The sequence below is a fragment of the Micromonospora sp. NPDC001898 genome (assembly GCF_042891255.1).
Taxonomy (GTDB): domain Bacteria; phylum Actinomycetota; class Actinomycetes; order Mycobacteriales; family Micromonosporaceae; genus Micromonospora.
Genome location: NZ_JBIATC010000004.1, coordinates 170,154 through 227,423 on the forward strand (window position 1 = coordinate 170,154; position 57,270 = coordinate 227,423).

Sequence of the window (57,270 nt, forward strand, 5' to 3'; positions counted from 1 at the left end):
GCGGCTAGGGGTTGTGCCAAGCGAATGGGCAGCCTAATTTCGGAGCACCCGTGCGGACGGCGGGGAAGGCCGGATATGGGGCTGCACGCACCCATGACGCGAAGGGTTCTGTGGCCGTGATGTCCCAGCCACTGCCGAGACTCCACCACGTCCCCGACAGGGGTTAACGGAGATGACACTGCTGCCGGCACTGTGCGGTCACGGTACCGACCGGGCCGACGCGGTCAGGGTCGCCGGGCGGACCCTCTCCAGCGAAGCGCTGCTCGGCTGCGTGAACGCGGTCGCCGACCGGATCCGGGGTGCCGGCGCGGTCGCCGTCGATGCGACCCCCAGCCTGGAGGCGGTGGTCGGGATGGTGGGCGCCGTACACGCGGGCGTGCCGCTGGTGCCCGTGCCGCCGGGCGCCGACGAGCGGGAGCGCGGTCGCATCCTGCGCGAGGCCGGGGTGACCGTGGTCCTCGGCCGGGACCGCCCCGGCAGCCTCGGCCTGCCGGCGGTTCCGGTCGACCTGCGGCAGCGATCCTGGACCCGGCAGCCCGAGCCGGAGCCGGGCGCCGACGCGGTGATCCTCTACACCGGAGGCACCAGCGGGCCGCCGCGCGGCGTGCGCATCTCCCGCCGGGCCATCGCCGTCGGCCTGGACCTGCTGGCCGACGCGTGGCGCTGGACCGGGGACGACGTCCTGGTCCAGGGCGCCCCGCTGTTCCGGGCGTACGGCCTGGTGGTCGGACTGCTCGGCGCGCTGAGGGTGGGCAGCCGCTTCGTCCACCTCGACCGGGAGGCCGTAGCCGGCCCGGCCGGCACCCTGTACCTGGCGGTGCCCGGGCAGTGGGCGAGGATCGCCCGGAACCGTCACTGGGCGCACACCCTCGCCGGCGCCCGACTCCTGGTCTCCGGGGACGCCCCGCTCGTACCCGCCGTGACCGAGCGCCTCCGGCTGCTCACCTCGCACTCGCTCCTCCAGGGCTACGGCACCACCGAGACCCTCATCGCGCTGGCCGGGCGGGTGGACGCCCCGCCGGCCGACGGCGCCGTCGGCGCGCCCCTGCCCGGGGTCCAGGCCCGCGTCCTGGGCCGGGACAACCTGCCGGTGCCCACCGACGGCGAATCGGTCGGCGAGCTGAGCATCCGGGGGCCGACGCTGTTCAGCGGATACGTCGACCGGCGCGGGCAGCGCACCGGCACCGACGGGTGGCACGCCACCGGCGACCTCGCGACCGTAACGGCGGACGGGTCACACCGGATCATCGGACAGCGCCGCACCGACGTCGTGCACGGTCCCGTCCGCGTGTACGCCGGCCAGGTCGAGGAGGTGCTGCTGAGTCATCCGGGGGTCCACGACGCAGCCGTGGTCGGTATCCCGCACCCGGCCCTGGGCGAGCAGGTCACCGCGTACGTCGTCGCCGCCGAGGGGCTCACCGCCCAGGTGCTCATCGACCACGTCGGGCGGTACCTGTCGGCCTGCCAGCGGCCCCGTCGGGTGCACTTCGTCGACGAGCTGCCGCGCAGCGTGCAGGGTCGGATCAGGAAGTCGCTGCTGATCGCCGCAGGCTGAACGCGCCCGCGCCCGAACCGGTGCGCCGGAGCGTCAGCCCTCCACCCAGCCGTGCCGTCGGGCCAGCGCCAGCATCCGGGCGCGTACCGCCACGATCTGCGCGCCCGTCAGGTCCGGCACGGAGGTCAGCAGGGCCTCCGTGGTCTCCGCGAAGAAGGCCCGCTCGGAGAGCACGTCGCACAGGCCCTCCTCGTCCTCCGCGCCCGCCGGGACCTCCCGGGCGCGCACGGCACCGGCCGTGGCGCTCCGATCGGCGCCGGGGGCGGGGCCGATCACCCGCACCGTGAGCGCCTTCGGGCCCCGGTCGCTCTCCACCGCCTCGTACTCCACCGGTACGCCGGGCACCATCGTCCACTTGTCGCCGTCGACGGTGTTCGCGTGGACGAACACGTCGTCACCGCCGTCGTCCGGGGCGATGAACCCGTAGCCCCGCACCTCGTCGAACCGCACCACTTTGCCTCTGAGCATCGCTTTCCCGCATCCGTCCGACCACTCCGCACGCTCCGGCCACCCGGGCCGGCACGCCACAGACTGGCAGGCGCCCCGGGCGGCGGGCACCCGTACTTTACCCCTATCGACCACCCGAGGGGCGGCGCGGCGACCCGGCGCACCTACCATCGGCGGGTGATCGAGCAGATCCTGCCCCCCTCCGTGGCCGTGGCCGAGTCCTTCGAGGATTCCGCCGGACTGACCCTGTTCCCCGAGGAGGAGGCGCTCGTCGCGAACTCGGTGCAGAAGCGGCGCCGGGAGTTCACCACCGTGCGGCACTGCGCCCGCCGGGCGCTCGCTGAGCTGGGCGTCGAGCCGGTGCCGATCGTCTCCGGCGCGCGCGGCGCCCCGATCTGGCCGGCCGGGATCGTCGGCAGCATGACCCACTGCGACGGCTACCGGGCGGCCGTCCTCGGCCGGGCGGCGGCGTTCGCCACCCTAGGGGTGGACGCGGAGCCGCACGCGCCGCTGCCCGAGGGGGTGCTCGACGCGATCGCCCTGCCGGCCGAGCGGACCCGCACGGCCGCGCTGGCCGCCGCCCGTCCCACGGTCTGCTGGGACCGCCTGCTGTTCAGCGCCAAGGAGTCGGTGTACAAGGCGTGGTTCCCGCTCACCGGCCGGTGGCTGGACTTCGCCGAGGCGGACATCGTCGTCGACCCGGCCGGGACCTTCGTGGCCGAGCTGCTGGTGCCCGGCCCGGTGCTGGGCGGCGTGCCGGTGACCGCCTTCACCGGCCGGTTCCTGGTGGGCCGGGGCCTGGTGCTCACCGCGATCAGCATCCCGACGCCCACCGCCTGAGCGGAGCCGACCGGCGGCCGGTCAGTCGGCCGTCAGCCTCGTCTTCTGCACCTTGCCCAGGGCGTTGCGGGGCAGCGCGTCGACGAACCGCACCTCGCGGGGGCGCTTGTGCGCGGACAGTTGGCGGGCCACGAAGTCGATCAGCTCGGGCCCGTCCACCCCGTCACCCACCACGTACGCCGTGACCTGTTGGCCCAGGTCCGGGTGCGGGGTGCCGACCACGGCGGCCTCCCGGACGCCGGGGTACGCCAGCAGGGCGTCCTCCACCTCACCCGCGCCGATCCGGTAGCCGCCGCTCTTGATCAGGTCGGTGGCGGCCCGGCCGACGATCCGGTGCCAGCCGTCCGGGTCGACGGTGGCCACGTCCCCGGTGCGGAACCAGCCGTCCGGGGTGCGGGTCGCCGCGTCGGCGTCCGGCCGGTTGAGGTACCCGTCGAAGAGGGTGGGCCCGCACACCTGGAGCTCGCCCATCGCCGCGCCGTCGGCGGGCAGCGCCGCGCCGTGCTCGTCGACCACCCGGGTACGCACGCCGGGCAGCGGCACGCCGACCGTTCCCGGCCGGCGGGGCCCGTCGGCGCGGGCGCTGACCGTGATCAGCGTTTCGGTCATCCCGTACCGTTCGACCACCCGGTGGCCGGTGAGCGTGGCGAGGTCGGCGAAGACCGTCGCCGGTAGGGCCGCGCTGCCCGAGACGAGCAGCCGCGCCGGGCGCAGCGCCCGCGCTGCGTCGGGGTCGGCGGCGATCCGGGACCACACGGTGGGCACGCCGAAGTAGACGGAGCCGGCCGCCGCCGCGTACCGGTCGGGTCGGGGGCGGCCGACGTGGTGCAGCCGGCTGCCCAGCCTCAGCGGCCCGAGCACGCCGAGCACGAGCCCGTGCACGTGGAACAGCGGCAGGCCGTGCACCAGCAGGTCGTCCGGGGTCCAGGACCAGGCGTCGGCGAGGCCGTCCAGGCAGGCGGCGACCGCCGCCCGGGAGATCACCGCGCCCTTCGGGGCCCCGGTCGTGCCGCTGGTGTAGAGGATCAGCGCGGTGCCGGCCGGGTCCGGCTCCGGGTGGACGGTGTCCGACCCGCGGGTCGGGTCGACCGGGACCACCGGCGGGCCGGCGCCGCCGACCGGCTGCGGGCCGTTCGCCGGGACGAGCAGCGCCGCCGCGCCCGAGTCGCGCAGGATGTGCTCGCGCTCCATCGGCCCGGCGTCCGGCGGCACCGGTACGACCGCCGCGCCGGCGGTCAACGCGCCCACCACCGCGACCACCGTCTCCAGGGTGGCGGTGGCCTCGACGGCCACCCGGTCGACGCCGCGCAGCTCGTCGGCGACCGCCGCGGCCCGGCGGCGCAGCTCGACCCAGGACACCGCCCGGTCGTCGACCCGGACCGCGCCCGGGCGCTCGTCGTCGGACTCTGCCAACCACCGCAACAACGTCATGCCCTGCGCCCCTCTCCAGCGGCTCGGATCCGGCGCCGCCCGGCGCGCCGGGAGTCGACGCCACGCCGGACCCTCGCCGGCCCGCCGGCCCGGCCGGGTCGCCGGTAGGGTTCGCGTGGGCGTCGACGGGTTGCGCGTCGTCGCCGGAGGCCCGGCACGGCGGTCCCGGGACGACCCGACCGTAGTCGGGGCGCCCCCGGCCCGGCCACCCCTACCGGCCGCCGCCCGCCGTGTCGTCGACGTCCCTCAGGAGGTGCCGCCGGTGACCGGTGAGACGGAAGACCGGCGGGACACGTCCGGCCAGGTCCGGGCGGTCGTGTTCGACCTCGACGGCGTGCTGGTGGACAGCCTGGCCGTGGCCCGGGAGGCGTTCGCCCTCGCGTACGCCGAGGTGGTCGGCGACGGGGTGGCGCCGGTCGGGGAGTACTGCCGGCACCCGGGCCGGTACCTGCCCGAGGTGCTGGCGCTGCTGGGTCTGCCGGCGGCGATGGCCGGCCCGTTCGTCCGGGAGAGCAACCGGCTGGCGCACCGGGTGACGCCGGTCGACGGGGTGGTCGAGCTGCTGGGCGTCCTGCGTGGGCGGGGGTTGGGCCTGGCCGTGGCCACCGGCCGCAGCGGGAAGCGGGCCCGGGACCTGCTCGGTGGGCTCGGCATGCTGCCGCTGGTCGACCACGTCGTCGGCGCGGACGAGGTGCCCCGGCCGAAGCCGGCCCCGGACATCGTGCGGCGGGCGCTGGAGCTCCTCGGGGTGCGCCCCGGCGAGGCGGTGCTGCTCGGCGACGCGCCCGCCGACCTGGTCAGCGCCCGGGCCGCGGGGGTGGTGGCGGTCGCCGCGTTGTGGGGTGAGTCGGACCGGGAGGTCCTGCTCGCCGCCGGCCCCGACGCCGTGCTGGCCCGCCCGGCGGATCTGCTGCCGCTCTGCCCGCCACCCGCTCCCGGGTCGCCCACCGCCGGCCCCGGCGCGGCGACGGGCACGCGCGGTGACCGGCGGGCACCCCTGTCGGGCCGGTCGGCCCCGGATGACACCCCGGTCCGTCAGCCGATGGGTTGATTCGTGATTCAGATCCCCGGATGATGTCCGGCGTCGGTCGCCGCCGCGTGGACCGATTCCGCGTACCGCAACACGCCGCGATCCCAGAGGGTCCTGCCCTCCCGACGGCAACCCGCACGTGACGGAGGACGACGCCAATGCCGGTCATCGAGGTGGAGCACCTGCACAAGCGGTACGGGGAGAAGGTGGCCGTCGACGACGTGTCCTTCACCGTCGAGCAGGGCGAGATCTTCGGCGTGCTCGGGCCGAACGGGGCGGGCAAGACGACCACCGTCGAGTGTGTGCAAGGGCTGCGCCGCGCCGACGGCGGCTCCGTGCGGGTGCTCGGACTGGATCCGATCCGGGACCGCACCGAGGTGCGCCAGCGCGTCGGCGCCCAGTTGCAGGAGAGTCAGCTCCCCGACAAGCTGCGGGTCCGCGAGGCGCTGGATCTCTACCGCTCCTTCTACCGCCAGAAGGCCGACATCGACGAGTTGCTCGCCGACCTGGGCCTGACCGAACAGCGCAACACCGCCTTCCACAAGCTCTCCGGTGGGCAGAAGCAGCGGCTCTCGGTGGCCCTGGCGCTGGTCGGGCGCCCCGAGGTGGCCATCCTCGACGAGCTGACCACCGGCCTGGACCCGCAAGGCCGGCGGGACACCTGGGACCTGGTCGAGCGGATCCGCGACCGGGGCGTCACCGTCGTGCTGGTCACCCACTTCATGGAGGAGGCGGAGCGGCTCTGCGACCGGCTGGCCATCATCGACACCGGCCGCATCGTAGCCATCGACACCCCCTCCGGCCTGCTGACCCGCGTCGGCACCGAGCACCGGGTGCACTTCCGCCCGCTCGACGGGCTGGACGACTCGTTGCTCGCCGCCCTGCCCGGGGTGACCGGGGTCAGCCGCAGCGGCGACGAGGTGACCGTGACCGGCCCGGAGGAGGTGCTCCAGTCGGTGCTCGCGGCGCTGACGGAGCACAAGGTCCGGTACGCCGCCCTCCGGGTCGAGCAGCCCACCCTGGACGACGCCTTCGTCTCGCTCACCGGTCGCCGCGCCGGTCGGGCCGCCGCCCCCCAGAAGCCGACCGACAAGAGGCCCTCGTGAACGCCCTGACCAAGCTCATCGCCGTCGAGATGAAGCTGTTCGTACGCGAACCGGTGTCGCTGTTCTTCGTCTTCGTGCTGCCGATCGGTCTGATGCTCGTCTTCGGGCTGCCCCAGCGGGGATCGTCCACCCAGGGCACCGGGCAGCACGGCGAGCTGACCTTCCTGCCGGCGCTCGCCCTGGCCCTCACCATCGGCATGCTGGCGTTGTTCACCCTGCCGATGGCGCTGGGCGTCTACCGCGAGCGGCGGGTGCTGCGCCGGCTCGCCACCACCCCGGTCCACCCGGGAATGCTGCTGGTCGCGCAGGTCGTGGTGAACCTGGTGATGGGGGTGGCCGGCGCGGTGGTCACCGCGATCGGCGTACGGTTCCTGCTCGACCAGTCGTCCCCGGCGAACATGCCCGGCTTCGTGCTGGCCTTCCTGCTCGGCGTGGCGTGCCTGTTCGCCATCGGCCTGCTCATCGCGGCGCTCGCGCCGTCGGCCCGGGCGGCGCAGTCCATCGGTCCGGCGCTGTTCTTCCCGCTGCTCTTCCTCGCCGGGGCCTGGCTGCCCCGCGACCAGATGCCGACGGTGCTGGCCCGCATCGCCGACTACTCCCCGCTGGGGGCCACCGTGGACACTCTCGCCGCCTCGTGGGCCGGCGACAGCCCGGCGCTGTCGCAGCTCCTCGTCCTGGCGGCCACCGCGGTGCTCGGATCCGTGCTGGCCACCCGCTTCTTCCGCTGGGAGTGACGAACGTCCGGCGGCTGCCGGAAGCGAAACGAGGGCCCTTCCCGCCCGGGTGGCGGGGAGGGCCCGTCCCGTCTGCGCCGACCCGAATGTCGCCGCGCCCCTAGGGGTTGTTAAGGGTGTTCGGCTATTGTGACCTGAATTACATTCAACCTGAACGAGGCCGGTCACCGGGGCGCGGGAGGGCGTTCTCCCGCCACCCGTTCCGTGTCCGCGGAACTGGGTGTCGCCCCCGCCGGTGACCCGCGCCGCACCGACGACTCACGCGTCCGGGGCGGAGCGACAAGCGACGGAGGTCGTGCGATGACAGATTCTTCCGAATCCGCCACCGTTGTCCGGACAGCGGACCGGATCGTCAACGATGACGACCGGAGCACCTGGTCGGCGCGGGCGCCGATCGGCGGGGACGCTGCCAGCATCATCGACGTGGTGTTGGAGGGCGGCCCGACCAATCTCCCCGCCGAGCAGCGCAGCCACCGGATCTCTCCGGCAGAGGACAAGATCAAGGTAAGCCACTACGGCGGGTACGAGCACTTCGAGCGGGACACCGTCAGGGTGACCGACGAGCTGCCCGTGGTCTTCCGCTGGACCGGCCGCACCAGGATCGCCGAGTAGTCGGAGGCGGCGTCGGGCGGTCGTCGGCGCCACGCGCACCGGTGGCGCCGGCGGCGGCCCGGCCGCCGCCCCCGGCCGTGCCCCGGCTCAGGCCCGGTCGGGGGCGAGCCGGTGGGTGAGCGCGGTGTGCCGCCGGCCGGTGCCCGCGGTACGCACCGCGATGGCGAGCGCCTTGCGCGACCCGGCCAGCACCACCAGCTTCCGGGCCCGGGTGACCGCGGTGTAGAGCAGATTCCGTTGCAACATCGTGTACGCGCTCATGGTCACCGGCACCACCACCGCGGGATACTCGCTGCCCTGCGACCGGTGCACCGTGATGGCGTACGCGTGCTGCAACTCGTCGAGCTCGTGGAACTCGTAGCCCACGTCCTCGTCCTCGTCGGTGCGTACGGTCAGCGTCTGGTCGTCCAGGTCCAGGGCGGTGACCACCCCCACCGTGCCGTTGAACACCCCGGCGGCGCCCTTGTCGTAGTTGTTGCGGACCTGGATCACCTTGTCGCCGATCCGGAACACCCGGCCGCCGTGCCGCCGCTCCGGGGCGCCGTCGCGGTGCGGGGCGATCGCCTGCTGCAACAGGGTGTTCAGGTTGCCGGCGCCGGCCGGGCCGCGCAGCATCGGGGTGAGCACCTGCACGTCGCGGGGGCGCAGGCCGAACCGGCCCGGGATCCGCCGGGCCACGATGTCGACCACCTGCTCGGCGGTGACCTCCGGTTCGTCGCTGGGGAACAGGAAGAAGTCGGGGTGCTCACCGAACACCGGGGCCTGGCCGGCGTTGATCCGGTGCGCGTTGGCCACCACCCCGGACTCCTGCGCCTGCCGGAAGATGCGGGTGAGGCGGACCCGGGGCACGGTGTCGGCGGCCAGCACGTCGCGCAGCACCTCGCCGGCGCCGACCGAGGGCAACTGGTCGACGTCGCCGACGAGCAGCAGGTGCGCGCCGGGCGGAACCGCCTTGACCAGCTTGTTGGCGAGGATCAGGTCGAGCATGGACGCCTCGTCGACCACCATCAGGTCGGCGTCGATCGGGTTGCCCCGGTCGAAGGTGGCGTCCCCGCCGGGGCGGAGCTGGAGCAGCCGGTGCACGGTGGTGGCCGGGTGGCCGGTCAGCTCGGTGAGCCGCTTCGCCGCCCGGCCGGTGGGCGCGGCCAGCACGATCTTCGCCTTCTTCGCCGCGGCCAGCTCGATGATCGACCGCACGGTGAACGACTTGCCGCAGCCGGGACCGCCGGTCAGCACGGCCACCCGGGAGGTCAGCGCCAGCCGTACCGCCTGCTCCTGTTCCGTCGCCAGCTCGGCCCCCGTGCGGGCCCGCAGCCAGGCCAGTGCCCTGGGCCAGTCCACGTCGGCGAAGGCCGGCATCCGGTCCACCGGTTCGCGCAGCAGCCGGACCAGGCTCGCCGCGAGGGCCGACTCGGCCCGGTGGAACGGCACCAGGTAGACCGCCGGGATGACGGCGCCCTCGTTACTGCGGTTCGGCACCGCCTCGCGGACCACGCCGTCCTCGGTGGCCACCAGGTCGGCCAGGCCGGCGGCGACCAGTTCCGCCGGCACCTCCAGGATCGCGGCGGCGTCGGCGACCAGGTTCGGCTCGGGCAGGTAGCAGTGTCCGCCGTCGGCGGCCTCGGAGAGGGTGTAACGGATGCCGGCGCGTACCCGTTGAGGGCTGTCGTGCGGGATGCCCACGGCCTTGGCGATGCTGTCGGCCGTCCGGAACCCGATGCCCCACACGTCGGCGGCCAGCCGGTACGGGTCGTCGCGCACCACCGCGATCGACGAGTCGCCGTACTGCTTGAAGATGCGCACGGCGTGCGAGGTGGAGACGCCGACGCCCTGGAGGAAGATCATCACCTCCTTGATGGCCTTCTGCTCCTGCCACGCCGCGCCGATCGCCGCGGTGCGCTTCCTGCCGAGGCCGTGCACCTCGACCAACCGGCCGGGTTCCTCCTCGATGACCCGCAGGGTGTCCACGCCGAAGGCGGCCACGATCCGGGCCGCCATCTTCGGGCCGATCCCCTTGATCAGTCCCGAGCCCAGGTAGCGCTCGATGCCCTGCACCGTCGCGGGCAGCACGGTGGTGCAGTGCTGCACCTCGAACTGCCGCCCGTAGCGCGGGTGCGAACCCCACCGGCCGACCAGCCGCAGCCGCTCCCCGGGCTGCGCGCCGGGCAGCGGGCCGACGACGGTGAGCAGGTCGTCGCCGGAGCGGTCGGTGGCGACCCGGGCGATGGTGTACCCGGTCTCCTCGTTGGTGTAGGTGACGCGTTCCAGCACCGCCTCGAGCACGCTGCCCCGCACCGGGGTGGCCGCGGTGTCGGCGGTCGGCGCGGACGGGTTGGCGGACATCGTGACGATGATGGCAGACGTCGCGCCGGTCAGGGCAGCGGCCGGCAGACGCCCCGGGCGTGGTCGGTGACCGCCGCGCCGACCACGGTCGCCTCCAGCGGCAGCATCTCCAGGCAGCGCCGCACCGCGGCGGCCATCAGGGCGTTGGGTACCCGCATGGACAGCGTGCAGTGCGGCACCCAGAGCCCCGGCCGGTAGTGTTCGGCCAGCCCGACGCCGGCGTCGGCGAGCCGGCCGTGCACGAGCGCGTGGTGGGCCAGCAGCTCGGCGTTGGGGGCCGGCCCGAGCCACAGCACCCGCCCGACGAACTGCCCGGCGTGCTGGAACGTCAGCCGCAGCGGCGCCGCCACCACCGTGCCGGCGAGGGCCGCGGCGACCTGCTCCGGGTCCAGCCGTGGGGCCACCGCCAGCGACACGTGCGGCCGGTGCCGCCGCTCCAGCAGGGAACGCATGCTCTGCACCCCCTCGGACTCCAGCGCGTCCCACAGCACCCGGATGCGCCGGGTGGCGTCGGTGTCCAGATACAGCTCCAGTGCCGCGACCACGCCGATCACCCTAGGGCCCGAAGTTTGCCGGCCCGCTGACGCGGTACTGCGTCGGGGTGGGCCCAACGTGGAGGAGGACCGGGTGGACGTGAGTGATGTGTTGTCCGAGGCCTACGGCCGGCTGCCCGGACTGGTCCGTGGCGCCGTCGATGGCCTGTCGTCGGAGCAACTGCGCCGGGCGCCGGCGACCGGCGCGAACCCGGTGGGCTGGCTGGTGTGGCACCTGACCCGGATCCAGGACCACCACGTCGCCGACCTGCTCGACGCGGAGCAGGTGTGGGTCACCGGGGGCTGGGCGGGCCGGTTCGGGCTGCCCGCCGACCCGGACGACGTCGGCTTCGGGCACACCCCGGAGCAGGTCGCCACCGTCCGGCCGGAAAACGCCCAGGCGCTGCTCGACTACTTCGACGCGGTCGCCGAGCGGACCCGGGGGCTCCTCGCCGGGCTGCGTCCGGCGGACCTGGACCGGGTGGTCGACGAGGCGTGGGATCCGCCGGTGACCCTCGGGGTCCGGCTGGTCAGCGTCGTCGAGGACGACCTCCAGCACGTCGGCCAGGCCGCGTACGTGCGCGGCCTGCTCGGGGCGGACTGACCGGGCGGGGCCGCGCGTCGCGGCGCGGCCCCGCCGCCGGTCACGGCACGATGACGGCGCGGCCCTCCAGGGACCCGTCCTGCATCTGCCGGTACGCGTCGACGGCGTCGTCCAGCCCGAACGTGGTGACCTTCGGCTTGATCAGCCCGCGCGCGCCGAGGTCGAGCACCTCGATCAGCTCGGGCCGGCTGCCCCAGTAGGTGGTCTGGATGCTGACCTCGTAGGGCACGGAGAAGAACGAGACCGGCAGTGTGCCGCCGCCGATCCCGACGATGGTGAGGTCCCCGACGGTGCGGGCGGCTGCCGCGCCGAGCGCCAACGTGGCGTCCGCGCCGACGAAGTCCAGGACCACGTCCGCGCCCCGGCCGCCAGGGGTGGCCTTCCTGATCTCCTCGGCGGTCCGGTCGCCGGAGCGCAGCGTCAGGTCGGCCCCGTACTCCTCGGCGAGCTTCAGCGCGTCGGCGCGGGTGTCCACCGCGATCACCCGGGCCGCCGTGGTGGCCTTGAGGATCTGCACGCCGACGTGCCCGAGTCCGCCGACGCCGATCACCACGGCGGTGCTGCCCGGCGGCAGCTTGTGCCACGACCGCCGGATGGCGTGGTACGGGGTGAGGCCGGCGTCGGTCAGCGGCGCCGCCTCCACCGGGTCGAGACCGTCGGGCAGCGGCACGACGTGCCGGGCGTCCGGGACCAGCTCGTACTCGGCCATGCCGCCGTCGAGGCCGAGCCCGCCGCCCCCGCCCGGCACGGGCGCCCCGGCCGGGTTCTCGCAGTACGGGTCCACGCCGACCCGGCAGCGGGCGCAGGTGCCGCAGCCCCACGGGCCGTAGACGGCCACCGGCTGGCCGACCTCCAGGCCGGTCACCCCGGCGCCGAGGGCGTGCACCCAGCCCGCGTTCTCGTGGCCGAGGGTGAACGGCGGGTTCCAGGGGACCGCTCCGGCCTCGAAATCGTGCATCAGGTGCAGGTCGGAGTGGCAGGCGCCGGCACCGCCGATCTTCACCACCGCCTGGCCCGGGCCCGGCGTGGGCTCGGGCACCTCGACCAGTTCGGGTTCGGACTTCCACCTCGGCAACCGCAGCGCGCGCATCCGTGTCTCCCGTTTCTCCGCGTCGGGCATCTCCCCGGTGACCTGCCCTTTCGTGGCCTGAACAAACGGGCGGCGGCCACGGGGCCGCCGCCCGTCCGGCGGGTCGGCATCCTTACAGTCCGCCGCCTGGCCTCCTCTTCGGTGCGAGACTCCGGCTCAGGCAAACGTCGGTGGAGGAGAAGCCATGTCAGACCCGAATGCGCAGGCCAGAGGCTCCGACGAGCGCTTCGACCGGGTCGGTGAGACCCTCTCGGAGGCGGTGACGCGGGCGGCGTCCGTGCTGGAGGAGGAGCTGGCCGGGGGCGTCGACAGCGCCCGGCGGCTCACCGAGCGGCTCACCGCGGACCGCCGGGTCGACCCGGCGGCGTTCGACGAGGTGGTGGGGCGGGTCCGCAAGGACACCCACGCCCTGATCGACATGGTGGTCGGCCAGCTTCCCGCCCCGGCCTCCGGCGACGACCTCACCCGCCGGTACGCGGCGGACGCCCACGACGCGCTGGACAGCCTCCTCGACCTCGCCCGGCTCACCCCCGAGTTCGCCAACGGGCTGCTCGACCGGGTCTCCGCCGGCACCCGCCGGGCCGAGGGGGACCCGGTGGACGCCCCCGGCGCCGAGCCGGGCGCGTCCACCGACGGCCGCTGAGCCGGTGACCGCCACCGTGACCGACGGCCCGGTTGACACGCTGCTCGCGCGCTACCGGGCCCGCACCATGGCCACCCTGCTGGCCGAACTGCCCACCGGCGGCCCCCGGTATCTGTACGACCTGGTGGCCGACTACCCCGGCCGGTCGGGCAAGGGGCTGCGGGCGGCGCTGTGCGTGGCGACCTGCCGCGCGTTCGGCGGCACCGACGACGACACCGTGCTGAACGTCGCCGCCACCGTCGAGCTGTTCCACAACGCCTTCCTCATCCACGACGACATCCAGGACGGCAGCGAGCAGCGTCGGGGCGCCCCCACCCTGTCGGCCCGCTACGGGGTTCCGGTGGCGCTGAACGTCGGCAACATGACGAACCTGCTCGCCCTGGAGCGGCTGCTGGCCAACCGGGACCTCCTCGGCTCCGGCACGACCTGGGAGCTGGTCGAGCAGACCCGGTTGATGCTGCGCCACTCCCTGGAGGGGCAGGCCATCGAGGTCGGCTGGATCCGGGACAACGCCTGCGACCTCACCGCGGACGACTACTACCGGATGTGCCTGAAGAAGACCTCCTGGTACACGTGCGTGTATCCGTGCCGCACCGGCATCCTGGCCATCGGCGACGGCCGGCCCGGGATGGACCGGCTGGACCGGTACGGCTGGTTCCTCGGCGCGGCCTTCCAGATCCAGGACGACGTGCTCAACCTCGTCGGTGACTACGCCCGATACGGCAAGGAGATCTCCGGCGACCTGTGGGAGGGCAAGCGGACGCTGATCCTGATCGACTTCCTCGACCGGTGCACCCCGGCCGAGCGGGAGCGGACGGTGCGCTTCCTCGGCGCCGCCCGCTCCGCGCGGACCGCCGCGGAGGTGCGCTGGCTGCACCGCCGGCTGCTCGCGTACGACAGCGTGGTGGCGGCCCAGGGACAGGCCCGGGACCTGGCCGACGCCGCGCGCACAGAGGCCGCGGCGGCGCTGGGCGAGCGGGCGGACTCCGAGGACGGCCGGTTCCTGCTCGCCCTCGCCGACTATGTCGTCGACCGGTCCCGGTGAGCCGCAGGCGGTCGGCCGGCGCGGCGGCGCCGCTCCGGTTGCCGATCCGGCCGGGACGCGGTCCACTGATTCACATGGGCGAGATCAAGGTGGGCACGTCGTCGTGGGCCGACCGGATGCTGCTGGGCTCCGGCTGGTACCCCCGCTCGGTCAACACCCCCGCCGGTCGCCTCCGCCACTACGCCGAGCGGTTCGCACTGGTCGAGGTGGACACGTCCTACTATGCGGTGCCGGCGCCGGAGACCACCGCAGGCTGGGTGGCCGCCGCCCCGCCCGGGTTCACCTTCGACGTCAAGGCGTTCAGCCTCTTCACCGGCCACCCCACCCCGGTTTCGGCGCTGCCCCGGGACCTGCGACCGGCCGGCGGCCCGTCCCGGATCCGGTGGCGGGACCTGCCCGCCGGGGCGTACGACGAGCTGTGGAGCCGGTTCCGTGCGGCGCTGGAGCCGATCGCGGCGGCCGACCGGCTCGGCGCGGTGCTGCTCCAGTTCCCGCCATGGCTAGCCCGCAGTGCCGCGGCCGAGCGGCGGATCGTCGCCACCGCCGAGCGGCTGCGGCCGTGGCGGGTCAGCGTGGAGCTGCGGCACGGCTCGTGGTTCACCGAGGACGCCGTCCTGCGCACGCTCGCCCTGCTGCGTGAGCACGACCTCTCCTACGTCTGCGTGGACATGCCACAGGGGTTCGTCTCGTCGGTGCCGCCGATCCTGGTCGCCACCGCCGCACCGGCCGTGGTCCGCTTCCACGGCCACAGCGCCGCCTGGGAAGGCGGCGATAAACAGGACAAATACCGGTACGCCTACGGCGAGCGCGAGCTGCGGAACTGGTCGCGGCTGCTGGTCGAGCTGGCCGACACCAGCGACGAGCTGCACGTCCTGTTCAACAACTGCTGCGGCGACCAGGCCCAGCGCGACGCGGCCCGCCTGGTGGAGGTCCTGGCGGAGGCGGGCGTGCCGGCCGGTGGGACGCCGGTCAGCCGCGCCGGTTGATCCCCTCCGGGTGCATCCCGGTCGCCTCCTCGAGCGCGTTGTCCGGCAGGTCCCCGCCGGCGCTGTCGTTCGGGAACGCGCGCCGCGACGGCGCCGGGTCGGGCGGCGCCCCCGGACCCGCCTCGGCGACCGGCCTGTCCTCAACGTTGCCGAACCCGTGCCGCCCTGCGGGCCCGGTGGGCTCGGCGGGCGCGCCGGCCCGCCGGTCGCCGAGGCTCCCCTGCGGCACGGCGGTCTCCTCGCTGCCCTCGTCCATCGGGGAGTCCTCGCCGGCCCCCCACGGCGGGCCGGCGTCGAACCCGTCGCTGGTGCCGAAGGGGGCGGCGGACCCAGGTCCGCGTTCGTCCCCGCCGGTCGTCGATCCGTCCCTGCTCGTCATGGCCACCTCGCTGGTCGGGTCGGTGCTGCGGGCGCTGACTGCCCGCCTGCGCGCCGCCCATGCCCACCGGTCCGGCCGGGCACGGGCGGCGCGGTGGTCAGCGGCCGGACATCGCCATGTGCCGCCTGGCGGCGCCCATGGCGGCCACCTTCCCCATCGCCCTGGGCGCGCTGGCCAGCCCACCCGCGCGCCCGAGCAGGCCCCGGAAGACCTGCCCCGGCTTCTGCTGCTCACCCATGTACGCGCTGACCACCACCAGCGCGCCGGTGAGCGCCGGGACGGCCCACTGGAGCAGCTTCAACTGCCGCTGGCTGGAGGCCACGTTGGTCGGCGTCTGCGGGTTCGGCTCGGTCGTCCCCTCGACGGACGGGCCGCCCGCCTTCTCCAGCCGCATGCCGAGCAGCCGGCTGTACCCGGTTACCGCGAGCGCGGCGACCGTGAGGGCCGTCTTCACCGTGCTGATCCGGGCCACCCCCGCCTGGGCGAGCACCCGGGGGCTCTCGGTCGTCAGCTCGCCGACCGCGCCGGCCAGGTGCGCGCCGATCGCCGCCGCGTTGACCGGGGTCCACCGGGCCCACCCGGCCGAGGCCACCGGCAGTCGCTGGGTCGAGTCGTTGATCTGTGCCGCCGCGCCGTTGACGCCGAGCGCTCCCATCAGGGAGCCGCCGAACCAGGCAGCCAGGCCCAGGTCGTGCATCGAGCGCAGTGCGGTGTGCCGTTCGGACATCTGATCCCCTTCCACGGTACTGGCGGTGCGGCATACCCGCCGATCGGGGAAGTACGCACCGTGACCGGTCAGAGGCCGTAGCGGCTCTTCAGGTGGCGCCACCGGTCGCGGAACATCCATTTGTCGAACTCGGTGACGGTCGTCGCGCCGCAATCAACCCGGGCGGCGGGAGCCTGACAAGCCGGCGGCGAAGGCGGCCACCCGCGCGGCCACCGGCGCGCTGGCGCGTACCCAGACGAAGTGGTCGAGTGGGGCGCCGGCCTGCACGGCCGTGTAGCGCTCGCGCGCGACGGTGGCCGCGGCGAGCTTGCCGCAGAGCTGGTCCAGGGTGGCGTGCGGGGTGTACTGGTCGTCGTCCACGCTCACCGCGAGGACGGGGACGTCGAGCGTGCGCAGCGCCGCCTCGACGTCCACCCCGTCGAGGGTGGGGAAGCGGCCGGTGCGGGCCGTGTACGCCCAGTCCCGGATCACCCCGCGCGCCTGCCGGCCGCCGAAGCCCCAGCCCGGCCAGACGCCGAGCAGCCGGGCGGTCGCGGCGATCCCCTGGGTGTACGGCAGGACCCCGTACCTCCGTGGGGCCGGGTAGCCGCGCCAGTACGGCACGCCGACGGCGACCAGGGCCACCCCGTCCACCGCGTCCGTGCCGTGCAGGGCCAGGTGCAGCAGCGCGGCCTGGCCGCCGAGGGAGTGTCCGAGCAGGATCGTCGGCCGGCCGTCCAGCAGCGGCTTCAGCGCCGCCAGCACCGCGCCCACGTCCGCGGCGAGCTCTACGTAGCCGTACCGGCAGGCCCGGCTCGGCGCGGGGGTGCTCGCGCCGGTGCCGCGCAGGTCGGCCACGACCACGGCGAGGCCGGCGGCCCGCAGCGCGGCGGCGAACGGCCGGTAGTAGCGGGCCCGTACCCCCATCGCGGGCCAGATCACCACCACCGGGGCGTCGGCGGCCCCGTCGGGCTCGGGATACACCTGCACCCCGAGCCGGGCACCCTCGACGTCGACGAACTCCTGCGTGTACTCCCCGGTCGCGCTCATCCGCCCAGCGTACGGCCGTAAGCTACCGGCGGGTAGGAAGGGTGGCGTGGGTGGCCGGCCGTCAGGCCGCGGCCGGCACCGGGCGGGCGACGGTGGCCACCGTCTCGTACACGACGTTGAGCTGCTCGGCACAGCGCCTCCACGAGTACCGGCTACGGATCCGGTCCAGCGCCGCCGTGGCGTACGCGAAGCGCCGCACGTTGTCGCCGAGCAGCCGGCGGATCGCGGTGCCCAGCGCCCGGGGGTCGCGCGGCGGCACCAGGTCGCCGGTGAGCCCGTCGATGACGGTGTCGGCGATGCCACCCACGTCGGTGCCGATCACCGGGACACCGCAGGCCATGCCCTCCAGGGCGGTCAGGCCGAACGGCGCGTGCCACGGGGCGGCGACCAGCAGGTCGGCCGAGCGGTACCAGGCGGCCAACTTCTCGCGGGGCACCGCGCCGATCAGCTTCACCCGGTCGGCCACCCCGCAGGACCGGGAGAGCGCGGTCAGGCGTCGGGCGAAGCCGTCGGCGGGCAGCCCTCCGGCCGGCGGGCCGCCGACCACCACGCACTCGGCCCCCGGCGCCGCGGACATGGCCCGGACGACATCCTGGAAGCCGCTGCTCTCCACCATCCGACCCGCGGTCAGCACGCGGGGGCGGGCCGGGTCACGCGGGGCCACCGGGCCGTCCGGGCGGAACATCCGCTCGTTGACCCCGGCGGGCACCAGCGCCATCCGGGACCGGGGAACCCCGAGCCGGATCAGCTCGCCGATCTCGTCCTGGCCCTGCACCACCACCAGGTCGACCGCCCGGCCGAGCGCGCGTTCGTAGCCGATCCGGCCCGGTGGGCCGGTGTCCCGGGCACCCGGGTGTCGCCGCTGTGCCGTGCCGAGGGTGTGGTACGTCAGCACCACCGGGACCCCGGCACGCCGGCTGGCGTGCACGGTGGCCAGCCCGCTCATCCAGAAGTGCGCGTGCGCCACGTCGGGCAGCCAGGGGCCGTCGCGCCACTGGCCGGCCAGCCACCGGCCGAACTCGCCCGCGTACGGCAGCATCTCGTCCCCGGGCAGCAGGTGCGCCGGCCCGGCCGGCACGTGCAGCACCTCGTAGCCATCCGGGGTGGCGACCGCGTCGGGCAGGCCGGGGGAGTCGCGGCGGGTGTAGACGCGCACGTCGTGGCCCTGACCGACCAGCGCCGCCGCCAGCTCCGCCACGTGCGTGTCCTGCCCGCCGGTGCTCTCCCCGCGCAGGGCGGCGAGTGGGCTGGCCTGCGACGAGACCATCGCGATCCGCATTCTTCCTCCTCCGTCAGCCCGTCCCGGCCGGTGGGGACCCGTCGAGCCGGCGAGGTTCCCTGGAACGCGCACGACAGGTCCCTACCCCCGCCCTCGCCTCCTAACCTCCTCGGGTCAGGCCCCGTCGCGGAGCATGCCGGGGCCGAAGACCTCGTAGGCGATCCGGTCGCTGGGGACGCCGCGGCGCAGCAGGGTGCTGCGGACCAGGTTCATGAAGGGCAGCGGGCCGCACAGGTGGACGTGGGCGCCGGGGGTGAACGGGATCAGCTCCGGGTCGACGCGCCCCGGGCTGACCCGCACCGGCAGTTCGGCGAGCGGCCCGTCGGTGGCGTCGACATGCTCGTACCAGAGCGCGGTGCGCAGGTTGGGCAGGGCGTGGTGCAGCCGGGGCAGCTCGTCGCGGAGCACGTGCGCGGTGCCGGCCCGGTCGGCGTGCACCAGAGTCACCGGCCGCTGCGGCGCGGTGACCGCGAGGTGCTCCAGCGCGGCCATCGCGGGGGTGAGCCCGATGCCGGCGCTGACCAGCACCAGCGGTCCCTCCCCGGCCACGGCGCTCACCTCGCCGAACGGCGGGCTGAGTCGCAGCGTGTCGCCGACGGCCACCCGCTCGTGCAGGAACGTGGAGACCATGCCGTCGGGCGCGCCGGCGGTGCCGCGTACCCACTTCACGGTGATCCGCCACCGCGCCGCGCCGGGCCGGCCGGAGAGGCTGTACTGCCGGATCTGCTGGCCCCGGCCGCCGTCGAGGTCGACCGCGACGGAGACGTACTGGCCGGGGACGAACTCCGGCACCGGGCCGCCGTCGGCCGGCTCCAGAACGAACGACATGACGTCGGCGGTCTCCCGGACCCGCTCGGCCACCCGCCAGGCCCGCCAGACCGGCTGCCCCTCGGCCACCCCGGCGCCCTGGTAGAGCCGGGCCTCACGGGCGATCAGTTCGCAGGCCAGCAGCCAGTACGTCTCGTCCCAGGCCGCGGCGACCTGCGGGGTGACCGCGTCGCCGAGCACCTCGCCGACGGCGGCGAGCAGGTGCCGGCCCACGACGGTGTACTGCGCCGGGGTGATGCCGAGCGAGACGTGCTTGTGCGCGATCCGGTCCAGGATCGGCCCCCACGGCGCGTCGCTGGCGCCGACCAGGTGCTCCGCGTACGCGACGACGGCGGCGGCCAGCGCGGCCTTCTGCTGCCCGGTGGCCTGGTTGCCCCGGTTGAACAGGTCCAGCAGCTCCGGATGGGCGTCGAACATCCGCTGGTAGAACCGGCCGGTGATCGCCTCGCCGTGCGCCTGTACGGCGGGCAGGGTCGCCCGCACCACCGCCGCCGATGACTCCGTGAGCATGACATGTCCTCCTGCGGTCGTCCGGTGTCGTCCGCTTTCGTCGACGACGTGCCCAATAAACAGGAATCCCAAATACCTCTTCAGGGCCGAAGGTCCCGGTTGCGGAGTCGCCCGGATCACACCGGGGCGGGTCGTCCGGCCCGGGGCGCGGCGCGGTCGCGGTGGCTAGGGTCGGTGCGTGAAGCTCAACCGGTCCACCGACATGGCCCTGCGGATCGCCATGCTGACCGCCGCCTCCCAGGCCCGTACGACGGTGGACGAGCTGGCCGAACAGCTCGCGCTGCCGCGCAGCCACGTCGCCAAGGTGGTGCAACGGTTGCAGAGGATCGGGGTGCTGGTGACCATCCGGGGCCGCTCCGGCGGGGTGGCCATCGCCGGCACGGCCGGCGAGCTCACCGTCGGCGCGGTCGTGCGGGCCTTCGAGGGCGACGACGAGGTGGTCTCCTGCGAACAGTCGGCCTGCCCCCTCGTCGCCGGCTGCCGGCTGCGTGGTCAGCTGCGCCGCGCGCAGGACGCGTTCCTCGCCGTCCTCGACGAGACGCGGCTCGGCGACCTGGTCGACGGCCCGACCGGCCCCCTCCTGCTCACCCTCGGCCGGAGATGACGAAGGGGCCCCTGGCAACAGGGGCCCCTTCGCACCGGCGGTGGGCGGTCAGCCGACGCTGATCGTCCCGTCCCCGGCGCGGACGCAGGCCACCGCGCGAGCGGTGGTGGAGGAGGCGCCGGCCAGGCAGCGGCCCAGCACCTGGTGCCCGGCCACGTTGGGGTGCCACGACTCCTGGCACGTCTGGAAGTAGCTCACGCAGGTGTTGGCGATCCGCTGGATGGCGATCTTGTCCTTGCCGGCGAGGCTGGTGACGAAGGTGCCGGTCGCGCCGTCCTGGAGCCGGATCGGCGTGGCGAGCGCCCCGGACGGGCTGGTCGGCTGCTCGCAGAGCCGGGCGCCGTCGAACGCCCGCTGCACGTTGAGGTAGACCAGGTCGGCGGTGGGGAACTGGCTGGCCAGGCTGTCGCGCGTCGAGCGGACCAGGGTGCCCAGCCCGGCGGAGAAGTTGTGCCCGGGCCGCAGGCTGGCCCGGTGGATCGGGCAACCGGCCGCGTACCGCTCGGCGCCGAGGTCCCGGAACTTGTCCCGGTCGTCCTGCCGCCCGTCCTCCTCCCAGTAGTTCGAGGCCAGGTCGAACGGCAGCGGGTTGGTGTAGTCCTGGAACACGATCCGGTGCTGGCCGTCGGCGTCGATCTGGTCGAGCGTGGTGAGGATCTGCCGTACGGCGGCGGTGGTCTCCGCGGTCGCGGCGCTCAGCTGCGCCGCGGTGGCCAGGTCGGCGTCGCTGCACGGCTCCTGCGGCACCGGCCCGCCGAGGTACGCCCAGAACTCCCACCAGCCGGTCCACGCGTCGGCGATGAACCGGTTGGCGCACTTCTCCGCGACGCTGCCGAAGGTGAACGAGCTGTTGTTCGAGCCCAGGCCCACCAGCACCAGGTCGATGTCGTGGGTCTGGCCCACCGCGCGGAGCTGGTCGAGCTGGGAGGCGACCGCACGGCCCTTGGTCCGGTTGACCGAGGCGTTGCCGATGTCGTACGGCTGCCCGCCCGAGCAGGCCAGGTTGAACCGGGCCTGGATGCCCGGCAGGTTGGCCTGGAACAGCGAGGCGTTGGGGGACCGGTGGCAGAAGTAGGCGTTGCTGTTCGGCGCGGTCCAGCCGGGGAAGCCCTGGTTGATGCCGTTGACGTCGGAGACCGGGGAGTAGGCCCCGGCCCCTTCGCCGCTGATGAAGCTGTCGCCGAGCGCCACGGCGGCGGTGGGGAGGCCGGCAACCGCCGGGGCGGGCGGTGCGACGGCGGTCGACAGCGCCGCCGCCGCGACGGTCAACACCGCCGCGAGCGCGGTACGACGGAACACGGACATACGCGTCCTCCATCAGTCCATGGAAATATGAAAGTTTCTATGAGGCGGTGATCACATCACGGGAGAGTGACGGGCGTCAACGTCCGGCCATCCCCGCACGGGTTCGGGCAGGGGCGTCCCGGGACCGCCGGGGAGGGCCGGGCCGTGGCGCGGACATGTCGTCCGAGGGATGGCCGGGCGGGATGAATCCCGGGTTCTGTGGCGTTGCCGGGGAGGTGGACGTCCTCCGGGCCGCCCATTGGCAGGGCCGCCGCCGGCGGCGGGGCGACCCGCACACTGCGGGGTGCCTACGTCCTGTCCCACCTCCCGGTTAGGCTCGCTGCGGCGCGCCGCGCGATGTGATCGAGCCGGTGAGCGGCACCACACCGCCGAGACCTGGGAGTACGACCAGTTGACCGCACAGCCTGAGATGCTCTACGGGGCCGACGACCTTACGCACCTGGAAGGCCTGGACGCCGTTCGCAAACGCCCAGGCATGTACATCGGCTCCACAGACAGCCGTGGCGTGGGCCACCTCGTCAACGAGATCCTCGACAACTCCACCGACGAGGGTGTGGGGGGTCATGCCACCCGGATCGAGTTGATCCTGCACGCCGACGGCTCGGTGCAGGTCGACGACGACGGCCGGGGCATCCCCACCGACGTGCACGCCAAGTCCGGCATCTCGGGCGTCGAGCTGGTGCTCACCCGGCTGCACGCCGGCGGCAAGTTCGGCGGCTCCGGCTACAAGACCTCCGGCGGCCTGCACGGCGTCGGCGCCTCCGCCGTCAACGCCCTGTCCCGCCGCTTCGACGTCACGGTCCGCCGTGGCGGCAAGGTGCACACCATGTCGTTCCGGCACGGCGTGCCGGGGGTCTTCGACGGCCCCGGCCCCGACGCCCCGTTCACCGCCGGCCCGGGTCTCCAGGTCGCCGGCGCGATGAAGCGCGGCGCGGGCACCGGCACCTCGATCCGCTACTGGCACGACGCCCGGTACTTCGAGACCGGCGCCGCGCTGGACGCCGATGCCGTCCGGCTCAAGCTGCGCAACACCGCGTTCCTCGTTCCCGGCGTGAGCTACCTGCTGCGCGATCTCACCGGCGAGGAGCCGGTCGAGGAGACCTTCCACTTCCCCGCCGGCCTGACCGACATGGTGGAGTTCCTCGCCCCGAGCGGCGACCGGCCGGTCTCCGGCACCCTGCTGGTCGTCGGCGAGGGCACCTACCGGGAGAACGCGGCCGACGCCAACGGCGTCATGCAGTCCAACGTGCAGCGACGTGCCGAGGTCGAGGTGGCGTTCCGCTGGGGCACCGGCTACGAACGCACCGTCGAGTGCTTCACCAACACCATCCGCAACGCCCACGGCGGCACCCACCGCAAGGGCTTCGAGCGCGCCATGGCCCGCACCCTCGCCGACGCGGCGCGCAACGCCCGGGGGCTGCTCAGGCCCAAGGAGGACGCGCCCACCCTGGACGACGTCCTGGAGGGGATGACGGCCGTGGTGCACGTGCGGATCCCCGAGCCGCAGTTCACCTCGCAGACCAAGGACGAGCTGTCCACCGCCGGCATCACCAAGGTGCTCCAGGGGCTGATCGAGGCGCACCTCAAGGCGTGGCTGGAGGACCGGCGCACCAAGGTCGAGGCCCGCACGGTGCTCCAGAAGATCGTGGACGCGGCCCGGGTCCGGCTGACCCAGAAGCAGCAGAAGGACGCCGCCCGGCGCAAGACCGCCCTGGAGGGCGCGTCGATGCCGCCCAAGCTGGTCGACTGCCGCGCCACCGGGGTGGACCGCAGTGAGCTGTTCATCGTTGAGGGCGACAGCGCCCTGGGGTGCTTCACCGGCGACACGATGGTGGCGCTGGCATCCGGCCGGAGCAGGTCGTTCGCCGATTTGGCCGCCGACTGGGAACGAGGCGTTGGCCACTTCGGGTACACGACCAACAAGGCAGGCCGGGTGGTCGTCGCTCCGCTCGTGGCGCCCCGGCTCACCAAGCGCGGTGCGCCACTGGTACGCGTGACCATCGACAACGGCGAGTCGGTGCGATGCACCCCCGACCACCTCTTTCGATTGCGTGACGGCTCCTACCGCCGGGCAGACGCGCTGACCCCCGGCGACTCACTGATGCCGCTCTACCGCAGCCTGTCCAGCAAGGCGGAGGGGCAGAAGCTCCAGGGGTACGAGCGGGTCTGGATGAACGACAAGGGGGAGTGGGTCTACACCCATTACCTGGCGGACGCCTGGAACCTGCGGCACGGCCGGGACAGCGCGGCCAACGGCAATGTTCGTCACCATATTGACATTGACAAGCGCAACAACGACCCGCGCAACCTGCGGAGAATGACGTGGGCGGATCATTCCGCCCTGCACGCGGCGATGATGGGGGACCACGTCCACGCCGGCTGGCGGGAGTGGTTCGACAACGGAGGGCGGGAGTTCCGCTCGGCGATGCTCACCGCGCAGTGGCGAGACCCCGCCTTCCGTGAGGCGTGCCTCGCGCGACTGTTCGCCCTCAACGAGTCGCCCGCGTTTCGCGCGAAGACCGAAAAGGGCTTTCAGGACTGGTACGACGCGCTCAGCGCGGACGAACGGCGCGCCTATGCCGAGCGGATGCGCGAGCGGCAGGCGGCGTACTGGTCGCACCCGCAGCACCGAGAGGCGGCAACTGAGCGGGTGCGTGCGTTCTTCGCCGATCCGGCTCGCCGTGCCGAGTGGCGCGACCGTTCGGTTCGGCAGTGGCAGGACCGGGAGCTGCGGGCCTGGCGGTCCCGCAAGACCATCGAGCAGTTCGCGAACCCCGCAGAGCGGGAACGTCAGCGCAACGCCGTATCGGCCTGGCACCGGGATAACCCGGAGTTCGGTGAGCAGCACTCTCATCGGATGCGGCGGCGGATGACCGACCCGAGCAACGACCAACTCGCCAAAGTCCAGGCCGGACGGGCTCGCTACGTGGCATCCGTGCCGCGCCAGGAGCGTGTCGGCCGGCAGGTGGAGGGCCGCCGCCTGGCGGCGCTTAGTCGTCTCGCGCCGTTGCTGTCGTTGGCGGACGAGGACCTGGCCGCCGCCTACGAAGGCGAACGGATGCGGAGCGCCCGCACCGGCCTCCGTTTCGACCGGCTTTTGAGCCTGTACGACGGGGACTACGGGCGGTTGCGCGAGGCGGCGTCTCTGGTCAACCACCGCGTGGTGTCGGTCGAAACTCTGGACGAGGCGACGGACGTCTACGATCTGACGGTCGACGGGTACCACAACTTCGCACTCGAAGCCGGGGTCTTCGTCCACAACAGCGCCCGCGTGGCGCGTACTGCCGAGTACCAGGCGCTCCTGCCGATTCGCGGCAAGATCCTCAACGTGCAGAAGGCCAACCTCCAACAGGTGCTGGACAACGCCGAGTGCGCCGCGATCGTCCAGGTGCTCGGCGCCGGTTCCGGCCGCACCTTCGACCTGTCGGCGCTGCGGTACGGCCGGGTGCTGATCATGGCCGACGCCGACGTGGACGGCGCGCACATCCGCACCCTGCTGATCACGCTCTTCGCCCGGTACATGCGCCCGCTGATCGAGGCCGGCCGGCTCTACGCCGCGATGCCGCCCCTGCACAAGATCACCACGAAGGGGCGCAACCCGCAGACCACCTACACCTACACCCAGGCGGAGATGGAGGCGTTGGTCCGCAAGCTGGAGAAGTCCGGCAAGCAGATCGTCACCCCGATCCCCCGGTTCAAGGGCCTCGGCGAGATGGACGCCGACGAACTGTGGGACACCACGATGAACCCGGCCACCCGGGCGGTCCGCCGGATCACCCTCGACGACGTCGACGCCGCCGAGCGGATTCTGGAGCTGCTGATGGGGGAGAAGGTCGAGCCGCGCCGCAACTGGCTGATCGAGTCCGCCGACCGGGTCGACCGCGACGCGATCGACGCATGAGGACCGCCCGCCGCCAGACCGTGGCCCCCCGGGGACAGCGCCGGCCGACCGTGGCCCGCCGAGGAGAGAGCTGAACCATGGCACGCCGTAAGAACACCGGTCCGAAGGCGGACCTTGCCGCCTTCGATCAGGCCGGCGCGCGGGTCTTCGACAACCCGCTGGTCACCGAGGTCTCCGACTCCTACCTGGAGTACGCCTTCTCGGTGATCCACTCCCGAGCCCTGCCGGACGCCCGGGACGGCCTCAAGCCCGTGCACCGGCGCATCCTCTACTCGATGCACGAGGCGGGCCACCGCCCCGACCGGGCGCACGTGAAGTCGGCCCGGGTGGTCGGCGACGTGATGGGCCGGTACCACCCGCACGGCGACACCGCGATCTACGACGCGATGGTCCGGCTGGCCCAGGACTTCTCGCTCAACGTCCCGCTCATCGACGGGCATGGAAACTTCGGCAGCCCCGACGACGGCCCGGCCGCCGCGCGCTACACCGAGGCCCGGATGTCCCGGGAGGCGATGCTGCTCGTCGGTGAGCTGGGCGAGGACACGGTCGACGTCGAGCCGAACTACGACGGCTCGCTCACCCAGCCGACCGTGCTGCCGGCCGCGTTCCCGAACCTGCTGGTCAACGGGGCGTCCGGGATCGCGGTCGGGATGGCCACCAACATGATCCCGCACAACCTGGGCGAGGTCGTCTCCGCCGCCCGGTGGCTGATCAACCACCCGGACGCCGACCTCGACAAGCTGATGGAGTTCATCCCCGGGCCGGACCTGCCGACCGGCGGCGTGCTGCTCGGCCTCGACGAGGTGCGCCGGGCGTACGAGACCGGGCGCGGCGTGGTCCGGATGCGTGGCCGGGTGGAGATCGGCCACCTGGAGGGCAGCCGGGGCCGGCAGGCGATCACCGTCGTCGAGCTGCCCTACGGCGTGGGCGCGGAGAAGGTCATCGCCGCGATCACCAACGAGGTCAACAAGACCAAGCGGCTGACCGGCATCGCCGACGTCAAGGACCTGACCGACCGGGAGAACGGCACCCGGCTCGTGATCGAGTGCAAGGTCGGGGTGAACCCGCAGGCGCTGCTGGCCGACCTCTACCGGCTCACCCCGCTGGAGCAGTCCTTCGGCGTCAACAACCTGGTGCTGGTGGACGGCCAGCCGCGGACCCTCGGGCTGAAGGCGCTGCTGGAGGTCTTCCTTCGGCACCGCTACGAGGTGGTGACGCGGCGCAGCGCGTACCGCAGGCGCAAGCGCGAGGAGCGGTTGCACCTCGTCGACGGCCTGCTCATCGCGCTGCTGGACATCGACAAGGTGGTCCGGCTGATCCGGGGCAGCGACGACGCCCAGGCCGCCAAGGACGGCCTGATGCGCCAGTTCAAGCTCTCCGAGATCCAGGCCGGCTACATCCTGGACACCCCGCTGCGCCGGCTGACGAAGTTCGACCGGATCGAGCTGGAGGCCGAGCAGGAGCAGCTCCGCAAGGAGATCGCCCAGCTTTCCACCATCCTCGACGACGAGAAGGTGCTGCGGAAGGTCGTCTCCGACGAGCTGGCCGCCGTGGTGAAGCAGTTCGGCGCCGAGCGGCGTACCACCCTGGTCGACGGCGACCTCAAGGAGGTGCTGGCCGCGTCCGCGCCGGCCGGTCCTCTTGAGGTGGCCGACGACCCGTGCCAGGTGATCCTCTCCGCCGCCGGGCTGGTCGCCCGGACCGCGGCCGAGTCGGAGGAGGCGTCCGAGGGGCGTCGGCGCAGCGGCCGGGTCAAGCACGACGCGGTACGGGCGGTCGCGCACTCCACGGCCCGGGGCCGGGTGCTGCTGGTGACCAGCGCGGGCCGGGCGTTCAAGGTCGACGTCCTGCCGCTGCCGGTGCTCCCCGAGCAGGCGGGCACGGTGTCGCTGCGCGGCGGCATGTCCGCCGCCGAGCTGGTGCCGCTGGAGCCCGGCGAGACGGTGGTCGGCCTGGCCCCGCTCGGGGCGACGGCCGAGGGGTCGCCGGGGCTGGCGCTGGGCACCCGGCAGGGCGTGGTGAAGGTGTGCGCGCCGGACTGGCCGGTCCGCTCGGACGAGTTCGAGGTGATCGGCCTGCGAGAGGGCGACGAGGTGGTCGGGGCGAGCTGGCTCACCGACGGCACCGAGACCCTCGCCTTCGTCTCCTCCGAGGCGTCGCTGCTGCGCTTCGCCGCGTCGCTGGTACGCCCGCAGGGGCCCAAGGGCGGCGGAATGGCCGGTATCAACCTGCCGGGGGAAGCCAGGGTGGTCTTCTTCGGGGCGATCCGCACCGACGACCCGGGGCACGGCGAGCCGATGGTGGTCACGTCCACGGGCGCGACGGTGAAGGTGACGCCGTTCGGCGCGTACCCGGCCAAGGGGCGGGCGACCGGCGGGGTGCGCGCGCAGCGGTTCCTCAGGGGCGAGACGGACCTGGTGGTGGCCTGGATCGGCCCGCGCCCGGTCGGCGCGACGGCGACCGGCGACCCGGTGGAGCTGCCCCCGGCCGACCCCCGCCGCGACGGCAGCGGTTTCGCCGTGATGCTCGGCCCCTCAACAATCGGCCACCAGATCGAACGCAACTGACCCCACCCCACCCTCCGCGTTGACCAAGAGGTTTGCGTCAGCCCAAGCCTTCCGGGCGGCGACGCAAACCTCTTGATCAACTCTTCGGGGGCGGGGCGGGGTGGGTCAGAGGTCGGGGTCGGGGGCTTGACGGGGTGCCGGGGTGGTGCCGCGGAGGCGGGCGACCAGGCGCATGCCGTGGTAGATGACCAGGGCGGCGGCGGTGCCGAGGGCGATGCCGTTGAACGAGAGGTCGCCTGCGGTGAGGGTGTAGTTCGCCGCGCCGACGATGAGGGCCACTGCGGCGGTCATCAGGTTGACCGGGTCGTGGAAGTCGACCCGGCTCTCGATCCAGATCCGGGCGCCGAGCACGGCGATCAGGCCGTACAGGGCGGTGGTCGCGCCGCCGAGCACCCCCGCCGGCACGGTGAGGATCAGCGCGCCGAACTTGGGGCTGAGCCCGAGCAGCACCGCCGCCACCCCGGCCACCCAGTACGCGGCGGTCGAGTACACCCGGGTCGCCGCCATCACGCCGATGTTCTCCGCGTACGTGGTGGTGCCGGAGCCGCCGCCGGAGCCGGCGAGCACGGTGGCCAGGCCGTCGCCGAGGAACGCCCGGCCCATGTCCCGGTCCAGGTTGCGGCCGGTCATCGCGGCGACCGCCTTGACGTGCCCGGCGTTCTCGGCGATCAGCACCAGGATCACCGGGATCACCAGCACGACCGCGCGCAGACTGAACTGCGGCGTGTGGAACTCGGGCAGGCCGACCCAGGCCGCCTCGCGCAGCCCGTCGACGGCCTTCGGGTCCAGGTCGCCGAGTGCGGCGGCGAGCAGCCAGCCGACCGCCACGCCGACCAGGATGGACAGCCGGGCCAGGAAGCCCCGGAACGCAACCGTGGTGAGCAGGATCACCGCCAGGGTGATCACCGCGATCATCGGCTGCGCCCGGAAGCCGGTGCCACTGCCGCCGCCGTCCCAGGCGACCGGGGCGAGGTTCAGCCCGATCAGGGCGACGATCGCGCCGGTGACCACAGGCGGCATCAGCGCGTCGATCCAGCGCGCCCCGGCGAGCTGCACGACAAGACCGACCACGGCCAGCGCGACGCCGGCCACCACGATCCCGCCGAGCGCGGGGCCGATGTCCCCGCCGGCCTTCGCGGCCAGCACCGGGGCGATGAACGCGAACGACGACCCCAGGTACGACGGCAGCCGGTTGCCGGTGATCAGCAGGAAGAGCAGGGTGCCGATGCCGGAGAAGAAGATCGTGGTGGCCGGCGGGAAGCCGGTGATCAGCGGCACGGTGAAGGTGGCGCCGAACATCGCCACCACGTGCTGCACGCCAACCCCGAGGGTGCGCGGCCAGGAGAGCCGCTCGTCGGGGTGGACCACGTCGCCGGGGCGGACGGACCGGCCGTTGCCGTGCAGGGACCACGGGGACCAGCGGGCGCGCGGCTCGGTGGGGGTCTGGATCATGGGACGCCCTTCGCGTCGAGGTGCTGACGGGGGCGTGGACGACCCTGGGAGTTGTTTCTAGCAGAGGCCGGCCGACCCGCATATCCGCAGGGTCCGGGTCATCTGGAAGCACATCGCCGGCGCGGGTGGCCGCTCAGGCGACGCCGGCGGGACGGAACTGGACGCTGACCCGGGGCCCGACCGGCCGGACGGTCTTCGGGATCGCGTGCTCCCAGGTGCGCTGGCAGGTGCCGCCCATCACCACCAGGTCGCCGTGCCCGAGCGGGAAGCGCAGGCTCGCGGCGCCCCCGCGCGGGCGCAGCAGCAGCGGGCGGGGCGAGCCGAACGAGACGATGGCGACGATGGTGTCGGTGTGCGCGGAGCGGCCCTGGGTGTCGCCGTGCCACGCGACGCTGTCCCGCCCGTCCCGATAGAGGCACATCCCGGCGGTCACGAGCGGCTCGCCCAACTCGGGCGTGTAGTGCGCGGTCAGGGCCGCCCGCGCCGCGGTGAGCACCGGGTGGGGCAGCGGCCGGCGGGCGGCGTACCAGCAGAGCAGCCGGGGTACGTCGACCTCGGCGTCGTACATCGTGCGGCGTTCGGCCCGCCACGGCACCTCGGCGAGCAGGGTGTCGAGCACCTGGTCCGAACCCAGAACCCAGCCGGGCAGGTGGTCCACCCAGGCGCCCCGGTCGAGCGGGTGCCGGCGCAGCCGGCCGGCGAGCGGGCCCAGCGAGGGCTCGTCGGGGGTGAGGTCGAGCATCGACGGCTGGTAGGCGGCACCGGACATGCGCCCACCCTAACGGCTCGTTCGTACACCCGTACGACTGCCGTCCCGCCGTCCGCCGGCCGCACCGCGCAGTCGTACGCGGATCCGCTGTGGGACATGTCGCAACGGTCAGTGGTGGAGCATCCGGCGCACCCGCCCCTTGACCGCGGCCCGCACCCGGGTCCGCAGCCGCTGCGCGTCCAACTCCTCGATGCTCTTCTTGAGCTCCTGGTTCCCGTCGCGCAGCCACTGGATCCGGGCGATCAGCTCGCCCGGGTCGGTGGCCGTCTGGGCGCGGACCGCCGGGGGATAGCTCGTCTCGGCGACCTGCCGGTCGAAGCGCGCCGCGGCGTCGCCGTCGGCGAAGGAGTGCCCGAGGTCGTGCCGGGCCAGGAACGACATCATCGTCTCGAACCTGGCCTTGTGCCCGTTGTTCAGCGCGGTGTAGTCCGCCTCGTCGTAGAGCGCGACGGCGTCCACGTCGGCCGACACGTCCTTCATGATCCGGTGCGGGATGTCGAAGTACCGGGCCAGCTCCAACGTGCGCGAGTCGTGCGCGAACAGGTAGCCCGGGGTGCCGGCGATCAGTGCCGTGATGGTGCCGTGGATGCGGGTGCCGAAGTTGAAGTCGAACCCGGACAGGTAGTCCATCCAGGTCCACGGGTCGACGAACATCCGCACCTTGTCCTCGACGAAGAGCGGGTGCGAGGTGTGGATCGGGATGGCGGCCTGCTTGCCCCGCTCCTCCGGCAGGTCGCCGTAGAGCAGGGTGCCGAGGGTCTTCAGGTCCTGCGGGAGGTAGCGCAGGTTCGGGTAGCGCTGGTGGTGCGAGGTGATCACCTTCGCCATCGACTTGACGTACGGGGAGACGGTCAGCGCCACCCGGTCTTCGACGGTGAGCGTCGCCTTCCGCTTCTCCACCCGCAGGCTGTCGCCGTGCAGGAACATCGACGGGCAGCCGATCACGTCGACCGCGGAGAAGCCGAGGCTGCGCAGGTACCCCTCGGTGATCTCGCCGCGCACGCCGATGCTGTGCGACCGGTCGAGCACCGCCTTCACGAACGGCTTGACCACGTCGTCGATCGGTCGCAGGTACTCCCGGTCGCCGTTGACGTCGGTCTGCGCGCCGACGCCCAGCACCACCACCGGGATCTTCAGCCGCTCGATGAGCCGGGTCATGCTGGCCAGCCGGTGGGCGTAGCTGCGCCGGAACGCGTTCGCCAGCGGCACCACGAAGACGTCGTACCGCTCGTTGATCTCGTCCGCGTCGCGCGGGTTGGCCTGGAACTTCGACGAGGTGATCTGCGCCGTCGAGGTCCGCAGGATCTTGTGCGCCGAGTGGCTGAACACGAGGTTGCCGGTGTTGTCACCGATCCAGTTGCGTTCGAACGTCTCCTCCGGCGAGTAGACGTCGAATGGGCCCTTCTTGGCCCGGAGCAGGATCCGCTGGTGCATCGGTGCCGTCCTTCTCGTCGTGTCCGCCCCGTCGGGGTGCGCCGGCGGGCGCCGACCGGTCGTGGCCCGACGAGTCAGGGCACGCCCGTGGGTTCCGAGACCGCGATATTAGGCCATCGGACACCTGCTTCTGGCATTCGCGTCTCCCGGCGAGCGCCGACGCGGGGGCAGGGCGGGCACTGCGGGTAGGGTGCCCGGCGGGCGGGACCCACCGGCCCGCCACGACACGGCGGCACCGGCTGCCCGGCGCGACACGAGGCGAGGAGGCGCGGTGTTGGTGACCCTGCGGACGGACGGACCGCCGGCATGACCAGCACACCGACCGTCGTACGACCCGAGCCGCCGGCCCGCCCGGCGAGCCGGCTGCCCTCGCTGACCGGGCTGCGCTGGATCGCCGCCCTGCTGGTCTTCGGGTACCACGTCGGCACCATGCGGATCGTCGCCGAGCCCGACTACCAGGCCGTCGTCGACTGGCTGTTCACCCTGGGCCTGTCCGGGGTGGAGTTCTTCTTCATCCTCAGCGGGTTCGTGCTGGTCTGGTCGGCCCGCGACGGGGACCGCCGACGCGACTTCTGGTGCCGTCGGCTAGCCAAGATCTACCCCAACCACCTGCTGATGTGGGCGGTGGTGCTGCTTACCGGCGGGTGGGTCTTCGCCGACCCGGTCAACCCCCGCGCCGCGGTGGAGAACCTCCTGCTGCTCCAGGCCTGGGACCCGACCCCCGGCTACTTCTACAGCGTCAACTCGGTGAGCTGGTCGCTCTCCTGCGAGCTGTTCTTCTACTTCTGCCTGCCGTTCGCGCTGCCGCTGGTCCGCCGGGCGCGGCCCGGGGCGCTGTGGGCGGTGGTGGTCGCGGTGCCGCTGCTGATCGTGGCGCTCTGGCCCGGTCAGCGCCTGGTGCCGCAGGAGAGCACCTGGTGGTTCACCCAGGTCTTCCCCGTCGTGCGGTCCCTGGAGTTCTGGATGGGCGTCGCCGCGGCCGAGCTGCTGCGCCGGGGGCGCTGGCGGGGCCCCGGCCTCAGCGCGGCCAGCGTGATCTTCGTGGCCACCTGGGTCGTCGCCTCGCAGTGGATCCGCGCCGAGCTGTGGGCGGCCCTGCTCGCGGCGGCGTACCTGCTGGTCATCGCAGCCGCCGCCGACGCGGACGTGCGCGGGGCGCGGACGCCGTGGCGGTCCCGGCCGATGGTCTGGCTCGGCGAGGTCTCCTTCGCCTTCTACCTGGTACACGTCTTCGTCATGGTCACCGTGCTGCGGCTGGCCGACCGGCTCGGCGTGGGGCTGCCCGGCTGGTGGGGACCGCTGGCCGTGGTCGGCTTCCTACTGGTGAACCTGGGGCTGGCCGCGCTGCTGCACCGGTGGGTCGAGATGCCGCTGACCCGCCGGCTCGGGCCGCCCCGCCGGCCCCGCCCGCCGGCTCCGGGCGGCGGGACGGTCCCCGGCGACCCGGCGGGGCCGCCCGGCCCGGCGACGACGGCCGTCCCCGCACCGGAGCACCCCCGCGAGCAGGTCGCGGTCCCCGAGCGGCACTGACCGCCCCGATCCCGCGCCGCCCCGCCGGGGCCCGGGACGCCGCCCACGGCCCCGTGGCGTACTCGTGGGGTGGGCCGACGGGCCGGGGAAGAACCGGACGATCGGGACGTCGCGACACGCCTGCCATCGGTGCGTCCCGCGGCAGGCTTCGGTAGCGTGAGCGGGTGCTTCCCGCCGCGCCGAACTGTCCTTTGTGGTGGGTCGCGCGCTGGACCGCCCGGATGCTGACCAGCCTGGCCGTCGCGGTCGCTTTCTCGCTGGGCGCCGGGTCGCTGTCGTTCGACCCGGCGCCGCCCACCGACGCCGCGGGCGGGTCCGCGGCCTGGTCTCCGCCGGGCAGCCCGGCCGGCCTCGGGTTGTCCGACCCCGACCCCGGCCCGGCCGCCGGGATGCGTGCGGTCGACCCTGGCCGGGCCGCCGCCGCCGCCCCCGCGCACCCCGGCGTGGTCCCGGCAGCCCTCGTGGGCCGGTCCGTGGTCGACCCGGCCCCGGCGCACCGGATGCCCGTCGGCCCCGCCCCGACGACCGCCGGGTCGCGCGCGCCGCCGCGCGGCTGACCCGTCCGCGACGCCGCCGTCTCGCGACCTCACCTCCGGATCCGTCCGCCCGGCCCGGTGGCGCCCCCGCGCCCCGCCCGGTGGCGCGGAGCGCCCGCTTCCCCCATCCACCCGCCGTTAGGTGCCGACCATGGACATCGTTCTCTACCAGTTCCTCGTCGAGGTGCCGCTGGCCGCCACCATCTGGTCGGTGCTGCTGGTGGTGGCGCTCGGCGTCCTCACCGCCCTGGTCGCCCGCCCGCAGCGGGACCGGCCGGTGGCCGACCCCGCCCCGCCCGCCGTCGACCCGGCCATCGAGGAGGCCGTCGACCTGCGCCGGTACGCCGAGGAGGTGGGGGTGGCCGCCGCCGGCGCCGCCCAGACCGCCCGCCGGCGGCGCGAAGTGTGGCTGGCCGCCCAGGATGCCCTCGATCGGTCCTGGCAGGCGTACGACGACGCGGAGGCCGCCGCGCGGCGCTTCTCCGGCGCGGGGGCACTGCCGGCGCCGCGCACCCCCCGCACCCCCGCCGAGTACGCCGCCCGGGAGCGCTGGCTGCACCACGCGGCCACGGCCGCCCACCTGCGCGGCGAGCTGTCCATCCGGCAGCTCTGCGACGTCTTCGCGCACCGGGACGGCTGGGATCCCCGGCTGCATCCGGTCCAGCAGGAGGTCGTGCTGGCCCGGGCGGTGCGGGACGGGAGGCAGGCCGGCCACCGGGCGGCGGCGGCCCGGGAGCGGGACGCCTGGCATGCCGCCGAACTGGCCGCCGAGGCCGCCCGGGTGCTGGCCGTCGAGGCGTACCGCGCCGCGGAGCGGGCCCGCCCCGTCCGGGTGCCCGCACCCCGGGCCGCGACGGCGGAGGCTCGCCGTACTGTCCCGGCCGCCCGCTGGCACCCGGCCCGGGTCGGCTGACCCGCCCCTGACGCGGGCGGGTCGCGGTGCCGCCCCGAATTTCTTTATGACGCCGGTCACATCGCCCGGGTAAACGGGCAGTCGACCCATCGGGGTGGGTCCACCGACATAACTCGCCGACGATCAAGACTGATCGTCCGGTTGTCGCCCGAAGGCACCCGGAAGGCCCGTAATCCCATTGAGTCGCGTCAGTTCCCAATGTGTTGCAAGAAAGCTGATCGGAGAGGGTTTAAGCAGGTGGGAAGGGCTTGGCAGGGCCTCGACCGGCCAGTAATGTCGGCCCGTCCGGTGCGGTACCCGATCGCAAGAGGCGACGCCGCGCCGACCCGCTTAATCGTGACCATCACGAACCGGGGACCCAGTGCACGTGTGGGGTGAATCCGCGGGCCACGGCCCGTGGTAGGGCGATCTTCCCGCCCGAATCCGTCAGCTAACCCGGTAGGCGGTCTCGGAAGGAGTGCCATCTTCGTGCAGCGCGACCCCATCCCTCGGTTGTTCCTCCACCGCGGCGCCGTGGTGCCCGCGTCCGTCGCCCCCGGGCTGACGAACTGACCGGCGCACCCGCCCGTACGCCCGGCTGACCGGGCATCTTCCCAGAGCCGACCTGACCGGCTGTGGACGTCTCCGTCCACGCCACCGTGCGACGACGCATGCCCAGGCGCCCCGCTCTCCGTCCCATCCCCGTGGAGGAACACGTGAACAACCACCTCAAGCGGCAGTTGCGACGTCTCGCCACCGAGCGCCCGTACCAGGTCGTCGCCGGCTCGGCCGCGGCGCTCCTGCTGGCCTCCGGCACCGGTGTGTTGCTGGCCGGCGCCGACGACACCCCCGCCCCCCGGCAGACCACCAATGCCGCCGTGGCCGAGATCGCACCCCGCCTCGACAGCGCGGCCAGCCGCGCCCAGGCCCGGGTCGGCGCGACCCCGTCCTCCAGCGCCTCGCCGTCGCCGAGCGCCACCACGGCCGCGCCGAACCCCGACCTGACCACCAAGGCGGCCCCGAAGCAGACCACGGCGAAGCCGGCCACCCCGAAGACGCCGTCGTCGAAGGTTCTCGACTACGCGTACCAGGCGCAGACCACCTACTACTACTGCGGCCCCGCGGCGGTGCGCAACGCGCTCTCCGCCACCGGCGTCGGGAGCACCCAGGACGGGCTGGCCAGCCGCCTCGGCACCACCGAGATGGGCACCAACTCGGCCGAGGACACCACCCGGGTGCTCAACGCGATGGTCAAGGGCGACCCGTACCAGACCCGGATGATCCCGGGCGGCGCCGCCACCGGGGCGCAGATCGACCGGCTCAAGGCAGACGTGGTGAAGGCGGTCGGCGCCGGGCGCGGCGTCGTGGTGAACATCGCCGGCGACGCCACCGACGTCGACGGCGGCTGGCACTCCTTCCCCGGCGGCCACTACATCGCCGTCGTGGGTTACCGCAACGAAGGCCGTACCGTGCGGATCGCCGACTCGGCCAACCCGGCCGCCTCGGCGTACTGGATCAGCACCACGGCCCTGGCGCACTGGGCGGCGACCAGGGGCTACTCGGCCTGATCACCCTCCCCCCACCGGGCCCCGGCTCTCCCCGTGAGCCGGGGCCCGGTGCCGTCCCGGGCCGGCACCGCGGCGTCCGGGGTGCCGGCCGGCACTGCGGCCGTGACCGAACCCGTCAGCTCCAACCTCAACCCTGACGCGAACCTCTTGATCACCGGGGGGAGGGGGCGGGGGAGGGCGGGGTGGGGGTCGGGCGGGGAGTGGGTGGGGTCCAGGTCGGGGTCAGTTCGCGGCGGGCCGCCGCCAGGAACGCCTCGGCGTACTGGTGGGCGGGGAAGTCGCCCAGGTAGCGGGAGCGGGTGGCCCAGCGGGCCGCCGCCTGGGGGTCGGTGTCGAGCAGGTGACCGAGCACCTCGTCGAGGTTGGCCGCGTCGCGTCGCAGCACGTAGCCCGAGCCGGCCAGGGGGAACCGCTCGACGAACCGGTCGCCGTCGCCGCCCATGTCCGTGACCGCGTACGGTTTGCCGGAGTAGAGGTAGTCGGAGATCACCCCGGAGACGTCCGAGAGAAGCGCGTCGGACCGGTTCACGCAGTCGACCAGGGAAATCTCCCGGCTGGCCGCAGCGCCCCAGACGTGCTGCCGGCCGGTGCGGGCCCGGTCCGCGGCGAGCAGCTCCGTGAGCCGGGCGAGCTGCCGCGCCGACCCCGGATTCTGCCCGGTGTACGGGTGGGCGCGCAGGATCACCGTCGCGCCCCGGGCCAGCAGCCCTCGGACGATGGCTTCGCCCACCGGCAGTGAGCAGTAGTTCGCGTCGGCGTGGTGGCCGGTCCAGGTCGGGGTGTAGAGGACCGTCGGGTTCGGCAGGCCGGTTGCCGGCTCCCGGTGCACCTCGATCGACTCGACCTGCGGGCGGCCGACCACGACGAACTTCTCCGCCGGGATGTCGACCCCCGCGCGGGCGTACCGCTCGACCGCGGCCGGGCCGGCCACGAAGATCCGGTCGAAGATCGCCGAGACCGGGTTGGCGCTGGGCGCCTTGTCGCTGTCGCCGTGGTGGATCTGCACGTGGGTGAGCTGGGTGAACCGGATGCAGTGGCTGTTCTTCGCCCCGTGGTTGACGTAGAACGCCACCTTGAGACTCGGCACCAGCGCCTCGTCCATCGCCTTCAGGGTGGGGCAGTACACCACCGGCGCGGTGGTGGCCGCGGCGATCGGGGCGAGGAACTCCGGCTCCCGCACCATCACGAGGAACGGCCGGCCGATCCGCTCCAGGTAGGGCAGCCACATGGTGACCTGGTACTCCGACCCGGGCGGGGCGGAGAAGTGCAGCAGGAACTCCGGCTGGTGCGCCCGCAGCGCCCGGGTCACCGCGCTGCCCCCGGTGCCCGGCCGGAACCGCCGGCGGGCCAGGTCCAGGGCCACCGCCCCGGCGCCCGCGCCGACGCCCAGCGCCAGCAGCAGGGCGACGTACGCCGGCAGCGCCAGCGCGGCGACCAGCGCCACCGCGGCGAGCAGCACCAGCAGGGCGTCGGCCAGCCGACCGGCGACCAGCGGGGCCCACGACCGGGCCGGTAGGTTGGCGGCCCGGATCTCCAGGTCCCCGGCCTGCCGCAGCGGCCCCACCAGCAGCACCAGCCCCAGCAGCACCAGGGCCGTGGCGGCCAGCGCCGGGTCGAAGCCGGCGTCGAGCCGGCGGGCGTACCCGACCAGGATGCCGGCCGCGAGCAGCACCGACTCGGCGGTGCTGTCGGCGGCCGGCCGGACCCGGCGCTCCCAGCCGGCGGCGGCCAGGGCCGCCACCGCGAGCGCCAGCCCCCAGCCGGTCGCCCCGGTCAGCGCGAGGGCGAGGAACGCCAGCACCGCCAGGCCGGTGGTCGCCACCCGGGCGGTCAGCTTCCTGACCAGGTCACCACGCATGTCGTTCCCGCTTCTCCCGCCGTGTCGCGGTGGGCGTCGTCGCTCAGCCGGCCGTGGCCGGGGTCGCCGTCGGCGCGCCCTGGGCGGGAACGTTCGCGGCGGGCCCCTCGCCCAGCGCCCGCCGGACGTCGATGACCTGCCCGGTCAGCTCGGAGATCAGCACGTCCAGCGAGGACTGGGCGACGGTCTCCGCGGCGAGCAGGGTGTGCTCCGGCTCCTCGCCGAACGCCTTGGTGCGCATCGGGGTGGCGGTGCGCTCCGGGTTGATGCAGTTGACCCGTACGCCGAACTCGGCCCACTCGTCGGACAGCGCCTGGGTCAGGTTGACCAGCGCGGCCTTGGTGGCCGAGTAGAGCGCGTAGCGGGCCCGGCCCCGGGTGTACGAGCTGGAGGTGTACAGCAGGAGCTGGCCCTTGGTCTGCTGCAGGTACGGCAGGGCCTGCCGGGCGACGGTGACCGGGCCGACGAAGTTGACCTGGAGGACCCGGTCCATGGTCTCCTGGTCCATCTCCGCCAGTTCGCCCTTCTCCAGGACGCCGGCGGTGACCACCACGTGGTCGATCCGGCCGGTGGCCTCGAAGGCGGTCTTCAGCGCGGCCTCGACGTCGGCGGCCCGCTCGACGTGGGTGCCGGTGCTGGAGCGGCTGAACGGGAAGACCTGCGCGCCGTAGCGGCGGGCCAGTTCGGTCAGCTCGTGGCCGATGCCGTAGCTGCCGCCGAACACGACGACGGTCCGGCCGGTCAGCTCCTCGGTGTAGGAGCGGTGGTCGGTCAGCCGGGGTGCCTGCGCGGCGGCGAGCTGGAAGAGCTTGTCCGCGAGGTGCACGTCGACCGGGTGGGTGACCTTGATGTTCTCGTCCGAGCCGTCGATCACCTTGATCGGGGTGCCGGGCAGGTAGCGCAGCACGACGCCGCAGTCGTCGGTGGCGGCGAAGTTCGCGTCACCCCCGGCGATCCGGTACGCCTCCCGGATGGTGCCCGAGCGGAACGCCTGCGGGGTCTGTCCCCGGCGCAGGGTGGAGCGGACCGGGATGTCGGTGATGCACTCGTTCTCGTCGACCTGGATGATCGTGTCGGCCGAGGGGATCGCCACGTCGACCGCCGTGTAGGTCCAGAGCGCGTTCACGCACTCCCGGACGATCCGGCCGCTGAGCAGCGGGCGCACCGCGTCGTGGAAGAGGATGTTGACGTCGCCCTCGCCGATGGCGTCCAGGGCGATCCGGGTGGTCGCGTTGCGGGTGTCACCGCCGGTGATGACCTTGCTGACCTTGCGGAAGCCGGCCTTGTCGACGATCTGCTGGGCGTCGGGGACGTGCCCGGCGGCCATCAGCACGATGATCTCGTCGATCTCGGGGGCCGCCTCGAAGACCGCCAGGGTGTGCTCGATGATCGGCTTGCCGGCGATCTTCAGTAGCTGCTTCGGGATGCCCAGGCCCAGCCGGGTCCCCGTGCCCCCCGCGAGGACCACCGCCACCGTCCGCGAGGGGCGCCAGGGAGCCGGGCTGGCCGGCGTGGCGTCCGGTGCGGCGGTGCGGTCCTGCGTCATTGCCGTTCCTCACTTCTGCGCGGGGGTGGGGGATTCGCGCCTCGATGACCGGTTGGTGAATTCTGACCGGGGTCGAGGGAAACCTTAACGCGGGTGACGGAGCGCGCCGTCCGGGGCAGCCGCGACCGGCGCGCTCCGTCGTCCTACTTGTGGCCCTCGTAGGCCTTGCAGACCTCGTCGGTGGGGCCGTCCATCTTCAGGACGCCGCCCTCCAGCCAGATGGTCCGCTCGCAGGTGTCCCGGATCGAGCTGATCGAGTGGCTGACCAGGAACACGGTGCCCGCGCTGGCGCGCAGTTCCCGGACCCGCTCCTCGCTGCGGGCCCGGAACTTGCGGTCACCGGTGGCCAGCGCCTCGTCGATCAGCAGCACGTCGTGCTTCTTCGCGGCGGCGATGGCGAAGCGGAGCCGGGCGCCCATGCCGGAGGAGTAGGTCCGCATCGGCAGCGAGGCGAAGTCGCCCCGCTCGTTGATCCCGGAGAACTCGATGATGTCGGGGGCGAGCCGCTTGACCTCGTCGGGGTGCATGCCCATGGCCAGGCAGCCGAGCACCACGTTGCGCTCACCGGAGAGGTCGTTGAGCAGGGCCGCGTTCACGCCGAGAAGCGACGGCTGGCCCATGGTGTACACCGCGCCCCGGGCCGGTGGGAGCAGCCCGGCGATCGCCCGTAGCAGGGTCGACTTGCCCGAGCCGTTGCTGCCGATCAGTCCGATCGCCTCACCCTGGTACGCGGTGAAGCTCGCCCCTTTGACCGCGTGCACCTCGCGGATGTTCGGCGCGTTGGTCCGGGACACGATGCGCTTCAGGGCGGAAACCGGGCTGCTGCCGCCGGTGGCGCCCTTGTGGATCCGGTAGATCACGTGTACGTCGTCCACGACGACGGTGGGGATCCGCCCGGCGTCCACCACGGCGGCACCACCCGCCGGCTGGGTCTGGTCAGCCACGGCCGTACTCCTTCTCTCCGCGCCAGAAGTAGACGAATCCGCCGATCCCCATGACGACGGCCCAGGCCAGCGCGAGCGTCCAGAGCCGTAGGGGGGACGTCACCATCTGTGCCTGGTTGGACTCCAGCAGCGCGTACCGGGCCAGCTCGATGTAGATCAGCGGCGGGTTGCACTCCAGCAGGGACGCCGCCCAGCTCGGCAGGTGCTCCCGGAACAGCACGACCGGGTAGAGCACGCCGGACGCGTACAGCCAGGTCCGCATCACGAACGGCATGACCTGCTTGAGGTCGGTGAGCTTCGAGCCGAGTCGGGCCATCACCATGGTCAATCCGACGTTGAAGACCGTCTGGAGCGCCAGGGTGGGCAGGAGCAGCAACCAGCGGAAGGTCAGCGGCTCACCGGTCACCAGCACGATGCCCGCCAGCACCACCATCGACATGAGCAGCTGCTGGAACTGCACCAGGGTGACGGTGATCGGCAGCGCGGCCCGGGGGAACTGCAGGGCCCGGATCAGCCCCAGGTTGCTGGTGATCGCGCTGGTCCCGTTCTGCACCGCCGTCTGGGTGAACATGAAGACGAACACGCCGGTGCAGAGGTACGCGATGAAGTTCGGGACGTTCCGGTGCTGGGACATGATCACGCCGAAGATCAGGTAGTAGACCGCCGCGTTGGTCAGCGGGGTCAGCACCTGCCACAGTTGGCCGAGCTGTGTGTTGCTGAACGTCGAGGCGACCTTCGCCCGCGAGTACGCGGCCATGAAGTGTCGGTATGCCCACAGCTTGCGGGCGTACTCGGCCAGGGAAGGGCGTTCCCCGGCGACCCGCAGACCGTAGCGCTTCGCGAGTTGGGCCCGGGTCAGCCCGGATTCGGGGTCGGCCACCGCGGTGTTGGCCATGGTCAGGCGCTCCGATCTTTCGTGCCGATGGGGAGCAGGTGATGTGTCGCGGCGAGAAATTCGGCGTCGCCGGTGCGGAGAGGGTGCCTCGCTGCTGCGTGGAAGGTAGTCCAAACCACGTCGGGACGCAACCGTATCGTCGTTGCGCTACATTGTCCCACGTGACGACGGAGAAGAGGCGTGCCCCGGCCGGTGCGGCGGTGCTGCGTGGTGAGATCACCACGGCCATCCGCGCTGCCGTCATGCAAGAGTTGGCCGAAGTCGGCTACGGACGCCTCTCGATCGAGGCGGTCGCCCGGCGGGCCGGTGTCAGCAAGACCGCCATCTATCGCCGCTGGCGCTCCAAGCTCGATCTGGTGCTCGACATGGTCACCGCGGTCGCGGGGCGCAGGCTGCCCCTGCTGGACACCGGCAGCCTGCGCGGCGACGTGGAGGTGCTGCTGCTCGCCGCCTCGACGGCGCTCGGACACCCGCTGGCCTCGCAGATCATCCCGGACCTGCTGGCGGAGGCGGCGCGTAACCCGCAGATCGCCGAGACCCTCCACCGGGCGATGCGCGACTACCAGGTCCGGCTCGGCGAGATCGTGATCGGCCGGGCGGTCGCCCGCGGCGAACTGCCGACCGGCGCCGACCCGTGGGCCGTGGCCGATCTGATCGTCGGCCCGGTCTACTGGCGGTTGACGATCTCCCGGGCATCCCTCGACGCCGCACAGTTGAGCACCATGGCGACGGCCGTCGTCGCGGCATTGCGAGTAGCATGTGCTGACTTACCGGATCGGGAAAAAGAAGTGTGGGACGACCGCGCACTGCCCGAATCTGAACCGCGCCGGGTCGGCGCGTGAACGTCGCGGTCGCACGGCTCGGCCACGCAGGTACCGGCTAGTATCGCCATCCGAACCCCCACCGCCACCACCCGACACAGGAGGATCCCCCATGGCTGGGCAGCACCCAGACTTCATCCCACCGGCGCGGCCGATCATTGGCGAAGCCGAGATCGAGGCAGCTGTGCGGGTGCTGCGCAGTGGCAAGGTGGTGCAGGGGCCCGAGGTGGCGGCGTTCGAGGAGGAGTTCGGCGAGTTCGTCGCCGGGCGGCACTGCGTCGCCGTCAACTCCGGCACGTCCGCGCTCCAGCTGACCCTGATGGCGCTCGGCTTCGGCCCGGGCGACGAGATCATCGTGCCGTCGTTCTCCTTCGCGGCCAGCGCCAACGCCGTCCGGTTGGTCGGTGCCGAGCCGGTCTTCGTGGACATCGAGCCCGGCAGCTTCTGCGTCGACCCGGAGGCGGTCGCCGCCGCGATCACCCCGCGGACCGTCGGCATCATGCCGGTGCACCTCTACGGGCACCCCGCCGCGATGGACCGGATCATGGCCATCGCCGAGCGGCACGGCCTGGCGGTCGTCGAGGACGCCGCCCAGGCCCACTACGCCTCCCTGCACGGCACCCCGGTCGGCGCCTTCGGTGCCGCCGGCTGCTTCAGCTTCTACCCCACCAAGAACATGCACGCCCTGGAGGGCGGCATGATCAGCACCGCCGACGCCGGCCTCGCCCGCACCCTGCGGCTGCTCCGCAACCAGGGCATGGAGCAGCGGTACGCCAACGAGATCGTCGGCGCCAACATGCGGATGACCGACGTGGCCGCCGCCATCGGCCGGGTGCAGCTCGGTCAGCTCGGCGACTGGACCGAGCAGCGCCGGGCGAACGCCAAGTTCCTCGACTCCGCCATCACCGGGATGGTGACCCCGCCGGTGGCCGACGCCGCCAAGCACGTGTACCACCAGTACACCGTGCGGGTCCGTGGCAACCGGGACGCCGCCCAGGCCCGGCTGACCGAGCTGGGGATCGGCAACGCCGTCTACTACCCGACCCCGATCCACCGGCTCAAGCCGTACCTCACCCAGGACGGCACGCCAGGTCCGTGGGAGCTGCCGGAGACCGAGCGGGCCGCAGCCGAGGTGATCTCCCTGCCGGTGCACCCGTCGCTGAGCCAGGCCGACCTCGAGCGGATCGCCGAGGGCGCGAACCTCGCCGGTGGTGCCCGGTGACCGCGGGTCGCAAGCTGCGCGCCGGCCTGATCGGCCTCGGCGCGATGGGGCGTAACCACGCCCGGGTCCTCTCCGGCCTCGACGGCGTCGAGCTGGTCGGCATCGTCGACCCGGCCGGCGACGTCACCGGCACGCTCCGCGCACCGGTCGTGCCGGAGCTGGCCGACCTGCTGGCCATGGGCATCGACTACGCGGTGGTCGCCTGCCCGACCGCGCTGCACGAGCGGATCGGCCTGGAGCTGGCCGGCAACGGGGTCTGCGCGCTGATCGAGAAGCCGCTGGCCCAGTCGGTCGAGGCCGCCACCAAGCTGGTGGAGGCGTTCGAATCCGCCGGCCTGGTCGCCGGCGTCGGTCACATCGAGCGCTACAACCCGGCCCTGCAGAGCCTGCGTACCCGGCTGGAGGCCGGCGAACTGGGCGAGGTCTTCCAGGTCGTCACCCGGCGGCAGGGGCCGTTCCCGCACCGGATCGCCGACGTCGGCGTGGTGATGGACCTGGCCACCCACGACATCGACCTGACCGCCTGGGTGACCGGCCAGGAGTACAGCTCGGTGGCGGCCCGCACGGTGTCGCGCAGCGGCCGGCTGCACGAGGACATGGTCTCCGTGGTCGGCCAGCTCTCCGACGGAACGATGGTCAACCACCTGGTCAACTGGCTGAGCCCGCTCAAGGAGCGGTCCACGGTGATCACCGGCGACCGGGGCTGCTTCGTGGCCGACACGCTCACCGCCGACCTCACCTTCTACGCCAACGGCGCGATCGACACCGAGTGGGAGGCGCTGCGCGCGTTCCGCGGGGTGGCCGAGGGCGACATGGTGCGCTTCGCGATCCCGAAGCGGGAGCCGCTGCTCGTCGAGCACGAGCGGTTCCGCGACGCGGTCGAGGGCAAGGAGAACGACATCGTCACCCTGCGCCAGGGTCTGCGGACCGTGGAGGTTGCCGACGCGGTGCTCCGCTCCGCGGCCGGGGGCTCCGTCGTGTCTATCCCGGCGGACGGTCAGGGCTGAGCGCGGTGAAGGTCCTGATCGCCGGCGGCGCCGGTTTCATCGGCAGCACCATCGCCTCAGCCTGCCTGGACGAGGGCATCACTCCGATCATCCTGGACAACCTCAACACCGGGCGGATCGAGTTCGTCGAGGACCGGGTCTTCTACCGGGGCGACATCGCCGACCGGGCTCTGGTGGACCGGATCTTCGCCGAGCACCCGGACATCGAGGCGGCGGTGCACTGTGCCGCGCTGATCGTGGTGCCGGAGTCGGTGGAGCACCCGCTGCGCTACTACCGGGAGAACGTCGCCAAGTCCGTCGAGTTCCTGGACGCCCTGGTCGACAACGGCTGCGAACGGTTCCTGTTCAGCTCCTCCGCGGCGATCTACCAGCCCGGCGAGGACTTCGCAGTGGACGAGACGTCCCCGGTCGCCGGGACCAGCCCCTACGCCGAGAGCAAGGCCATGATGGAGCGGGTGCTGGAGGACAGCTCCCGCGCGTACCCGCTGCGGGTCATCTCTCTGCGCTACTTCAACCCGGTCGGTGCCGACCCGAAGATGCGTACCGGCCTGCAACTGGCCCGTCCGTCGCATGTGCTCGGCAAGATGATCGAGGCAGCGCGAACCGGATCGGCCTTCCACCTCACCGGCGCCGACTGGCCGACCCGGGACGGCTCCGGCATCCGGGACTACGTACACGTCTGGGACCTGGCGCGAGCCCACGTCGAGGCGCTGCGCCGGTTCGACACAGTGCTGGACGGCGACCGCCGGTACGAGGTGATCAACCTCGGCAGCGGCAACGGCACGACGGTCCGGGAACTGCTGGACGCCTTCAACACGGTGCTCGATCGGCCGATCCCCACCGTGGTGTCGCCCCGCCGCCCGGGCGACTCGGCCGGCACCTACACCCGCAGCGACCGCGCGCGGCGTCTGCTGGGCTGGGCTCCGACCCTCTCGCTGGCGGAGGGCATCCAGCACTCCCTTCAGTGGGCGGAGCTGCGCGACAGCGTGCTGGGCCCGGAGGAGGACGCCGAGCGGACTCCGGCCGGCCGGGTGCCCAGCCCGCGCTGAACCGACGGCGCAGCCCGTAGCGAGCGCATGACGACAACGGCCCCACCGGTCAGACCGGTGGGGCCGTCATCGTTCGGGTCAGGACTGCGCGTCGCCCAGCAGCAGCTCGTCGAACTGGTGCTTCACCACCGACCAGTCCCACTCGCGCAGCGCGTACGCCGACGCTTCCCGGCCGACCGCGCGCCAGGTCTCGTCGTCCGCGGTGGTCTGCAGGATCCGCTGCACCGCCTCCTCCGGACTGTCGATGACCCAGCCCTCCGGGTACAAGGTCCGGGCGCTGTTCGGCCGTCCGGCGAAGAACGGCCAGTCGCGGACCACCGGGACGGCACCGCTGGCCGCGCCCTCCATCAGGCCGCAGTGGCAGCCCTCGCGCACCGACGAGCTGATGATCACGCCGATGTCACTGAGCATCTTCGGCACGTCGTTGGTGGCGCCGAGCCGCTGCACCGCCCCGCTGGCCTCCAGTTCCCGCACGTCGCGGTTGAACGCCTCCAGGTACTCCCGGCTGGCCACGCTGACGTCCGGGTTCATGTCGCCGCCCACGAGCAGCAGCCGGTACCGGTCGTCGCGCTCGCGCAGCAGCCGCAGCACCTGGATCGCCCAGCGCGGATCCTTGGCCACCTGGCTGATGCCGACCATGCCAAGCTGGAAGCGGGCCTTCGCCGGCTTGTCGATCCGGAAGCCGCGCAGGTCCATCGCGTTGTCCAGCACGTGCATCCGGGGCGCGTCCGGCCCCTGGAGGTAGGGAACCAGCGCGGTGGTCAGGTCCTTGATGTGGTCGGCGACGAAGACGAGATCGTCGATCCGGGAGAAGTCCACCATGTACGGCCAGCGGGACAGCGCCTCGTAGCTGTGCAGCCGGACGATGATCCGGGTGCTACCCGGGTCGACCATGGTGAACAGAGCGGCCGGGGCGACGCACCAGTCCACGAAGACGGTGTCGGCCCAGTCGAGGTGCGGCCGAATCCGGTCCTCGGCCTTCTCCCCGTACGGTGTCTCGTCGGCCGTGAGTCGGTGCTCCAACATCGGCTTCGATGCCCAGGTCACGCTCTTGAGCGCGGCGTTCGCGGCCAGGTCCAGGAAGCGGACCTCCACCCCCGGGTGGGCGTCGTAGTGGTCCCGGATCAGCTTCAGGAAGTTGTCGTTCGCGCTGGTCGCGATCAGCAGGCGCAGCGGCCGGTCGGTCGGCGGCGGCGCGGCCGGCTGGCTGCGACCCCGGGGACTCGCCACCGTGGTCGCCGCGAGCGACCGACGGAACGGGGCGACGAAGCCCTCCGGGTCCTCCGCCAGCGGCGAGGTGAGCTGGTCGATGTGCAGCACCCGGTCGAACGCCAGCGTCATGGCGCGATTGAGCAGGTCGGCCGCCGCGGCGTTCTCGTCCGCCCGGTGCCGCTGGTCGGCGACGGCGAGCAGTGCCCTGACCGCGGCGTCCAGGTCCCGGGGCGGCATACCGGCCTTCAGCTCGCGGCTGGCCGCCTCGCCCAGCATCTTGGCCTGGGCGGTTGGCTTGCGCAGCTTGTTGGCTGTGGCGGTGAGGATCAGCGCCTCGCCGTCGGGACGGTCCGCCCAGGCCATCCCCTTGGCCACCTGGTGAGCCACCTTGGTGCGCAGCGAGTCCGAGATCTTCGGGGCCTTCACCGCGGACAGCCAGAGCTGGGTGCCGGCCTTGCTGCGCATGATCGGCCGGGCGGTCGCGGCGTTGACCGCTGCCCGTGGCGCGGCGTTGATCAGGCGGTTCACGCCCTGCCGGACCACGGCGGTCGACGGAATGCCGTTGGTCAGCCGCTGTAGCGGACCGGGGGAGGTGCGAGCCTCCCGCTCCGCCAGCGCCTGCACCGCGGCCTGAGTGCCGTAGCGGGCGTCGGCGGTGCGGTTGCGCTGGGCCATCCGCCACACGGTGTAGACGGCGTGCGAGTCGAGAGCCACCAGTACGTCGGCGGTGCGGCTCCGCTCCCGGGCCCACGGCTCCCGGCGGATCCGGGCCCACACCCGCTCACCGGGCACCGCCCGGGCGGCGGCGCGGGTTGGGGTGGCCTTGGAGATGTCCTCGGGCAGTGCGCACAGCCCGTCGAGTTGCAGGCCGGCCGGCAACTCGTCGGCGTTGACCGCGCCGACGAGGTGTACCCGGGCCCCGGCCTCGCGCAGCCGCTGCACCGCCATGTTCAGGATCCCCGGCTGCGGAACCACGCCCGCCACCAGCAATACGTCGCTCATACGCGCACCCCACCAGCTCGCTCGGCCTCGTCCTTCGGCAGCGGCTCGCTCGACGGGTGCACGACGGCGCCGTTGACCGGCAGGTCGGTCGGCGCGTCGAGGACGTGCTCCGCCAGTTGTTCCACCGCCCGGCGCATCAGGCTCTCCCTCGTGAACGGGTCGGCGTGAGCCCGGACCGCAGCCCGCTGCTCCTCGGTCGCCGTGGCGACCATCCGCGCGGCCGCCCGGAAGCTGTCCACCAGCCGGATCTCGTCCAGGCCGCAGGCGCCCGTCCAGAGCGGATGGCTGTCGAGCACCCGGCAGGCGTCGTGGTCGACCTCGTGCACCGAGACGATGGGCAGGCCGGCGGCCATGTACTCGTACACCTTGCCCGAGGTGACGTAGCGACCGCCGATGAGGATCAGCACGAGGGCGTCCCACCCGGCGTACGTCTCGGCGACCTCCGCCTTGCGGACCGGCCCGCCGAACGAGACTCCGTCGACCTCAGCCTCGCGGATGAGCTCGGTGAGGCCGTTGGCCTCGCGGTTCGCGCCCGCGCCGATGTGGCCGCGGATCTCGAACCGGGCGTTGCGCAGCAGCGGCTCCTGCTTCCGAGCCTCCCGCCACGCGTTGAGCACCACCCCCAGCTGGTGGCTGGTGTAGTTGACGGTGCCCAGGTAGCCGAAGGTGAGTCCGGTCTCCGGGTCGGGACGGCGCGGCTGGATTATCGGCACGCTGTCCTTGTCGTACCCGTTGCGGACCACGTGCACCCGGTCCGCAACGTGCGGGTAGTGCTCCCGGTAGTGGTCCGCGATCGGGTCGTTGACCACCCAGAGCGACTGGCAGTGGTCGAGGATGCGCCGTTCCCAGACCCCGGCGTCCGAGTCCGGGGTGAACGCCGGGCCGCCGTGGACCACGTCGAGGGACCAGCCGTCGCGGAAGTCGACCGCGTACGGCACACCGTGGGTCTCCCAGAGCTTCCACGCCGCGGCCAGGTTCACGTACGGCACGCAGCTGGCCAGCAGCAGGTCGGCCGGGTGCTGGCGGTGGACGTCGAGCACCGCCTGCTCCAGCGCGCCGCGCCAGCTGCCGAAGACCGGCTCGGGGAAGATCCTCTTCTCCCGCTTACGCAGGTTGGCCAGCCACTTGGCCGGACGCAGCGCGCGTTCCTCGCTGAACTTCCGGACGTCGGTCTCGAGGTCCTCCCGGGCCAGCGGCAGCTCGACCACCTTGATCTCCGGGTCGACCTGTTCCAGGAGGGTGTAGTCGAGCCCCGAATCCCGCTCCCACGAGGCCGCCTCGATGGTCACCACGGTGACGTCCCAGCCGATCCGGCGGAACTGGTTCGCGGTCTCCCGCATCCGGTACGCGCAGCTCTTGGCGGCGGGCGGGAAACCGACGGCCAGATAGATGAGGTGGGGGCGGCGGCCGCGGTCGGCGGCGGACGGTCGGTCGGTCGGAGGGGATGTCGACACGTCGCGGGAATCCATCATGGTTTGGTGAGTACCCCGTGTCTCTCGGTCAGCGGGCGGGTTCACTTCGTGACGAGCGTCTCGACGACCCGCTGGGCCGCCCGGCCGTCGCCGTACGGCGTGCCCTGGGCGGCGGTCGGCGCGGGGCGGGTCGCGATGTCGGCCCACTCCGAGCGGGAGTGGACCGACGGGTCCGGCACCAGGCGGTTCCAGCCGTCCACCAGCGTCTCCACCCACTCGGTCTCCGGCCGCAGCGTGGTGCACGGCCGGGACAGCAGGTAGGCCTCCTTCTGCAGGCCGCCGGAGTCGGTGACCACGCCGGCCGAGCCGAGTACCGCCGCGACCATGCCGGCGTACGGCAGTGGGCGGCCGACGTGTACCGCCCCGCGGGCCAGCTTCACCCCGTGCTCCGCGGCCTTGGCCACCAGCCGCGGGTGCGCCAGCAGCGCAACCGGCACGGGCAGATCCGCCAGGCCGTCGATCAGGGTGGCGAGGCGCTCGCGCGAGTCGGTGTTCTCGGCCCGGTGCAGGGTGGCCAGCAGGTACGGCTCGTCGGGCGCGATGCCGTCCGGCAGCGCCGGTGCCGGGTGCTTCCCGGCCAGCACGGCGTCCCGGACGCCGAGACAGACGTCGACCATCACGTCGCCGACCAGCGTCGAGCGGGCGGCCAGGCCCTCTGCCGCGAGGTGGCGCATGGCCTCCTCGCTCGGGGCCAGAAGCAGGTCGGCCGCGTGGTCGGTGAGGATCCGGTTGTGCTCCTCCGGCATCCCCCGGTTGAAGGAGCGCAGGCCCGCTTCGAGGTGGGCGACCGGCAGATGCAGCTTCACGGCGGAGACCGCGCCGGCGAGCGTGGAGTTGGTGTCGCCGTAGACCAGCACCCAGTCCGGCTTCTCGGCCATGAAGACCGGGTCCAGCGCGGCGAGGGCCTTGCCTGTCTGCACTCCGTGCGAGCCGGAGCCGATCCCCAGGTGGATGTCGGGATCGGGGATGCCGAGCCCGGAGAAGAAGACGTCCGACAGATCCGCGTCGTAGTGCTGACCCGTGTGCACGATCACGTGCTCGTGCTCGGTGGAAGCGAACGCGGCGGCGATGGGGGCCAGCTTGATCAGCTGAGGGCGTGCCCCGACGACGCTGATGACCTTCACCTGGTTGGCTCCTCGTATGATCTCGTGAAGGGCAGCCGCGCGTCGACAGGTGCTGCCCCTTGAGTCAGACGAATTCTGCCTCAGTCCGACGTGACCGCCAAATCCCGGCACGCGGTGGGGGCAGGTGTCGGCGAGCTGCCGCCCGCTGATCGCCCGCGCCGGCTTGCGGTGGCGCGTCGCCGCCGACCGGGCGACCCGTAGGATGCGCCGGTGACGACGGCGCGTTCTTCCGGCAAGATCCCGGCCAGTGCTCCTGATACCCCGGCGCAGCCCGCGCCCTCGACGGCCGCAGCGGACACGGACGGGAACCACACCCCGTCCCGCCGCGGTTCCGGTCTCGGCCGTCGGTTCAACGTGGGGCGTCGCGTCGACCTCCTCGTCGGGCTGGCCTACCTGCTGGGCGCGTTCTGGGTCACCGCGCGCGGCTGGCGTGACGTCGACGGCCGGCTGCTCGGCAGCCGCCCGGACGACCAGGGGTTCAACGAGTGGATGCTGGCGTACGCCGCGCGCGCGGTGACCCACCTGGAGAACCCGTTCCTCACCACCCTGCAGAACGCCCCCGAGGGCGTCAACCTGATGGCGAACGTCGGGATGCAGCTGCCGGGCGTCCTGCTGACCCCCGTCACGCTGCTCGGCGGGGCGTCGCTGTCGTACCTCGTGCTCATCACGCTGAACCTGGCCGGCACCGGCTTCGCCTGGTACTGGGTGCTCTCCCGGCATCTGGTCGACTCCCGGGCGGCGGCCGTCACCGGCGGTCTGTTCTGCGCCTTCGCGCCGGCGATGATCGCGCACAGCAACGGCCACCCGCACATCACCGCGCAGTGGCTGGTCCCCTTCCTGGTGTGGCGGATCGTCCGACTCACCCGGTCCGGATCACCGGTCCGCGAGGGCCTGGTCCTCGGCGCGCTGGTGGCCGTGCAGTTCTTCATCTCCCTGGAGATCCTCTTCCTGGTCGCCCTCGGTGCCCTGATGGCCGTGGTCGCCCACCTCGTGCTGCGTCCGCGGGAGTCACTGAGGATCGCCCCTCGCGCGCTGCTCACCCTGGCGACGGCCGGCGGACTGGTGCTGTTGGTCGCCGCGTACCCGCTCTGGATGCAGTTCGCCGGGCCCCAGCACCGGATCGGCCACCCGGGTGACCCGGACGTGTACACGCTGCGGCTGAAGTCGTTCGTGGCCTACGCCACGGAGTCGATCGCGGGTGGACCGGACAGCGCTCGCGGCCTCGCACCCAACGCCACCGAGCAGGCCAGCTTCTTCGGTTGGCCGGTGCTCGTGCTGGTCGGTGCCACGGTCGTCGCGCTCCGCCGCGAACTGGCCGTACGGGTGCTCGCCGTCGTCGCGTTGGTCTCGGGTGTCCTCGCGCTCGGCTCGACGGTCAGTTGGGGGCCGGAGAAGAGCGACATCCCCGCCCCGTTTGTCCTGCTGCGCGGCCTGCCGATCGTGGACGCCATGGTCATCGCCCGGTTCGCCCTGATCACCACGGTCGTCCTGGGTCTGCTGCTCGCCCTGGCGGTCGCCCGCCTTGAGGGCCTCAGGTCACACGCGTCGCGGGCGGCCGTCCCGCTGCGGGTGCTGACGGTGGCGGCGCTGGTGGCGGCCCTGCTGCCGATGCTGCCGACCCCGCTGCCGGCGAGGGGACGGGTGCCCGTTCCCGACTTCGTCACCTCCGGCGAGTGGCGCGGGCACGTTGCCGAGGGGCGGACCCTGGTGCCCGTGCCGGTGCACAACATGACCTCGATCAACTGGGGTTCCGCCGCGCTGACGGACTTCGCCGTGCCGCAGGGTTACTTCCTGGGACCGACCTCGCCGAGCGACGACACCGGCCGGTGGGGAACCGCACCGCGCCCGACCGCGCTGCTGCTCACCGCCGTTGGCGCCGGGACCCGGCCGCCTTCGGTGAGCGCCGCCGAGCGGCAGCAGGCGGTGGCGGACGTGCGCTGGTGGCGGGCGGACGCGGTGGCCCTGCCGGAACACGCGCACGAGGCCGAGTTGAAGGCTTTCCTGGACGCCTGTTTCGGTCCGGGGCAGCGGGTGAAGGATGTCTGGTTGTGGGACGTCCGTCCCTTCACCGGGTGAGCGGGGCGCCGCCGGTCAGGGGGAGAGCTTCGAGACCAGCAGCAGGTAGCCGCCGAAATAGGCGGAGGAAGCGGTCAGGCCGATCAGAATCACCACGAGCCGGGCGGTGCTGGTGGCCGCCAGCCCCCGAGCCAACGGCAGCAGCAGCGCGAACGCCGGTAGCAGGAAGCGCGCCTTGGAGTTGAAGTACCCGGACGCCCCGATGGTGGTCACCAGCATCATGGCGCTGTAGGCCAGCAGCGGCCAGGGCTGCCGGTCGATGATGCTGAGCGCGAAGAGGATCAGACTGGCCGCCAGGACCGCGACGATCAGGTACCACTGGAGCGTGGCCGCCGGACCGTCGAGGGTGTGGCCGATGGACTCCAGGGTGCCCGCCCCGCCGTCGAAGGTCGATCGCCAGCCCTCGGTCTGGATCTGGAACCAGCCGTCCACCCGGCCGGTCCGCCAGCCCACCCAGGCGACGTAACCCAGCCATCCCAGTGGCGCGAGGAGGACGGCCACCGCCGGCCGCCAGGTGCCGCGGCGCCGGACCAGGGCGATCAACGCGGCCAGCGCCACGACCGGGATGAGCGAGGTGGCCGTGGGCCGCGTCAATCCGGCCAGCAGGCAGAGTGTGCCGGCGGTCAGCCACCGTCCGGTCAGCACGGCGTACAGCGACCAGGCGGCAAGGGCGGTGAAAATCGACTCGGTGTAGGCCATCGACTCGACGATCGCGTGTGGCACCAGACCCCAGACGACGGCCAGCAGGATCCCGGTACGCCGCCCGTGCAGGTGGTTGCCGACCGCGAACAGGCCCCAGGCCGCGGCCAGCGAGGCGAGCCAGGCCAGCGCAACCGCGGTGTTCCGCATCCCCAGCGGTGACAGCGGCTCGGCGAACCGCACCAGTAGGGGGTAGAGCGGGAAGAAGGCCATGTTGCTCTGCAGGACTTCCGCCCGGTCGTACCCGTGCTCGGCGATGCGGAGGTACCAGCCGGCGTCGGCGCGGATGCCGACCAGCCGACCGAACCGGGCGTCGCGGGCGTCCGCCCATACCGCCAGCGTGACCAGCCCGACCACCCGGACCGCGGTGTAGCCCACCAGTGCCGGCCAGGCCGCCGAAAGCGCCCGGCGTAGCCGCGCGACCGGATGGGCACCCGCCCCCTGGACCCCGATGGCCCCTTCGCCGCGGTCGTCGTCCCGCTCGGCGATCACGCCCGTGTCGCTTGCCAACCTGGCCATCGCATGCCCCCCGGCAGGTGTCAATCCCGGGCGAGATTAGCAAGGAGGACCGCCTCCGCCGCACGCGCCGGGCCGTGCGGCGGCTCCTGAAACCGGCTCGCCGGCCCTTCAGCTCGGCGTCGCTGACCGGTGACCCTGGTGCCGTACACTCGCGGAGGTTCCGTCCGGTGCCTGCGGCTGAGCGAGGTCGACGGCGCGGGCGGAGGTCGCTGTCAGGCCGTCGGCGGTTGCCGGCGAGCCGAACCCGTGGCCAGCGGCGGATCCCCGCCCGCAGCGAACACGGCGATCGGGGAAGGATCGGATGAGCACGCCGGACGTCAGCGTCATCGTCGCCGTCTACAACACCATGCCATACCTGACCAGCTGTCTGGACTCGCTGGTCGGGCAGAGCATCGGCCTGGACCGGCTGGAGGTCGTCGCGGTCGACGACGGCTCCACCGACGGGAGCGCCGCCGAGCTGGATCGGTTCGCCGAGCGGTACCCCGGCACCGTCACCGTGCTGCGTCAGCCCAACTCGGGCGGTCCGGCGGCCCCCAGCAACCGCGCCCTGGACCACGCGCGCGGCCGGTACGTCTTCTTCATCGGCTCGGACGACCACCTGGGGCCGGAGGCGCTGGAGCGGTTGGTCGGCGCCGCCGACCGGTGGGACTCCGACGTGGTGCTCGGCCGGATGGTCGGCACCAACAAGCGTTACGTGCACCAGGCCGTCTACGCCAGCACGCAGGAGGAGGTCGACCTCTTCGGCGGCGACCTGGCCTGGTCGCTGTCGAACACCAAGCTGTTCCGCCGGGACCTGATCGAGCGGCACGGCCTGCGGTTCCGCGAGGACCTGCGGATGGGCAGCGACCAGCCCTTCACGTTGGAGGCGTGCTTCCGCGCCAGGCGGATCTCCGTCCTGGCCGACTACGAGTACTACTACGCGGTCAAGCGGGACAACGCGCAGAACATCACCTACGCCAGCCGGTTCGAGGAGCGGCTGCGCTGCGCGGAGGAGCTCGTCGGCTTCGTCGTCGACCTGATCGAGCCGGGGCCGCGCCGGGACGCGATCCTGCTGCGCAACTTCAGCTGGGAGGTGGCGAAGCTCCTCCAGCGCGAGTTCCTCGCCCTCGACCCGGACGCCCAGCAGAAGGTCCACGACCGTATCCGCAAGCTGGCCGAGGCGTACCTCACCGACGGCATCGTGGCCCGGTTGGCGCCGGACCTGCGGCTGCGGTTGGTCCTCGCCCGGGACGCCGGCCTGGACCGGCTGCGTGACCTGGTCGGCCAGCAGTTCGACAAGACGCTGCCCGAGGTCGTCGTCGAGGAAGGCCGCTGGTACGCCCACTACGTCGGCTTCCGCGACCCCTCGCTCGGCTATCCGGACGAGTGGTACGACGTGACCGACCAGGCCGCCAAGGTCATGGTGAAGCTGACCGCGACCGCCCTGGCCTGGGGCCGGGACGCCGCCGGGGCCCGGGTCCTGGTGGTCACCGCGCAGAGCCGCTGGGCGGCGCTGGCGACGCTCGGCGCCGAGGCGGTGCGGATCAGCGTCGGCGAGCTGGCGGGTGTCAGTTCGGTCACCGCGGGCGGCCCCGGTACCGTCGTGCGGACGGACTTCGCGCTGGACCAGCTACTCGCGGTCGTCGCCCCGAGCGGGGAACGTCGGGCGGTGCGGGCCGAGGTCACCGCCTTGGGCGGGACCGGCACGTCGCCAGTGCGTACCGACCGCCGGATATCCGCACCCCGCCTGCTGGCCCGGCACGGTGTCCGGTTTTACCTCGTCACGCCCACCACCAACCACAAGGGCCAGGTGATCGTCGCGATCACTCCGGTGACCCCCCGTCGGTTCCTTGCCCGCCTGCGCCGTATCTGGCCCTCTGGAGGAAAGTAGTTACATGGACATCTGCGTCGTCGCGCTCGGAAAGATCGGCCTGCCGCTTGCCGTGCAGTTCGCCTCGAAGGGGCACCGGGTGGTCGGTGCCGACGTCTCCGAGCGGGTCGTCCAGCTGGTCAACGACGGTGCCGTGCCGTTCCCCGGCGAGGCCGACCTCGACGTCAAGCTGAAGGAGGTGGTGGCCGCCGGTCTGCTGTCGGCCACCACCGACACCGCCGCCGCGGTCGCCGGGTCCGAGGCGGTCGTCGTGGTCGTGCCGCTCTTCGTGGACGCGGACGGTGTGCCGGACTTCGGCTGGATGGACGACGCCACCCGGGCCATCGCTCGCGGCCTCAAGCCGGGCACCCTGGTCAGCTACGAGACCACCCTGCCGGTCGGCACCACCCGCACCCGCTGGGCGCCGATGCTGGAGGAGGGCTCCGGCCTCACCGCCGGCAAGGACTTCCACCTGGTCTTCAGCCCGGAGCGGGTGCTCACCGGCCGGGTCTTCGCCGACCTGCGCCGTTACCCCAAGCTGGTCGGCGGCATCGACGAGGCGTCCGCCTCGAACGGTGTCCGCTTCTACGAGGCCGTGCTGGACTTCGACGAGCGGGCCGACCTCGACCGGCCCAACGGCGTCTGGGATCTGGGCTCCGCCGAGGCGTCCGAGCTGGCCAAGCTCGCCGAGACCACCTACCGGGACGTCAACATCGGTCTGGCGAACCAGTTCGCCCGGTTCGCCGACACGGTGGGGGTGGACGTCACCAAGGTCATCGATGCCTGCAACACCCAGCCGTACAGCCACATCCACTCGCCGGGCATCGCCGTCGGCGGCCACTGCATCCCGATCTACCCCCGGATGTACCTGTGGAACGACCCGGCGGCCACCGTGGTGCGCTCGGCCCGCGAGGCCAACGCCGCCATGCCCGAGTACGCCGTCGACCTGCTCGCCGCCGCGTACGGCGACCTGACCGACGTGGGGGTGCTGGTGCTCGGCGCGTCGTACCGGGGCGGGGTCAAGGAGACCGCCTTCTCGGGCGTCTTCCCGACCGTGGAGGCGCTGCGCGAGCGGGGTGCCAAGCCGTACGTCTCCGACCCGATGTACACCAACGAGGAGCTGGCCGCGCACGGCCTGCCCGGCTACGACGGCGAGCCGGTCGGCGCCGCCGTCATCCAGGCCGACCACGCCGAGTACCGCAGCCTCGCCCCGGCCGACCTGCCGGGCGTCTCGGTGTTGGTCGACGGCCGGCGGATCACCGATCCGGCCCGCTGGACCGGCGTCCGTCGGGTGGTCATCGGCGGCTGACCCGGTCCGCCCGGTCCCCGTGGGCCTCGGCCGCTCGCCGGCCGGGGCCCACTGCTTTCGTGGCTCGACCGACACGTTCGGTGAGCGGCATCCTCGGCTGTCATCCGCCGGACACCCCAGCAATACTTGTGTTACTTGCCCCGTTTAGGGTCGCAGATGCCTGGTATCGGACCCATCGACGCCGGCGAGTAGACAAGGGAGCGTGTCGTTGTTCAGCAGAGCGCGAAACCAGCAGGGTCTCGCCGTCGTCGGTGTGACCCTGCTGGGCTACGGGGTCATGGTCCTGTCCGGTGTCTTCGACTGGCTGATCCCGTACGTGGTCGCGGCGTTGGTCGCCGTCGCCGGTGAGTTGGCCCT

At 72.9% G+C, this 57,270-nt stretch carries 45 protein-coding genes, 4 pseudogenes and 1 riboswitch (1 of these 50 cut by a window edge); of the genes and pseudogenes, 27 read left to right on the plus strand and 22 right to left on the minus strand.

Translation table 11 applies throughout. The features are described from left to right. Positions 1 to 172: 172 nt before the first annotated feature. On the plus strand, positions 173 to 1,555 hold the full coding sequence (locus ACFYZF_RS11310) for an AMP-binding protein (RefSeq protein WP_387018519.1): 1,383 nt from the start codon (positions 173 to 175) through the stop codon (positions 1,553 to 1,555). Positions 1,556 to 1,588: 33 nt separating this feature from the next. Here ACFYZF_RS11310 and ACFYZF_RS11315 read toward each other — a convergent pair whose 3' ends face one another. After that, positions 1,589 to 2,023: a cold-shock protein gene (locus ACFYZF_RS11315; protein ID WP_387018521.1), complete on the minus strand. Its 435-nt coding sequence runs from the start codon at positions 2,021 to 2,023 to the stop codon at positions 1,589 to 1,591. Between the two features lie 156 nt (positions 2,024 to 2,179). Between ACFYZF_RS11315 and ACFYZF_RS11320 the strand changes: the two genes are divergently transcribed. Next, positions 2,180 to 2,842: a 4'-phosphopantetheinyl transferase gene (locus tag ACFYZF_RS11320; protein WP_387018524.1), complete on the plus strand. Its 663-nt coding sequence runs from the start codon at positions 2,180 to 2,182 to the stop codon at positions 2,840 to 2,842. Between the two features lie 21 nt (positions 2,843 to 2,863). On the opposite strand, the gene ACFYZF_RS11325 is transcribed toward ACFYZF_RS11320, so the two are convergent. After that, complete coding sequence (locus ACFYZF_RS11325; RefSeq protein WP_387018526.1) at positions 2,864 to 4,273, minus strand: acyl-CoA synthetase; 1,410 nt, start codon at positions 4,271 to 4,273, stop codon at positions 2,864 to 2,866. Positions 4,274 to 4,535: 262 nt separating this feature from the next. On the opposite strand from ACFYZF_RS11325, the pseudogene ACFYZF_RS11330 reads away from it, so the two are divergent. From ACFYZF_RS11330 to ACFYZF_RS11345, 4 genes and pseudogenes are all read left to right on the plus strand, one after another. Further along, a pseudogene (locus ACFYZF_RS11330) lies at positions 4,536 to 5,198 on the plus strand (HAD-IA family hydrolase); the annotation flags it as partial. Positions 5,199 to 5,461: 263 nt separating this feature from the next. Beyond that, positions 5,462 to 6,409 (plus strand): ATP-binding cassette domain-containing protein, encoded by a 948-nt coding sequence (locus ACFYZF_RS11335; RefSeq protein WP_387018528.1) that lies wholly within the window; start codon positions 5,462 to 5,464, stop codon positions 6,407 to 6,409. Continuing rightward, the gene (locus ACFYZF_RS11340) at positions 6,406 to 7,143 is read left to right on the plus strand and encodes an ABC transporter permease (RefSeq protein WP_387018530.1); all 738 of its coding nucleotides are present in this window, start codon (positions 6,406 to 6,408) and stop codon (positions 7,141 to 7,143) included. Before ACFYZF_RS11335 ends, ACFYZF_RS11340 begins: the two co-directional genes overlap by 4 nt. 300 nt (positions 7,144 to 7,443) lie before the next feature. Next, entirely contained in the window at positions 7,444 to 7,755 is a 312-nt protein-coding gene (locus ACFYZF_RS11345) for a DUF5988 family protein (RefSeq protein ID WP_387018532.1), read from the plus strand. Positions 7,756 to 7,842: 87 nt separating this feature from the next. On the opposite strand, the gene ACFYZF_RS11350 is transcribed toward ACFYZF_RS11345, so the two are convergent. Continuing rightward, positions 7,843 to 10,098 carry an ATP-dependent RecD-like DNA helicase gene (locus ACFYZF_RS11350; protein ID WP_387018534.1) on the minus strand — a complete coding sequence of 752 codons (2,256 nt, stop codon included), beginning with the start codon at positions 10,096 to 10,098 and terminating at the stop codon, positions 7,843 to 7,845. A 29-nt stretch (positions 10,099 to 10,127) separates the two neighbouring features. Continuing rightward, positions 10,128 to 10,643 (minus strand): 2'-5' RNA ligase family protein, encoded by a 516-nt coding sequence (locus ACFYZF_RS11355; protein WP_387018537.1) that lies wholly within the window; start codon positions 10,641 to 10,643, stop codon positions 10,128 to 10,130. An 82-nt stretch (positions 10,644 to 10,725) separates the two neighbouring features. On the opposite strand from ACFYZF_RS11355, the gene ACFYZF_RS11360 reads away from it, so the two are divergent. Next, positions 10,726 to 11,235: a DUF664 domain-containing protein gene (locus ACFYZF_RS11360; protein WP_387018540.1), complete on the plus strand. Its 510-nt coding sequence runs from the start codon at positions 10,726 to 10,728 to the stop codon at positions 11,233 to 11,235. A 40-nt stretch (positions 11,236 to 11,275) separates the two neighbouring features. Here ACFYZF_RS11360 and ACFYZF_RS11365 read toward each other — a convergent pair whose 3' ends face one another. Beyond that, the gene (locus tag ACFYZF_RS11365; RefSeq protein WP_387018542.1) at positions 11,276 to 12,325 is read right to left on the minus strand and encodes an NAD(P)-dependent alcohol dehydrogenase; all 1,050 of its coding nucleotides are present in this window, start codon (positions 12,323 to 12,325) and stop codon (positions 11,276 to 11,278) included. Positions 12,326 to 12,509: 184 nt separating this feature from the next. On the opposite strand from ACFYZF_RS11365, the gene ACFYZF_RS11370 reads away from it, so the two are divergent. The 3 genes from ACFYZF_RS11370 (at position 12,510) to ACFYZF_RS11380 (ending at position 14,999) form a co-directional block, all read left to right on the plus strand. Further along, positions 12,510 to 12,968 carry a hypothetical protein gene (locus ACFYZF_RS11370; RefSeq protein ID WP_387018545.1) on the plus strand — a complete coding sequence of 153 codons (459 nt, stop codon included), beginning with the start codon at positions 12,510 to 12,512 and terminating at the stop codon, positions 12,966 to 12,968. 4 nt (positions 12,969 to 12,972) lie between these two features. After that, on the plus strand, positions 12,973 to 14,013 hold the full coding sequence (locus ACFYZF_RS11375) for a polyprenyl synthetase family protein (RefSeq protein WP_387018547.1): 1,041 nt from the start codon (positions 12,973 to 12,975) through the stop codon (positions 14,011 to 14,013). Positions 14,014 to 14,087: 74 nt separating this feature from the next. Then, on the plus strand, positions 14,088 to 14,999 hold the full coding sequence (locus tag ACFYZF_RS11380) for a DUF72 domain-containing protein (RefSeq protein ID WP_387018549.1): 912 nt from the start codon (positions 14,088 to 14,090) through the stop codon (positions 14,997 to 14,999). Here ACFYZF_RS11380 and ACFYZF_RS11385 read toward each other — a convergent pair. The 5 genes from ACFYZF_RS11385 to ACFYZF_RS11405 form a co-directional block, all read right to left on the minus strand. Next, positions 14,983 to 15,378, minus strand: coding sequence for a hypothetical protein (locus ACFYZF_RS11385; protein WP_387018552.1), 396 nt, complete (start codon positions 15,376 to 15,378; stop codon positions 14,983 to 14,985). The genes ACFYZF_RS11380 and ACFYZF_RS11385 overlap by 17 nt on opposite strands. A gap of 97 nt (positions 15,379 to 15,475) precedes the next feature. Continuing rightward, positions 15,476 to 16,105 (minus strand): hypothetical protein, encoded by a 630-nt coding sequence (locus ACFYZF_RS11390; protein WP_387018555.1) that lies wholly within the window; start codon positions 16,103 to 16,105, stop codon positions 15,476 to 15,478. A gap of 153 nt (positions 16,106 to 16,258) precedes the next feature. Further along, positions 16,259 to 17,134 carry an alpha/beta fold hydrolase gene (locus ACFYZF_RS11395; protein WP_387018558.1) on the minus strand — a complete coding sequence of 292 codons (876 nt, stop codon included), beginning with the start codon at positions 17,132 to 17,134 and terminating at the stop codon, positions 16,259 to 16,261. A gap of 61 nt (positions 17,135 to 17,195) precedes the next feature. Beyond that, positions 17,196 to 18,413, minus strand: a complete 1,218-nt coding sequence (locus ACFYZF_RS11400; protein WP_387018561.1) for a glycosyltransferase — start codon at positions 18,411 to 18,413, stop codon at positions 17,196 to 17,198. A gap of 114 nt (positions 18,414 to 18,527) precedes the next feature. Further along, a complete protein-coding gene (locus ACFYZF_RS11405; protein WP_387018564.1) occupies positions 18,528 to 19,751 on the minus strand; it encodes a globin domain-containing protein in 1,224 nt (407 codons plus the stop codon). Between the two features lie 178 nt (positions 19,752 to 19,929). On the opposite strand from ACFYZF_RS11405, the gene ACFYZF_RS11410 reads away from it, so the two are divergent. Beyond that, positions 19,930 to 20,355, plus strand: coding sequence for an RrF2 family transcriptional regulator (locus tag ACFYZF_RS11410; RefSeq protein WP_387018567.1), 426 nt, complete (start codon positions 19,930 to 19,932; stop codon positions 20,353 to 20,355). A 48-nt stretch (positions 20,356 to 20,403) separates the two neighbouring features. Here the strand turns inward: ACFYZF_RS11410 and ACFYZF_RS11415 are convergent, their stop codons facing one another. Next, on the minus strand, positions 20,404 to 21,660 hold the full coding sequence (locus ACFYZF_RS11415) for a hypothetical protein (RefSeq protein WP_387018569.1): 1,257 nt from the start codon (positions 21,658 to 21,660) through the stop codon (positions 20,404 to 20,406). Between the two features lie 409 nt (positions 21,661 to 22,069). Between ACFYZF_RS11415 and ACFYZF_RS11420 the strand changes: the two are divergent. From ACFYZF_RS11420 to ACFYZF_RS11435, 4 genes and pseudogenes are all read left to right on the plus strand, one after another. Beyond that, a pseudogene (locus tag ACFYZF_RS11420) lies at positions 22,070 to 23,470 on the plus strand (ATP-binding protein); the annotation flags it as partial. Next, positions 23,465 to 24,916 (plus strand): annotated as a pseudogene (locus ACFYZF_RS11425) (DNA topoisomerase); the annotation flags it as partial. The pseudogenes ACFYZF_RS11420 and ACFYZF_RS11425, both read left to right, overlap by 6 nt. Before the next feature lie 6 nt (positions 24,917 to 24,922). Then, positions 24,923 to 25,561 (plus strand): annotated as a pseudogene (locus ACFYZF_RS11430) (toprim domain-containing protein); the annotation flags it as partial. Between the two features lie 77 nt (positions 25,562 to 25,638). After that, positions 25,639 to 28,128: a DNA topoisomerase (ATP-hydrolyzing) subunit A gene (locus ACFYZF_RS11435; RefSeq protein WP_387018571.1), complete on the plus strand. Its 2,490-nt coding sequence runs from the start codon at positions 25,639 to 25,641 to the stop codon at positions 28,126 to 28,128. A gap of 105 nt (positions 28,129 to 28,233) precedes the next feature. Here ACFYZF_RS11435 and ACFYZF_RS11440 read toward each other — a convergent pair whose 3' ends face one another. From ACFYZF_RS11440 to ACFYZF_RS11450, 3 genes are all read right to left on the minus strand, one after another. Next, positions 28,234 to 29,580, minus strand: coding sequence for a uracil-xanthine permease family protein (locus ACFYZF_RS11440; protein WP_387018574.1), 1,347 nt, complete (start codon positions 29,578 to 29,580; stop codon positions 28,234 to 28,236). A gap of 133 nt (positions 29,581 to 29,713) precedes the next feature. Beyond that, a complete protein-coding gene (locus tag ACFYZF_RS11445) occupies positions 29,714 to 30,349 on the minus strand; it encodes an alpha-ketoglutarate-dependent dioxygenase AlkB (RefSeq protein ID WP_387018577.1) in 636 nt (211 codons plus the stop codon). 108 nt (positions 30,350 to 30,457) lie between these two features. Further along, positions 30,458 to 31,783 carry a polysaccharide pyruvyl transferase family protein gene (locus ACFYZF_RS11450; protein ID WP_387018579.1) on the minus strand — a complete coding sequence of 442 codons (1,326 nt, stop codon included), beginning with the start codon at positions 31,781 to 31,783 and terminating at the stop codon, positions 30,458 to 30,460. 306 nt (positions 31,784 to 32,089) lie between these two features. Here ACFYZF_RS11450 and ACFYZF_RS11455 point away from each other — a divergent pair, with 306 nt between their 5' ends. From ACFYZF_RS11455 to ACFYZF_RS11470, 4 genes are all read left to right on the plus strand, one after another. Further along, entirely contained in the window at positions 32,090 to 33,313 is a 1,224-nt protein-coding gene (locus ACFYZF_RS11455; protein ID WP_387018582.1) for an acyltransferase family protein, read from the plus strand. A 164-nt stretch (positions 33,314 to 33,477) separates the two neighbouring features. Then, the gene (locus ACFYZF_RS11460) at positions 33,478 to 33,870 is read left to right on the plus strand and encodes a hypothetical protein (RefSeq protein WP_387018584.1); all 393 of its coding nucleotides are present in this window, start codon (positions 33,478 to 33,480) and stop codon (positions 33,868 to 33,870) included. Between the two features lie 130 nt (positions 33,871 to 34,000). Further along, complete coding sequence (locus tag ACFYZF_RS11465) at positions 34,001 to 34,762, plus strand: hypothetical protein (protein ID WP_387018587.1); 762 nt, start codon at positions 34,001 to 34,003, stop codon at positions 34,760 to 34,762. A gap of 317 nt (positions 34,763 to 35,079) precedes the next feature. Then, positions 35,080 to 35,222, plus strand: a riboswitch (cyclic di-AMP (ydaO/yuaA leader). Between the two features lie 223 nt (positions 35,223 to 35,445). Continuing rightward, positions 35,446 to 36,309, plus strand: coding sequence for a C39 family peptidase (locus tag ACFYZF_RS11470; protein WP_387018588.1), 864 nt, complete (start codon positions 35,446 to 35,448; stop codon positions 36,307 to 36,309). 151 nt (positions 36,310 to 36,460) lie between these two features. Here ACFYZF_RS11470 and ACFYZF_RS11475 read toward each other — a convergent pair whose 3' ends face one another. The 4 genes from ACFYZF_RS11475 to ACFYZF_RS11490 form a co-directional block, all read right to left on the minus strand. Continuing rightward, complete coding sequence (locus ACFYZF_RS11475) at positions 36,461 to 38,167, minus strand: CDP-glycerol glycerophosphotransferase family protein (RefSeq protein WP_387018591.1); 1,707 nt, start codon at positions 38,165 to 38,167, stop codon at positions 36,461 to 36,463. Between the two features lie 43 nt (positions 38,168 to 38,210). Continuing rightward, the gene (locus ACFYZF_RS11480) at positions 38,211 to 39,713 is read right to left on the minus strand and encodes a D-ribitol-5-phosphate cytidylyltransferase (protein ID WP_387018594.1); all 1,503 of its coding nucleotides are present in this window, start codon (positions 39,711 to 39,713) and stop codon (positions 38,211 to 38,213) included. Between the two features lie 143 nt (positions 39,714 to 39,856). After that, positions 39,857 to 40,657: an ABC transporter ATP-binding protein gene (locus ACFYZF_RS11485; protein WP_387018596.1), complete on the minus strand. Its 801-nt coding sequence runs from the start codon at positions 40,655 to 40,657 to the stop codon at positions 39,857 to 39,859. After that, positions 40,650 to 41,552 carry an ABC transporter permease gene (locus ACFYZF_RS11490; protein WP_387018599.1) on the minus strand — a complete coding sequence of 301 codons (903 nt, stop codon included), beginning with the start codon at positions 41,550 to 41,552 and terminating at the stop codon, positions 40,650 to 40,652. Before ACFYZF_RS11490 ends, ACFYZF_RS11485 begins: the two co-directional genes overlap by 8 nt. Before the next feature lie 161 nt (positions 41,553 to 41,713). On the opposite strand from ACFYZF_RS11490, the gene ACFYZF_RS11495 reads away from it, so the two are divergent. From ACFYZF_RS11495 to galE, 4 genes are all read left to right on the plus strand, one after another. After that, a complete protein-coding gene (locus tag ACFYZF_RS11495; protein ID WP_387018602.1) occupies positions 41,714 to 42,394 on the plus strand; it encodes a TetR/AcrR family transcriptional regulator in 681 nt (226 codons plus the stop codon). Between the two features lie 91 nt (positions 42,395 to 42,485). Then, entirely contained in the window at positions 42,486 to 43,595 is a 1,110-nt protein-coding gene (locus tag ACFYZF_RS11500; protein WP_387018604.1) for a DegT/DnrJ/EryC1/StrS family aminotransferase, read from the plus strand. Next, a complete protein-coding gene (locus ACFYZF_RS11505) occupies positions 43,592 to 44,602 on the plus strand; it encodes a Gfo/Idh/MocA family protein (RefSeq protein ID WP_387018607.1) in 1,011 nt (336 codons plus the stop codon). Before ACFYZF_RS11500 ends, ACFYZF_RS11505 begins: the two co-directional genes overlap by 4 nt. A 5-nt stretch (positions 44,603 to 44,607) precedes the next feature. Continuing rightward, positions 44,608 to 45,651 (plus strand): UDP-glucose 4-epimerase GalE, encoded by a 1,044-nt coding sequence (gene galE, locus ACFYZF_RS11510; RefSeq protein WP_387018610.1) that lies wholly within the window; start codon positions 44,608 to 44,610, stop codon positions 45,649 to 45,651. 78 nt (positions 45,652 to 45,729) lie between these two features. On the opposite strand, the gene ACFYZF_RS11515 is transcribed toward galE, so the two are convergent. Genes ACFYZF_RS11515 through wecB form a run of 3 tightly spaced genes read right to left on the minus strand, consistent with a single transcriptional unit; the run spans position 45,730 to position 50,461 of the window. Beyond that, positions 45,730 to 47,865, minus strand: a complete 2,136-nt coding sequence (locus ACFYZF_RS11515; RefSeq protein ID WP_387018612.1) for a glycosyltransferase — start codon at positions 47,863 to 47,865, stop codon at positions 45,730 to 45,732. Next, positions 47,862 to 49,319, minus strand: coding sequence for a glycosyltransferase (locus ACFYZF_RS11520; protein WP_387018615.1), 1,458 nt, complete (start codon positions 49,317 to 49,319; stop codon positions 47,862 to 47,864). Before ACFYZF_RS11520 ends, ACFYZF_RS11515 begins: the two co-directional genes overlap by 4 nt. 59 nt (positions 49,320 to 49,378) lie before the next feature. Continuing rightward, on the minus strand, positions 49,379 to 50,461 hold the full coding sequence (gene wecB, locus ACFYZF_RS11525) for a non-hydrolyzing UDP-N-acetylglucosamine 2-epimerase (protein WP_387018617.1): 1,083 nt from the start codon (positions 50,459 to 50,461) through the stop codon (positions 49,379 to 49,381). A gap of 354 nt (positions 50,462 to 50,815) precedes the next feature. Between wecB and ACFYZF_RS11530 the strand changes: the two genes are divergently transcribed. After that, on the plus strand, positions 50,816 to 52,537 hold the full coding sequence (locus ACFYZF_RS11530; protein WP_387018619.1) for a hypothetical protein: 1,722 nt from the start codon (positions 50,816 to 50,818) through the stop codon (positions 52,535 to 52,537). Between the two features lie 15 nt (positions 52,538 to 52,552). Here the strand turns inward: ACFYZF_RS11530 and ACFYZF_RS11535 are convergent, their stop codons facing one another. Next, positions 52,553 to 53,755 (minus strand): hypothetical protein, encoded by a 1,203-nt coding sequence (locus tag ACFYZF_RS11535; protein ID WP_387018622.1) that lies wholly within the window; start codon positions 53,753 to 53,755, stop codon positions 52,553 to 52,555. A gap of 301 nt (positions 53,756 to 54,056) precedes the next feature. Between ACFYZF_RS11535 and ACFYZF_RS11540 the strand changes: the two genes are divergently transcribed. The 3 genes from ACFYZF_RS11540 to ACFYZF_RS11550 all read left to right on the plus strand — a co-directional run. Then, positions 54,057 to 55,625, plus strand: coding sequence for a glycosyltransferase family 2 protein (locus tag ACFYZF_RS11540; protein WP_387018624.1), 1,569 nt, complete (start codon positions 54,057 to 54,059; stop codon positions 55,623 to 55,625). A 4-nt stretch (positions 55,626 to 55,629) separates the two neighbouring features. Then, the gene (locus tag ACFYZF_RS11545) at positions 55,630 to 56,913 is read left to right on the plus strand and encodes a nucleotide sugar dehydrogenase (protein ID WP_387018627.1); all 1,284 of its coding nucleotides are present in this window, start codon (positions 55,630 to 55,632) and stop codon (positions 56,911 to 56,913) included. 208 nt (positions 56,914 to 57,121) lie between these two features. Beyond that, positions 57,122 to 57,270, plus strand: partial view of a CDP-glycerol glycerophosphotransferase family protein gene (locus ACFYZF_RS11550; protein ID WP_387018629.1) — the 5' end (the start) only. The gene runs 1,600 nt beyond the window's last position; 149 of the gene's 1,749 nt are visible here — the first part of the coding sequence; its start codon is at positions 57,122 to 57,124; its stop codon lies off the right edge, out of view.

Bases quoted from the DNA above. Each gene is read 5' to 3' on its own strand.
- ACFYZF_RS11490 (WP_387018599.1), bottom strand. From the start codon at position 41,552: ATGGCCAACACCGCGGTGGCCGACCCCGAATCCGGGCTGACCCGGGCC.
- ACFYZF_RS11350 (WP_387018534.1), bottom strand. From the start codon at position 10,098: ATGTCCGCCAACCCGTCCGCGCCGACCGCCGACACCGCGGCCACCCCG.
- ACFYZF_RS11325 (WP_387018526.1), bottom strand. From the start codon at position 4,273: ATGACGTTGTTGCGGTGGTTGGCAGAGTCCGACGACGAGCGCCCGGGC.
- ACFYZF_RS11370 (WP_387018545.1), top strand. From the start codon at position 12,510: ATGTCAGACCCGAATGCGCAGGCCAGAGGCTCCGACGAGCGCTTCGAC.
- ACFYZF_RS11475 (WP_387018591.1), bottom strand. From the start codon at position 38,167: ATGCGTGGTGACCTGGTCAGGAAGCTGACCGCCCGGGTGGCGACCACC.
- ACFYZF_RS11395 (WP_387018558.1), bottom strand. From the start codon at position 17,134: ATGAGCGCGACCGGGGAGTACACGCAGGAGTTCGTCGACGTCGAGGGT.
- ACFYZF_RS11365 (WP_387018542.1), bottom strand. From the start codon at position 12,325: ATGCGCGCGCTGCGGTTGCCGAGGTGGAAGTCCGAACCCGAACTGGTC.
- ACFYZF_RS11515 (WP_387018612.1), bottom strand. From the start codon at position 47,865: ATGAGCGACGTATTGCTGGTGGCGGGCGTGGTTCCGCAGCCGGGGATC.
- ACFYZF_RS11540 (WP_387018624.1), top strand. From the start codon at position 54,057: ATGAGCACGCCGGACGTCAGCGTCATCGTCGCCGTCTACAACACCATG.
- ACFYZF_RS11345 (WP_387018532.1), top strand. From the start codon at position 7,444: ATGACAGATTCTTCCGAATCCGCCACCGTTGTCCGGACAGCGGACCGG.
- ACFYZF_RS11380 (WP_387018549.1), top strand. From the start codon at position 14,088: ATGGGCGAGATCAAGGTGGGCACGTCGTCGTGGGCCGACCGGATGCTG.
- ACFYZF_RS11500 (WP_387018604.1), top strand. From the start codon at position 42,486: ATGGCTGGGCAGCACCCAGACTTCATCCCACCGGCGCGGCCGATCATT.
- ACFYZF_RS11455 (WP_387018582.1), top strand. From the start codon at position 32,090: ATGACCAGCACACCGACCGTCGTACGACCCGAGCCGCCGGCCCGCCCG.
- ACFYZF_RS11335 (WP_387018528.1), top strand. From the start codon at position 5,462: ATGCCGGTCATCGAGGTGGAGCACCTGCACAAGCGGTACGGGGAGAAG.
- ACFYZF_RS11315 (WP_387018521.1), bottom strand. From the start codon at position 2,023: ATGCTCAGAGGCAAAGTGGTGCGGTTCGACGAGGTGCGGGGCTACGGG.
- ACFYZF_RS11405 (WP_387018564.1), bottom strand. From the start codon at position 19,751: ATGCTCACGGAGTCATCGGCGGCGGTGGTGCGGGCGACCCTGCCCGCC.
- ACFYZF_RS11440 (WP_387018574.1), bottom strand. From the start codon at position 29,580: ATGATCCAGACCCCCACCGAGCCGCGCGCCCGCTGGTCCCCGTGGTCC.
- ACFYZF_RS11480 (WP_387018594.1), bottom strand. From the start codon at position 39,713: ATGACGCAGGACCGCACCGCCGCACCGGACGCCACGCCGGCCAGCCCG.
- ACFYZF_RS11400 (WP_387018561.1), bottom strand. From the start codon at position 18,413: ATGCGGATCGCGATGGTCTCGTCGCAGGCCAGCCCACTCGCCGCCCTG.
- ACFYZF_RS11445 (WP_387018577.1), bottom strand. From the start codon at position 30,349: ATGTCCGGTGCCGCCTACCAGCCGTCGATGCTCGACCTCACCCCCGAC.
- ACFYZF_RS11415 (WP_387018569.1), bottom strand. From the start codon at position 21,660: ATGTCCGTGTTCCGTCGTACCGCGCTCGCGGCGGTGTTGACCGTCGCG.
- ACFYZF_RS11390 (WP_387018555.1), bottom strand. From the start codon at position 16,105: ATGTCCGAACGGCACACCGCACTGCGCTCGATGCACGACCTGGGCCTG.
- ACFYZF_RS11450 (WP_387018579.1), bottom strand. From the start codon at position 31,783: ATGCACCAGCGGATCCTGCTCCGGGCCAAGAAGGGCCCATTCGACGTC.
- ACFYZF_RS11385 (WP_387018552.1), bottom strand. From the start codon at position 15,378: ATGACGAGCAGGGACGGATCGACGACCGGCGGGGACGAACGCGGACCT.
- ACFYZF_RS11465 (WP_387018587.1), top strand. From the start codon at position 34,001: ATGGACATCGTTCTCTACCAGTTCCTCGTCGAGGTGCCGCTGGCCGCC.
- ACFYZF_RS11435 (WP_387018571.1), top strand. From the start codon at position 25,639: ATGGCACGCCGTAAGAACACCGGTCCGAAGGCGGACCTTGCCGCCTTC.
- ACFYZF_RS11535 (WP_387018622.1), bottom strand. From the start codon at position 53,755: ATGGCCAGGTTGGCAAGCGACACGGGCGTGATCGCCGAGCGGGACGAC.
- ACFYZF_RS11310 (WP_387018519.1), top strand. From the start codon at position 173: ATGACACTGCTGCCGGCACTGTGCGGTCACGGTACCGACCGGGCCGAC.
- ACFYZF_RS11545 (WP_387018627.1), top strand. From the start codon at position 55,630: ATGGACATCTGCGTCGTCGCGCTCGGAAAGATCGGCCTGCCGCTTGCC.